We start from the raw sequence: 56551 nt of genomic DNA, 5'->3' as shown, positions 1-56551 counted from the left end.
GGCGCCGGCCATCGTCGCCAGCCGCGCCTGTTTCCAAAGACGGTCGCACCGCATGTTTCGAGTCTCCGCCATCATCATTGCACCGGCTTTCAATAATGTATAGACATTATCGAAGGAGGGCCGGGATGGCGGACAGGCACTTTCATTTCGGCCAGGCGCTGCTGCCCGACGGATGGGCCGACGACGTGCGCGTTGCCGTCAGCGATACGGGCTGGATCGAGCAAGTCCGGGCCGGTCAGCCTGCCGAAGCGGGTGATGAGCGCGCGGCCGTTGCCTTGCCAGGATTGCCCAACCTCCACAGCCACGCCTTCCAGCGCGGCATGGCGGGGCTCGCCGAGGTCGCGGGGCACGGCCCCGACAGCTTCTGGACCTGGCGCGAGCTGATGTACCGCTTCGTCGGCCGGATGACGCCCGATCAGCTGCTCGCGATCGCCGCCATGGCCTATGTCGAGATGCTGGAGACGGGCTTCACCCGCGTCGGCGAGTTTCACTATCTCCACCATGACCGCGATGGCGCGGCCTATGCCGACCCGGCGACGATGAGCCGCGCGATCGTCGAGGCGGCGCGCGAGAGCGGTATCGCGCTGACCCATCTTCCGGTCTTCTACGCCCATGGCGGGTTCGGTGCGCAACCGGCGGGCGAGGCGCAGCGGCGTTTCCTCCACAATGTCGACGGCTTCGCCCGGCTGGTCGAGGCGCTTGGGCCCGTCGTCGCCGACCTGCCCGACGCGGTGCTGGGCGTGGCGCCGCACAGCCTGCGCGCGACGACCGGGGAGCAATTGCGCGCCGTCGCGGCGCTGAGCCCCGGCCCGATCCACATCCACATCGCCGAACAGGAAAAGGAGGTCGCGGACTGCCTCGCCTGGAGCGGAGCGCGACCGGTCGACTGGCTGCTCGACCATGCGCCCGTCGGTCCCGACTGGTGCCTCGTGCATGCGACCCATGTCACGCCCGGCGAGGCGCGGCGGATGCGCGAGGCGGGCGTCGTCGCGGGGCTCTGCCCGATCACCGAAGCCAATCTGGGGGACGGCATCTTTCCGGCCGAGCATTTCGGCGGGGCGATCGGGATCGGATCGGATTCCAACGTGCTGGTTGATGCGACCGAGGAATTGCGGCTGCTCGAATATGGCCAGCGTCTGGTTCGGCGGCGCCGCAACCTGTTCGCCGAAGCCGGCGGATCGACCGGCGGCGCGCTGTACCGCACGGCGCTGGCCGGGGGCGGGCAGGCGCTGGGTGCCGTCAGCGCGATCGCCGAAGGCCCGGCCGATTTCGTCACGCTCGACATGGCGCATGTCTCGCTGGCGGGCCGGCGCGGCGATGCCATCCTCGACGGGCTGATCTTCGCCGCCGGTTCGCGTGCGATCGACGGGGTCTGGCGACGCGGGCGGCAGGTCGTTAGGGGCGGTCGCCATGTCGAGCGGGATCGCATCGCCGCCCGCTATCGCCGCACGCTGGAGGACCTGCTCGCATGAAGCGCATCTCGATCCATGATCGCATCCGGCAGGAGATCGAGGAGCGCATCATGTCGGGCCTGTGGGAGGCGGGACATCGCCTGCCGCCCGAACATGAGCTGATGACGACCTACGGTTGTTCGCGCATGACCGTGCACAAGGCGATCGACGGCCTCGTCGACCGGGGATTGATCGAGCGCCGCAAGCGCGCCGGGAGCTTCGTCGCAGCCCCCACCGCGCACCGCGCCGCGCTGGAAATCCCCGACGTCTCGGTCGAGATCGCCGCGCGGGGGCAGGTCCATCGGCTGGGCCTGATCGAGCGCGTCGAGCGCGAGGCCGACGCGCTCGACCGCGAGCGGCTGGGCGTCGAGGGCGGGGCGGTGCTGTGGCTGCGCTGCCTGCACCGCGCGGATGAGCGGCCCTTCGCGCTGGAGGAGCGGCTGATCAGCCTCGATGCGGTGCCGGCGGCTCGCTCGGTGGACTTTGCGAGTGAAAGCCCCGGCCGCTGGCTGCTGGGCCATGTACCCTGGACCGACGCGCGCCACCGGATCAGCGCCATCGCCGCCAAGCAGCCCGTGGCCGAGCGACTGGGCGTCCCGCTCGGCTCGCCCTGTCTCTCGGTCGAACGCTGGACGTGGCGCAACGACGCGCGGATCACCTGGGTCAGGCTGACCTATCCGGGCGACCGTTACGCGCTGGAGGCCGGCTTCCTCGCCTGAACGCCTGCGCGCAACCATTAGGCGCGCGGCGCATTGTTCTGCGACGGAGGCAGGCATGCGGCTCGACGACGAAAGCGAAAGCAGCAATTTCGAGATACGATCGGGCGGCGGCGGGGGCTTCGGGCTTCCGATCGGCATTCCACTCGGGCGGGGTGGGCTTGGCTGCGGCTCGCTGGTGGTCATCCTGATCATATCGATGGTGCTGGGCGTGAACCCGCTCTCGCTGCTCGGCGGATCGGGTCAGGTCGCGCCGACGAGCGAGCGCAGCGTGCCGGGCGCGGCCCCGGCTGAGAAGACGCCGGTGATGAGCCAGTCGCTCAAGATCCTCGGCTCGACCGAGCGCGTCTGGGGCCGCCTGTTCGAAGCGCAGGGCGCGACCTATCGGCCGACGAAGCTGATCTTCTATTCGGGCGGCACGCAGGCGGGCTGCGGCTTCGCCAACGCGTCGGCCGGCCCCTTCTATTGCCCGGCGGACAGCCGCATCTATCTCGACACCGCCTTCTTCGACGAACTCGCCAACCGCTTCGGTGCCCCCGGAGACTTCGCGCAGGCCTATGTCATCGCCCATGAAGTCGGGCACCATATACAGGCGCTGGAAGGCACGCTCGGTCAGGTCCAGCGCGCGCAACGGCAGCTGAGCGAGCGTGAAGGCAATGCGCTGCAGGTGAAGGTCGAGCTGCAGGCGGATTGCTATGCCGGCGTCTGGGCCGCGCAGGACCGCAACCTGCTCGAACCCGGCGATGCCGAGGCCGGCCTGCGCGCGGCGGCGGCGGTCGGCGACGACACGCTGCAAAAGGCGTCGCAGGGCGAGGTCGTCCCCGAAGCCTTCACCCATGGCAGCGCCGCCGAACGCCAGGCCTGGCTCAAGCGCGGCCTTGCCAGCGGCGATCCCGCGCAGTGCGACACCTTCGGCGGGACCCTGCGCTGATGCAGCGCTGGCCCGACCGTCTGTGGCTCGTCCGGCACGGCCAGAGCGCGGGCAACGTCGCGCGCGACGCCGCGCATGAGGCCGAGATGGACCGAATCGCGATCCATGGCCGCGACGTCGACGTGCCGCTGAGTGCGCTGGGCGAGCGCCAGGCCGATGCGCTCGGTCACTGGTTCCGCATGGCCGCTGCTGACGAACGCCCCGACGTGCTGCTGTCCTCGCCCTATCGTCGCGCGATGCAGACCGCGCGCCGCTTCCGGCAGGCGGGCGGCGCCGAGCCCGACGAAGCGATCTGCATGGACGAGCGGCTGCGCGAGAAGGAGTTCGGCATCCTCGACGGCCTGACGACGCGCGGCATCGGCAGCGTCCATCCCGAACAGGCCGAGTTTCGCAGGCTGATGGGCAAATTCTATCACCGGCCGCCGGGTGGCGAGAGCTGGTGCGATGTCATCCTGCGGCTGCGATCGGTGCTCGACACCATCTCGCTCCATTATGCCGGGCGGCGCGTGATGATCTTCGCGCATCAGGTCGTCGTGCTCTGCCTGCGCTACATCATCGAAAATCTCGACGAGGCGGAGATATTGGCGATCGACCGCGAGGCCGATGTCGCCAATTGCTCGATCACCGAATATCGCTTCGACGCGCACGCGGGGCGAAACGGCAATCTCGTCCTGACGCGCTACAACGTCACCGCGCCGATCGAGCGCGAGGCGGCACCGGTGACGCGCGAGCCCGACCCGATAATGGGCGCCAGAGGATGACGGAGCGGATGACGGAGCGATGACGGGCACCGAGCCCCTCGACGCCGGCTGGCTGGCGGCGCACCCGCTGCCCGATCATCATGCGGGTACCGACAAGAATGCGCGCGGCCGGGTGCTCCTGATCGGCGGCAGCATGTTCGTGCCCGGCGCGCTCGCGCTGACCGGCGAGGCGGTGCTGCGCAGCGGGGCCGGCAAGCTCCAGGTCGCCACGGTCGATGCCGCCGCCATGGCGCTGGGCGTGCGCATCCCCGAAGCCGCGATGATCGCGCTGCCCACCGACGAGGAGGGCGAGATCGACCCGGCGGCGGTCGCTCGGCTGGAGAAACCGGCGCGCCATGCCGACACGCTGCTGATCGGCCCCGGCATGGTGAGCAAGCCCAGCGCCGCCGCCCTGATCGAAGGGCTGCTCGACCTGCTGGAGCCCGAACAGTCGGTCGTCCTCGATGCCGCCGCGATCTCCTGCGCGAACGGCATGCACGCGCTGGTGGGACGAAGGGCGGGCCGGGTGATCATGACGCCGCACCATGGCGAAATGGCGAGCCTCAGCGGTCGCGACGTCGAGGACATCGCCAGCGACCCGCTGGAAAGCGCGCAGGAGATCGCGAAGCGCTACGCCTCTATCGTCGTGCTCAAGGCGGCTGAGACGCTGATCGTGTCCCCCGACCGCACCCCGCTCCTCTATCGCGGCGGAGGCGTGGGCCTCGCGACCGGCGGATCGGGCGACGTCCTGGCCGGCATCATCGCGGGACTGGCGGCCCAGGGCACCGACCCCTTCGATGCCGCCGCCTGGGGCGTGTGGCTCCACGGAGAAGCCGGCCGCCGCGCCGCCGAACGCCATGGCGCGATCGGCTTTCTGGCGCGCGATCTGCCGGTGGAGGTGCCGAGGTTGCGCGAGGAGGCTGGCGCGGCGGATCTTCAGGGGTGAACCGGATAGTCAAAGACCGGGACATCTCTGCCATTCGCTGGCGACGTGGCGAACGGCGGGCCGTAGTAGATGCTGACGTTCAGCGATCGCACCCCGGATCTCATGGGCCGACTGAGATCGGCCGCATGCGCCTCGGCAGCTTTCAGATGCAAGCTGAGCGATAGCTGGCGTTCTCAAGGTGGCAAAAACTGACCCACGTAGGGATTGCAAGGTGGTTGGGCCGCTTGCCATGAGCCGTCATCCGGCGTTCGGGGCGGCGATGTTGGAGGTGACGGATGGAAGAAGACGACCGGTGGGGCATCTGGGTCGATGTCGAGGGCTTCAGCAACCTGTGGAGTGCCGGCGACCTTGCGGCGCGCGGCCTAAACCAACTCATGCGGCTGATCTTCGCAATTGGTCGAGAGTGCTATCCGCGCGAGCCGGAGCGACTGTTCGCGCATCAGACGGGGGACGCCTTCTACATCGCTAGCTCGTTTCACGAGCGGAATCTCGACCGCTGTGCCTCAATCGCGATTGCCCTGATGCGCGGCGCGACGGAGGTCGAATGCGTTTCTCGGGCGGCGATCTCGGAGGGACCGCTTGCCGACTATTCTGGTACTCGCCCGCGCGAAATCCAAGACGCCTGCGTGCAGGGCGGCGATCAGGACGTGGTGTCGCTTGGCGAGGGTGTGATGACCTTGCAGAGCGTGATGGGACAGGGGCTCATCAACGCGGTTACCCTCGACAAGATCGCTTCGAACGCAGCCTGCAAGGGCTCCCTCCTTCTCATCAGCACAGAGATAGCGCGACGACTGTCGCCGGGTTTTGTGGTTCGCACTCTCCGAGCGGTTCCGGAGGTTTCGGCGATCGACTGGGTCCATTCGACCTCGCCGCTGCTAAACGCTATCGAGGCGGCGATCGGCGCCGCACCGTCTTCGCCGGCCGACATCGAGGTCCGTCTTAGAAGCTACATTGCGCGGCATGGGCTGAAATCGTCTTGGAGTGACCCGACGCTCGAATATGCGGGGTTGCCGTACGGGGTGCACGCGATACCGTAACATTCTGCGTGGCCGGACGGAGGGAGGAAGGCAGATTGAGCATCTACAACAGTGATCGGTTCCTAAAGGAGCTCAAGGAGCGCCCGGAGAACTTCTACATCATCCACTACTCTTGCGAGAGTCTTTACGACGAGAACGAAGCTCTTTCGCCCAAGATCACTTCAATCGCGGTAACGCATTATGCGACCGAGCAGACTGTCAGCTTCTCCACGCACGCGATCGCGGAGGAACTGCACATTGCACGCGAGCAGGTGCGGGATAGGTTCGACGAGATTGAGAAGAAACTCCTCTCCGACTTTTACGAGTTCGTCCGGGATCGCCGCGACAGGCATTGGGTTCACTGGAATATGCGAAACCTCACCTTCGGCTTCGAGCATCTGGAACATCGCTACCGGGTGCTTGGGGGACTCAACGCGCCCGTTATACCGGTCGAGCGGCGCTTGAACCTCAACGACCTCCTAGCCGATCGCTATGGCGGAAAATACGCGCCGCATCCTAAGATGAAGTCGCTCTGGGACCTGAATGGCGGTGTCCACCGGCACTTTCTCGATGGGAAAGAGGAGATTCAGGCGTTCCAGAACAACGAGTTCATCAGGATGCATAACTCCACGCTAGCAAAGGTGGGATTTTACTTCAGCGTAATAAAGAAACTGGTTAGCGGGAAGCTGCATACCGCGTCCCGTGGCTGGGGAGTTGCTCTTGACCGCATCTTTGAGAGCCGTACGGCAAAAACGGTTGGACTGTTCGGCACGACCGTGACGATTGGCGTCGGCATCTGGCAGGCGGGTATCTGGTTCGGAATAATCAAAGGCTAAGGAGCAACGATGGGCCGGCCTCAGCATTATAGCCTTGAGATCGCCACGCGTTGCCAGCGCTTGATCGAGCAACTGAACGACAAGGTCGGCGAAGATCGTCGCCTAGTCGACGAATGGGGCGGACCATTGCGCACCACGTTCTTGCTCGCGATGTCGACCCCGATGCTGGTTCTGCCAATGGAGCGACTTTTTCGGCCTCTATTTGGCAAAGGTGGCGTGGCCAGCGATCTCGAACTCGATCCGATTCTCGCTTCACGCGTAAACGATACCTTTGGTCATGACCGTGCTTTCGGAGAAGCGTCGTTTTTTGTCCCCGATAGCTGGGCCTACGTCGCGGCGACCGACATATTTCCGGTAGCTAAGACATGGCCTCAAGAAAAATTCGCCGCGCTCTCTGCGCCTGAGGCGATGATTGCAGCGGCTTCCGCTCCTGCAGCTGACGTCCTAGAATGCTTGCGAAACGCATTATCTCATGGCGGAATTGCTTATCTCGATGTGAATGGCCAGCAGACAGACGACGCGACGGATATGCTGGCTTTTGTCGCCAGAACGCGTGACCGGAAGGCGCTTCAGCTCCTGCGAATCTCGGTCGATGGCTATCAGCAATTCTTGCGCTGCTGGAGTAACTGGCTAAGCGAGCGCCAAGTTGAGCATGGCCTAGCCGAGGAGGGACCTGGCTGGTTCAACCTAGACCGCGCTGAACCGCTAAATGGAAGCTGAAGCTCATTATCTCGTGCGCACGCGGCCGTCTCACTGGCCGATAAACAATAGCAAGTTTCGGGTTTTCAGTTCGGATGCTGGAGGAAGGCACCGGGGCAGGTTGCAGCTTGCCAGGTTGATGTCCGCCTAACGGCGAAACATGGCGCAAGCCGACGTTGTCGCACCTCCCGACGAATTGCATATGTTGGTCGGCAAACGACACAGTGTTCGTCGCACCGCAGGTCTGCTCTCGCGCTCATTCAAAGGACAGCAGAAGTTCCGCATTCAAAGCGGTTGTTTATATGGTCACCGCCTATTCCACCAAAATCGACCCATCTATCTCCCCCACCGACGTCGCCCCCGTCAGCGACATCGCCACGCGCATCTCGGCCTCGATCAGGCGCAGGACATGCGCGACGCCCGCCTGTCCGCCGCCGGCCAGCGCGTAGACCCAGGCGCGGCCCAGCAGCACCGTGCGGGCGCCCAGCGCCAGCAGCCGGACCACGTCGAGACCTGAGCGGACGCCGCCATCGGCCAGGAGGATAAGGTCGTCGCCCACCGCGTCGGCGATCGGGGGCAAAGCGCGGGCGGTGGACAGGACGCCGTCTAGCTGTCGCCCGCCATGGTTCGAGACGATGATAGCGTCGACGCCGTTGCGGGCGGCTTCGCGGGCGTCCTCCGGGTCCAATATCCCCTTGAGGATGATCGGGCCGTCCCAGAGCGAGCGGACGAAATCGAGGTCGGTCCAGCTGATCCCCGGATCGAAATTGGACCCGACCCAGGCGAGGAAATCCTCGATCCCGCTCTTGCCCGCCAGCACCGGCGCGACATTGCCCAGATGATGGGGCCGGCCGTGGATGCCGACGTCCCAGGCCCAGCCGGGTCGCGCCATGCCCTGCATCAGGCGGCGCAGCTTTCCGAGCGGACCGGCGGCACCGGCGAGGCCGCTGCGATAGTCGCGGTAGCGGGTGCCGGGGACGGGCATGTCGACGGTGAACACCAGCGCCGAGCAGCGCGCCTCGCGGGCCTTCGCGATCAGGTCGCGCATGAAGGCGCGGTCGCGGATCATGTAGAGCTGGAACCAGAAGGGCCGGGTGGTGCCGCGCGCGACCTCGTCGATCGCGCAGGCGGAGACGGTCGACAGGGTGAAGGGGATGCCGGCGGCCTCGGCCGCGCGGGCGGCCTGGACCTCGCCGCGCCGCGCGGTCAGGCCGGCGAGGCCGATCGGGGCGAGGGCGACTGGGAAGGCGAGTTTCTGGCCGAACAGCTCGGTGGACAGGTCGAGGCGGGATACGTCGCGCAGCACGCGCTGGCGCAGCGCGATCGCCTCCAGATCGGCGACGTTGCGGCGCAGGGTGACTTCGGCATAGGCGCCGCCGTCGATATATTCGAACAGGAAATGGGGCAGGCGCCGCTGGGCGATCCGCCGATAATCCGATGCTGCCGCCGCCTTCATCCGAGCCTCCGTCTCATGGGGGCGGTGATAGCGGCGGCGAGCATCCCCCGCCATGCCCCATGATGGGGGAGACGGGGGAGGGGGCGATCAGGCGGGGAAGTTGCCGGCGATGGCTATCTGCGAGAGCGGCAGGCGGTCGCTCGGGGCCTCGCGCTCGCGCAACTGTTCCGGAAGCACCTCGGGATCGCCCTGGCGTCCGATCGCGGCGGCCGCTTCGATCCGATAGTCGTCGGGCACGCCGAGTTCGGTCTTGATCGCGTCGAAGTCGATGCCGGTCATGCCATGGGCCCGCAGGCCGAGATGCTCGGCCTGCAGCGCGAGCGACATCCAGGCGGCGCCGGTGTCGAAGCTGTGGCTGTGCGACGGCTTGCCGTGCGAGGTGGTGGCGGACAGGAAGAAGACGAGCAGGCCGGACGTCTCGGCCCAGCTCTGGTTGAACGGAACCAGCAGCTTCAGGAAACGGTCCCAATTGGCGTCGCCGCGCTCGGCATAGAGCAGGCGCCAGGGCTGCGCGTTGAAGGCGGAGGGGGCCCAGCGCGCGGCTTCGAACAGGGCGTCGCGATCTGCGGCATCGATCGACGATCCGTCGAAGGCGCGCGGCGACCAGCGGTTGACGAACTGGTCATGGACTTTGGCTTCGGTGCTACGGCCGGTCATCTGCATTCTCCCGGAAATCTGCGGTCGTTGCGAGGGCTATACGCTTTTGCGGCGCAGCACCATCACAGGGTTGGAAACGATGCGTTGCGGAATCGGGTTGCGCGGCGTTTCGACAGGCGGCAAAGCGCCGCGCAGATCAGAACAGGCGGGGGATGCCGATGGTTATGGGACGCAGGCTGCGCGGCCTTGGTGCTGCGGTTGCGATGGGCTGGGCGGTCAGCGCGCAGGCGGCCGAACTGTTCATCGACCCGGTCATCCGCCCCGACAGCGGCGACACCGCCTTCATCATCGTCGCCTCCGCACTGGTGCTGTTCATGACCTTGCCGGGGCTCGCCCTCTTCTATGGCGGCCTCGTCCGGTCGAAGAATTTCCTGTCGGTGCTGATGCAGTGCTTCGCGATTGCGGCGCTGATCTCGCTGCTGTGGCTGTTCGGCGGCTACAGCCTCGCCTTCGCAGCCGGCACGCCGTGGATCGGCGACCTGTCGGGCGTCGGCCTGTCGGGCATGGACGGGGTGCGCAGCGGGCTGACCATCCCGGAGAACATCTTCGCGCTCTACCAGATGATGTTCGCGATCATCACGCCCGCGCTCGTCATCGGCGCCTTTCCGGAGCGGGTCCGCTTCGGCTGGGTCATGCTCTTCTCGGCGGCGTGGCTGCTGCTCGTCTACATCCCGTCGGCGCACTGGATATGGGGCGGCGGCTGGATGGCGGGGCTCGGCGTGCTCGACTTCGCGGGTGGCATCGTCGTCCACACGACGGCGGGCATTTCCGCGCTCGTCATCGCGCTGATGATCGGTCGCCGTCGCGGCTTTCCGCAGACGATGATCCCGCCGCACAGCCCGGCGATGACGATGATCGGCGCCGGGATGCTGTGGGTCGGATGGTTCGGCTTCAACGGCGGATCGGCGCTCGCGGCCGGAGCGGCTGCGGGCAATGCGCTGCTGTCGACCCATCTGGCGGCCTCGGCGGCGGCGCTCGCCTGGGCGCTGCTCGAGAAGATCAAGATCGGCAAGCCGACCTCGGTGGGCCTCGTCACCGGCGCAGTTGCGGGGCTGGCGACGGTCACGCCGGCCGCGGGCTATATCTCGCCGATCGGCGGGGTGGTGTGCGGGATCGTCGGTGCCCTGATCTGCTTCTACGCGGTGCTCGCGGTCAAGCAACGCTGGAAGGTCGACGACTCGCTCGACGTGTTCGCGGTTCATGGCGTCGGCGGCATGACCGGCTCGCTGCTGCTCGCCCCGCTTGCCACCACGGCGCTGGGCGGCGTCGGCCTTGCCGAGGGCCGGACGATCGTGGACCAACTGGGCGCTCAGGCGCTGGGCGTCGGGGTGACGGCGATCTGGTCGGCGGTCGCCACCGTCATCATTGCGAAGCTGGCGGCGCTGGTCGTGCCGATGCGCGTCGATGCAGAGGCCGAGCATGACGGGCTCGACCTGTCGAGCCATGGCGAGCGCGCCTACGAGTTCGACTGAGCCTTTCGGGCGCCGCCGCGCGGGTCAGGCCCGGCGCGGCGGCAGCACGATCTCTTCGAGCAGGTCCATCGGCATCGCGCCATTGCCCAAAATCTTGGCGTGAAACTGGCGGCGGTCGAAATCCTTGCGCAGCCGCGCCTTGAGCCGGTCGCGCATCGACAGGATGCGGAGCTGGCCGAGCTTGTAGCCGAGCGCCTGCCCCGGCCAAGCCATATAGCGCTCGATCTCGGCGACGATCTCGCTCTCGGGCGACCCGCTATTCTCGGTCATATAGGCGATCGCCTTTTCGCGGCTCCAGCGCAGCTGGTGCATGCCGGTGTCGACGACCAGCCGGACACAGCGGAACAGATCGTCGCCCAGCCGCCCGACATCGCCGGCCGGGTCGTCGGCATAGACGCCCAGCTCGGCCGCCAGCCGCTCGGCATATAGACCCCAGCCTTCGGAATAGGCGTTGAAGCTGGCGATGCGCAGGATCAGCGGGGCCTGCGGCAGGGCGAGCAATGTCGCCCCCTGGGTATGATGGCCCGGCACGCCTTCATGATAGCTGAGCGTCGGTAGCGTGTAGCGCTGCACCCCCGCCATGTCGCGCAGGTTGATCCAGTAGATGCCGGGCCGCGAGCCGTCGAGCGACGGGCCGTCATAGAAGCCGCCGGGGGCCGAGTCCTGCGTCGCCTCGGGTACCGCGCGGATTTCCAGCTTCTGGGTCGGGATCATATGGCGCGGCAGAAAGCTGGCCTGTCGCGCCTCCATCGCGGTGACGAGCGAGCGGACATAGGCGAGCAGTTCGCGCCGCCCTTCCGCGCTGTCGGGAAAGCGCTGCTTCGGATCGGCCGCCAGCGCGTCGAGCTGATCGCGCAGCTTGCCTTTGGTGAAGCCGAGCTGGCGCAGGCGCGCGGTGAGCTTGCCCTTGACCAGCGCGACCTGTTCGAGGCCGATGCGGTGGATTTCCTCACCGCTCAGCGGGCTGTCGCCGATCGAGCGGATGTTCGCGGCGTAGAGCGCCTCGCCGTCGGGCTGGGCCCAGACGCCGCTTTCGGCGCGGCCGCTCGGCATCAGGTCGCGGACCCGCTCGCGCAGTCGGCCGAAGGCGGGGCGCGCACGTTTCTCCAGCGCGATGATCGCCCGTTCCTCGGCGGCGGCGCGGAAGCGCGGGTCGAGCCCGGCCTTGGCCATGCGCTCGCGCAGGGCGACGATCAGCGGGTGCTGGTCGGCCGGACCCCGCAGGAAATTCTCGACCACCGGCAGCGTCTTGTCGAGCAGCGCGCGGGGCGGGATGCAGCCGGCGGCCTCGTCGGCCCGGCTCTTCTCGATCACCCCGTCATAGCCCTTGGCGAAGCCGTCGAGCTTGTCGATCCAGGCATCGACCTCGACCGGTGACGACAGCGCCTGCTGCGACATCATAAAGTTGGGCGTGTTCACGATCGGCCCGGAAATCTGGTTGAGCACATAAGGCTCGTGCGCGGTGAACCAGAAGGGGTTGGGCCGGCCATAAGCGATGCCGGGGGTGCGCAGGCCGTTGGCCATCACCGCTGCCGCGATGCGCAACCGCAGTGCGCCGAGCGCGTCGCTCTGGCAGGTCAGCCCTGCGATGTTGCGCGCGGCATCGCGGATCGCCGATCGCCATGCCGCTTCGCCCGACGGAGAGAAGTCGTCCATCGCGTGCGAGAAGACGCCGCCATCGGCCGCGCCGGGAAGCCCGCCATAGACGGCGGTCTCTGGTGTGTGCCGGAGCAGCTTCAGCGTGATCGCATCCAGCGGGGTCGTAATCGGGCAGGGGCCGGGTCGCTTCGAAGCCGCCGGAGCCGCATCGGCAGCCGCCAGACGGGCGGGCAGGGCGGAGGCGAAAGCCGAGGCTCCGAGCAGGAGGCCGAAGCGGCGGCGGGAAAGGGCGGAAGCCGTTGTTTTCGTCATCATTCGAGACATGTGGTGACATTTTCGGGAGGGCGCGGCAACAGTCCGCCGATGTTCAGGATCGAATCGAGCGGCGCTATCGCCAGGATCAGCCTTGACCGCGCCGACGCGCGCAATGCCATCGGCATCGACCAATGGCCGAGGCTCACCGCGCATCTGCACGACATCGCGGCGTCGGGCGCGCGGGCGTTGATCGTCCGCTCGGATGTCGCCGGCATCTTCTCGTCGGGAGCCGATCTGGGCGATCTCGATGGCCTCGCCGCCGAACCGGCGGAGCGGACGCGCTTCCGGGTCGAGATGGCGCGCGCCTTTGATACGCTCGCGGCTCTGCCGATCGCGACGATCGCGGCGGTCGATGGCGGATGCTATGGCGCGGCGGTCGCGCTCGCGCTCGCCTGCGACATGCGGATAGCGGGCGCCAAGGCAGTGTTCGCGGTGACCCCCGCCAAGGTCGGGATCGTCTATCCCGCCGGCGACGTCGCCCGTCTCAAGGCGCAGGTCGGGCCGGGGCAGGCGTCGCGGATGCTGTTGACCGGCATGGCGATCGACGCGGCGGAGGCCGCACGCATCGGTCTGGTCGAGCAGGTGGCGGACAGCGCCGATGACGCGGCGGCCGAGCTGGCGGCGCTGATCGCGGCGAACTCGCGCAACAGCGTCGCGGGGCTCAAGCGGATCGTGGCCGGCGACGTCGAAGCGGACACGCTGTTCGAGGACGCGTTTGGCGGCGTCGATTTCCGGGAAGGGCTTGTCGCCTTCCGCGAGCGCCGCAAGCCGGTCTTCCGCTGATGCCCAGTCTGCTGCTGATCGCCGACCATGCGTCGAACCATGTGCCGGCCGATGTCGATCTGGGCATCGATCCGGCGCTGCTCGATCAGCATGTCGCGATCGACATCGGGGTCGGGCCGCTCGGTCGTCTGCTGTGCGAACGGCTGCCTATGGACGGCATTTTCGGGCCCGTGTCGCGGCTGGTGATCGATCTCAACCGGGAAGAGGATGCGCCCGGCCTGATCCCGCTGGAAAGCGACGGCCATGCGATCCGCGGCAATGCGCAGTTGGATTCCGATGCGCGGACGGCGAGGTTGGAGCGCTTCTGGCGCCCTTATCATGGCATGATCGCCGATCGCATCGCCGCCGACCGGCCCGACCTTATCGTGTCGCTGCACAGCTTCACCCCGCGCCTGGCGAGCCGGCCCCAGGAAGCGCGGCCCTGGCAGGTGGGCGTGCTGTACAACCGCGACGACCGTGCCGCGCGCCTGGGCATCGATGCGCTGCGCGAAGCGGGCGTGATCACCGGCGACAATGAGCCCTATTCGGGCAAAGTCCTGAACGCGACGATGAACCTGCACGCCGAGGCGAACGGCATTCCTTATCTCGGCCTCGAAGTGCGACAGGACCTGATCGGGGACTCGGCGGGCGTCGCCGACTGGGCCGACCGGCTCGCACCGGTCATCGCCCGCGTCGGCGCCGCCTTCGCCTGATCGCGGCGCCTCATCGGCAGGGTTTCCGGTCAGCCGGCCTTGTCGAGCGCCTGTTCGAGGTCGGCGATGATGTCGTCGATATGCTCCAGGCCGATCGACAGCCGCACATAGCCTTCGGAAACGCCCGTCGCGGCCTGCTCTTCGGCCGACAGCTGCGAGTGGGTGGTCGTGGCAGGATGGATGGCGAGGCTGCGCGCGTCACCGATGTTCGCGACATGGTAGAAGAGCTGGAGCGCGTCGATGAAGCGCCGCCCGGCCTCACGCCCGCCCGTCAGCTCGAAGCCGAGGAGCCCGCCGGTGCCGCCGGTTAGATAGCGCGCCGCCCGTTCGGCCTGCTGGCCGGTCTGCAGCGACGGGTGGATGACCCGCGTCACGTCTGTTCGGCCCTGCAGGAAGGCGGCGACCCTGGTGGCATTCTCGCAATGGCGCGGCATGCGCAGCGGCAGTGTTTCGAGACCCTGGAGGATCTGGAAGGCATTGAACGGCGACAGCGCCGCGCCCAGGTCGCGCAGCAGGACCGTCCGTGCGCGCAAGATATAGGCGATCGGGCCGAGTGGCTTGGCCGCCTCGTTCCACACCGCTCCATGATAGCTGGGATCGGGGGTGTTGAGCGTCGGCTGGCGCTCGGGCACCGCACCCCAGTCGAAATTGCCGCCATCGACGATCACGCCACCGATCGAGGTGCCGTGGCCGCCGATATATTTGGTCGCCGAATAGACGACGATCGCCGCGCCATGGTCGAGCGGGCGCGCGATCAGCGGTGCCGCGGTGTTGTCGACGATCAGGGGAATGCCGAGCGGCCGGCCGATGGCCGCGATCTCGGCGATCGGGCAGACGATCAGCTTGGGGTTGGGTAACGTCTCGGCATAATAAGCACGGGTTCGGTCGTCGGTGGCGCGAGCGAAAGCCTGCGGGTCGGTCGGATCGACGAAACGCACCTCGATCCCCTGATCGCGCAGCGTGTTGGCGAACAGGTTCCAGGTCCCACCATAAAGGTCGGTGCTGCTGACGATATTGTCGCCGGCGCGCGCGAGATTCTGGATCGCATAAGCGGAGGCTGCCTGTCCGGACGCGACCGCAAGAGCGGCGGCACCACCTTCGAGCGCGGCGATGCGCTGCTCCAATATGTCGGTCGTGGGGTTGCCGATGCGGGTATAGATATTGCCCAGTTCCTTGAGCGCGAACAGATTGGCCGCATGCTCCGCATCGCGGAACTGATAGGAAGTCGTCTGGAAGATGGGTGGCGCGACCGAGCCGGTGCCCGGATCCGCACGCCATCCGGCGTGAAGCGCCAGCGTTTCTGGGTGCAGCGTGCGTTCGGTCATCGTCATCCTTCCCGGCTTCGGCGGCCTCGATGCGGGCCGCATATCTGCAGCCTATCGCGGCTGCTATCGAAACGAAGAAAGATTTCCTTTCAGGCGGCTGCCGATCGCGATGGCGATGGCGAGGCCATGAGATCCTCGACCGCAGCCAGCACCTCGGCAGCGCGGAACGGCTTGGAGATGACCGGACGGTCCGCGTGGCGGCTGGGCAGATGCTCGCGGCCATAGCCGCTGACGAAGGCAAAGGGTATGTCCCGGCTCGCCAGTTCGTCCGCGACACGATCGACGGGCTCGCCGTTCAGATTGCCGTCGAGCAGGGCTGCGTCGGGCGCGTCCGCCATGATGATGTCGAGCGCCTGATCGCAGGACGTGGCGGGGCCAAGCGGCCAATGGCCCGAATCCTCCAGCTCCATCATCAGGTCCATCGCGACGAGTGGCTCGTCCTCGACGACCAGGATCTTGAGCTGGCGAGAGCCTGTTTCGACGGGCGCCGGCTGTTGCTGCACGACGGCGGGGGCCGGCGGAGCCGTCGTCGGCAGTGGCGCATCGTCGACCACCTGAAGTCCGTTTACCTCATCGTCGCAGCGCAGGGGCAGCCGCAGGTGCCAGCATATGCCTTCGGGGCGATACTCCATCTCGGCCCGGCCGCCTTCCGAGGTCAGGCTCGACTGGATCAGCGTCGTGCCGAAGCCGCGCTTGTCGAACGGTGCGACCGTCGGCCCGCCGGTCTCGCACCAGTCGAGCAGAACGACATCGGATTCGACCCGCCAGGCGAGCGAGACATGGCCGCTGTCGTTGGAGAAGGCGCCATATTTATGCGCATTGGTCGCCAGTTCGTGAAGGACCAGCGCGAAGCGCAGGGCAAGCTCCGGGGTAAGGTCCAGCGACGGTCCGTCCATGTGGAAACGGTCCGCCGTGACGGCGCCGATCTCGAACTGGTCGGTGATCAGCCGGCGCAGGCTGGCCCTTTCCCAGGTGGCCGTGCTGAGCAGCGAATGGGCCGCAGCGAGCGACTTGATGCGGCCGGTGAAGGCATCGCGGAACTGCGCGACATCCTCGGCGTGGCGAAAGCTCTGCGACGCGATCGCCTGCACCGTCGCCAGCGAATTCTTCACCCGGTGATTGAGCTCGCCCACCAGCAGGCGCTGGGTCTCCATCGCGCGCTGTCGTTCGGTGACATCGAGTATTTGGAGCATGCCGCTCAGCGCGCGGCCACGTGATCCGGCGACGGTCGAGCAATACCATTCGCCCGCGCGCAGGGCGCCGTCCGCGCGCAGGAAGCGGTGCTCCTGCATCTCGCTATTCTCGCCCTCGAGCAGGCGCTGCATCGACGAGACGAAGGTTGCGCGGTCCTCCTCGGGCAGGAAGGGGGCCTGGTGAAGCAAAAGCCCCAGCATGTCATCGGCGGCATAGCCGAACAGGCGCTCGGCCCCTTTGGCCCAGGTCACGATCCGCAGGTCGGGATCGATCTCTACAACCGCCATCGGCGAGTTGTCGCCATGCGCACGCAGCCGCCCCAGCGCGAGTGCGAGTTCGTCGCGCTGACGTGCCAGCTCGCGTCGCTGTCGCGCCAGCTCCACGAACACCGACACCTTCTGGTTGAGCACGTGGATGTCATAAGGCTTGAGCAGATAGTCGACCGCGCCGGCCTCGAAGCCGCGGAAGCGGCGGGTTTCGTCGGTGGCGATCGCGGTCAGGAAAATGATCGGAACGGCGCGGGTCCGCTCGGTCCCGCGCATGAGTTCGGCCAGTTCGAACCCGTCCATGCCCGGCATCTGCACGTCGAGCAGCGCCAGCGCGAAATCGCTGCGGAGCATCAGCTCGAGCGCCTGCTCGCCACTGCTCGCCGTCACCAGCTCGACGCCAGGCTGGTCGAGCGCGGCCTCTAGCGCGACCAGGTTCTGCGGGACGTCGTCGACCGCGAGGATCCGGACCGGGCTATCGGGCATCACGGGCCTCGTCGGCCGGGACGGCGTTTCGGCGGTAGATCTTCTCATGGGCGGCAAAGTCGGTGAAGAGGCCAGCGCATCGCGAAAAATGGAGCGTCTCCTTGGAGCCGAGGCCGAGAAAGCCGCCCGCAGGCAACGATCGGGCGAAGACATCGAGCGCGCGATCCTGAAGCGACCGCTCGAAATAGATCAGGACGTTGCGGCTCGAAACGAACTGCACTTCCGAGAACACCGAATCGCTGGCCAGATTATGGTCGGCGAACACCGCGCGCTTGCGCAGGCTGGGGTCGAACCGGGCCGCGCCGAAAGCCGCCGTGTAATAGTCCGACAGCGAAGCGCGACCGCCGGCGGCCTGGTAGTTGCGGGTGAACCCCGCCAGCCTGTCGAGATCGTAAATCCCTGCTTCCGCCTTTTCGAGCGCGCTCGGATTGATGTCGGTACAATAGAATATGGTGCGATTCTCGAGCCCTTCCTCGCGGAACAGGATCGCGAGCGAATAGAACTCCTCGCCATTGGCGCATCCGGCCACCCAGACCTTGATCGACGGCCAGGTTGCGAGATGCGGGAGCACATCGGTCCGCAGGCGCGCATAATAATAGGGATCGCGAAAGAACTCGCTGACCTGGATCGTCATGAACCCGAGCAGTGCCGGCAGCGTGCCGACGTCGTGAAGCAGCCGGTGCTGCAGTTCCGAGAGGCTGGAGCAGTCGAAATGACTCTGAGCGCGCTCAAGCCGGCGTTGCAGCGACGGGCGGCTATAGTCGCGAAAGTCGTAGCCATAACGCCGCCAGACCGCTTCGACGATCAGGTCGGTCTCAATCTCGGCGACGTCCTCTGCGGTGAAGCTCATCGCGGCATCCACACGCGGATGAGCGACAGCAGCTTGTCGATGTCGAGCGGCTTGGCGAGATAGTCGTTCGCGCCGGCTGCCAGACAGTCCTGCTGGTCGCGTTCCATGGCCTTGGCGGTCAGCGCGATGATCGGCAGCGTCGCGAACTGCGGCCGCTTGCGGATTTCGCGCATCGCCGTGAGGCCGTCCATCTCGGGCATCATGATATCCATCAGCACGAGATCAATGGGCGTGCCGCCAACTTGTTCCGCGGCGTCAACGATTTCGAGCGCTTCGCGGCCGTTGCGGGCGATGCGGACATCGACGCCATGGGGTTCGAGCACGCCGGTCAGCGCGTACACGTTGCGGATATCGTCCTCGACGATCAGGATGCGCCGGTTTTCCAGCGTGCTGTCGCGGCCCAGCGAGCGAGCCAGCATCTTCTGCTGTTCGCTCGGCAGTTCCGAGACGACCTGGTGCAGGAAGAGGGTAACCTCGTCGAGCAGACGCTCCGGGGACTTGGCGCCCTTGACGATGATCGACTTGGAATAGCGACGCAGCCGCATCTCCTCGTCATTTGCGAGATCCCGGCCGGTGTAGACGATGACCGGGGGGAAGCCGACGCTCTCGTCGTTGCTCAGCCGCTCGAGCAGGTCCAGACCCGGCATGTCGGGCAGGTTGAGGTCGAGCACCATGCAGTCGAACGTTTCCTGCCCGAGTTTCTCCAGGCATTCGGCCGCGCTGTGCGCATTGACGGTTTCGACGTCGCGCGAGGCGAGCAGATGGCGGATGCTCTCGGCCTGCTGCGTATCGTCCTCAACGACCAGCACGCGGCGCAGGCGCTGCTCCATCCGCGCCTCCAGCCCTTCGAGCATGTCGACCAGCGTATCGCGGCTGACGGGCTTGAGCAGATAGCCGACCGCCCCGCTGGCGAGCGCGGCCTGGGTGTCCTCGTCGGCCGAGACGATGTGCACCGGTATATGTCGCGTCCGCGCATCGCGCTTGATCCTGTCGAGGACCGACAGCCCTGTATGGTCCGGAAGGTGGAGATCGAGGATCACCGCATGCGGCAGATATTGCCGGGCGAGCAGGGCGCCTTCGTCGGCGGTAGCGGCGATCAGGCACTGAAAACCGACCTCATGCGCCAGGTCGCACAGGATGCGCGCAAAGGCCGGATCGTCCTCCACCACCAGGATGACGCGGCTATCCCCGGCGAGCGTCGCCCGGTCGTCCTCTGTACGCTGCACCACCCGGTCCGGGCGCGTCGACAAGGGCGCGACCGGCTCGGAACGGGCCTGGAAGGGGCGGGGTGCTGGGGCATTCCTTGACGAACCCTGGAACTTCTCGGGCAGGGTGATCGTGAAGGCGCTACCTTCGCCGACGGCGCTGTGGAGCGAGATATCTCCACCGAGAAGCCTGGCCAGTTCGCGCGAGATCGATAGTCCGAGACCGGTCCCGCCATATTTCCGGCTGATGCTCCCGTCGGCCTGGCGGAAGGCTTCGAATATCATCTCCTGCTTGTCCGCCGGAATGCCCGGACCGGTGTCGCGCACCGTCAGGCGGATATGCCCGTGTTCGTCGCGGCCGGCCTCCACCGCCACTTCGCCGCGCTCGGTGAACTTGATCGCGTTCGACAGGAAATTGCGCATGATCTGTTCCAGACGCTGGACGTCGGTCTCGATCATCGCGGGGACGCCGTCCTCCTGACTGATCCGGAAGCCCAGGCCCTTGCTCTCCGCTGCGGGCTGGAAACTGTTGCGCAGCTTCTCGAACATGTCGCCCAGCCGGGTCGGTCGCGGCTGGAGCTCGAGCTTCCCGGCCTCGATCTTCGAGATGTCGAGAATATCGTTGATGAGGATCAGCAGGTCGTTGCCCGAGGTCTCGATCGTCTCGGCGAAGCGCACCTGCTCGTCGCTCAGATTGCCGTGGCGATTCTCGGCCAGAAGGCGGGCCATGATGAGCAGCGAATTGAGCGGCGTACGCAGCTCATGGCTCATATTCGCAAGGAACTCGGATTTGTAGCGGCTCGCCTGTTCGAGTTCGGCGGTCTGGGCCTTGAGCGAGGCCTGTGCGCGGGCAAGCTCGTCGCGCTGCGCCTCGAGGGAACTGGTCTGCTCCTCAAGGAGCGTGTTGTTGCGCTCCAGTTCCTGCTGCTGGTCTTCCAGCTGCGCCTGCGAACGGAGAAGCTGCTTGCTCTGCTCTTCCAGTTCGTCGTTGGTGGCGCGGAGCTCCTCGCTCTGCGCCTGCAATTCTTCAGCCTGCTGCTGGGTCTCGGCGAGGAGGTTCTGAAGGCGCGCGCGATATTTGCCAGATCGGATTGCGGTGCCGAGATGTCCCGACACCAGTTCGAGAAAGGCCGGAAGATCCCGGGGCTTGGCGTCCGGTTGATCGAGGAAAGCAACCTCGACGATGCTGTTCACCATCTCATCGACCCGGCCGGTGCCGATCACGAGGCGGCGCGGCTTGGCGCTGCCCAGCGCGCTGCCGAAGGCCAGATAGCCATCGGGCACGTCCTCGACGACCAGCGTTCCGCCGCGGCGGATCACGTCGCCGAGCAGCCCGTCGTCGCGGCCGATGCGCTCGGGGATGGCAATGCTGGCGGGCACCCCCGTCGATGCGACGCGCCGATACGCTTCGCCATCGCGAACATAGACCACGCCTGCAGAGGCGCCGAACCGCTCGACGAGAAAGCCGAGCGTATTGAGGCCGATATCCTCAGGAGTCTGCTCGCCGCCGGTCCGCCGGGCGAGTTCCGCTTCGGCTTCACGCATCCACTGCTGCCGCCGCGCGTCGAGGCGATAGCTTATGAACATCGTCCCGATGCCCGCGAGCAGCAGATTGACGATGGTGGCAAGAGACCGGTTGACCAGCGCCAGCGCGGGATCGACGCCCGCGGGTGCATTGTAGAAGCCGAACGCCATGCAGATCACCGACAGCGCGGCGGTCGCCACCGGCAGCAGCCGGTAGGGGCTGGCGAAGGCGATGACCGTCGGCAGCAGATAGATGACCCAGATCGCCGTGCCGAGCGGGAAGCTTATGTCGGCCGCGCAAGTAAGTGCGAGAATAAGCGGCAGGCCGACGAAATAGGAGTAGGTGCTGTTGCTCCCGCGCGCGAACGACGACATTCAACTCTTTCCAGCGGCGGGGTAATTTTGTCCGACGATCAGGCAAACCACCCCCCGGCAGAGTCCACCCGTCGGGTGCACAACGTCGATATGCGAGACTGGTTCCCCCGAAATTCAGACGAGGTATCGCTACTCGGAACTGTGCTCGGCATCGCATGGACGGGCGCGATCAACGCGACCATAAGGGGCGCATGGACAGGGCCCTCAATAACATCGCGACGGTAATGGTTTTCGCGGCAGCCCTGACGGGTTGTGGCCGGGGCGGCGGAGAACCTCCGGCGGGTCTGGAAGCGATCGAGTGCCGGCCGACCGATGGCGGGCCCATGGAGAAGGTCTGCACCATCGAGAGGATGACCAGCGGCGAGGGTACGGTGCTGGTCGTGCGCGCACCGGATGGGAGCTTTCATCGCCTCCTGATCGTGCGCGACGGACGCGGCGTGATCGCGGCGGACGGCGCCGAGCCGCTCGCCGTGCGCTCAGTAGGTCGCGGCACGATCGAGGTCGTGGCTGGCGGGATGCAGTATCGGTTGCCCGCACGCGTGACCCCATGACCGGCCGCCCGATCCTCACCGCAGCCGAGACCCGCGCGGCCGAGGAAGCGGCGTTTGCGAAGGGCTTGTCGGTCGATGAGGCGATGGAACGCGCGGGTACGGCTGTTGCCGATGCGGCATGGCGCTTCGCGGGGCCGCGCGAGACGCTCGTCCTGTGCGGGCCCGGGAATAATGGCGGCGACGGCTATGTCATTGCCCGGCTGCTCAGGAAGCGCGGCGTCAATGTGCGTGTCGCCGCGAGCGGAGAGCCTAAGACCGAGGCAGCCCTGGCCAATCGCGCGCGCTGGTCCGGTCCGGTCGAGCAACTCGCGACGGCGCAGCCGGCGGCGTTGCTGATCGACGCCCTATTCGGCACCGGGATCGTAAGGCCCCTCGATCCCGCCATTGTCGGACCGCTGGAGCGGCTGGCCGCGGCTGCGACGCTGAAAGTGGCGGTCGACCTTCCCAGCGGCGTAGGTACCGACGACGGGGCGTTGCTCGGCCCGTCGATCGCCTATGACATGACCGTTGCCCTTGCGGTGCTGAAACCGGCCCACAGGCTGCAACCCGCCGCCGGGCTGATGGGACGGCTCGTTCTGGCCGATATCGGCATCCCCGGCGCGTCGGAGCTGGCGGAAATCGAGCGCCCTCATCTTCCGGCGCCCGGACCGGCCGATCATAAATATACGCGCGGCCATGTGGTGGCCGTGGCGGGGGCAATGCCGGGCGCCGCCCTGCTGGCCGCGAAGGCGGCACAGCGCGGCGGTGCCGGTTATGTCACCCTTGCGACCGCAGACCGATCGGGCCCGGGCCCGGCGGCGCTCGTGCGGCGGCATGACCCGCTGGAGCGAATCTTGGCGGACGATCGGGTCGGGTGCGTCGTCATCGGCCCAGGGTTGGGCCTGAATGAAGACGCGCGGGCGCGTCTCGACGAGGTTTTCGCCTCGGGCCGCTCCTGCGTGATCGATGCCGACGCCCTGACGCTTCTGGCCGGGCAGCGTGCCGCCTTTACCGACATGGCGATCCTCACCCCGCATGAAGGCGAATTCCGCCGCCTGTTCGGTGATCTCGAGGGCAGCCGGGTCGATCGCGCGCGGGCGGCCGCCCGGCGGTCGGCGGCCGTCGTCGTGCTGAAGGGCGCCGATACGGTGGTTGCGTCGCCCGACGGCCGGGCGGCGATCGCGCCGTCCGCCACGGGATGGCTCGCCAGCGCGGGCACCGGCGATGTACTGGCGGGCGTCATCGCGGCGAATCGGGCGCGTGGGCTCGATCCCTTTGCCGCGGCCTGCGCTGGGGTGTGGCTGCATGGTCGGGCCGGACAGCTGGCCGGACCGGGGCTGATCGCCGACGACTTGATGGCGAGCCTTCCCGTCGCACTTGGAGAATGTTGTTGAACGAACAGGTACCCATCGTCCGCATCGCAGCGCGCGGCGACGGCATCACGGAAGACGGGCGGCACTCGCCGCAATCGGCACCGGGCGATCTGCTCGGGCTCGATGGCACGCTGGTCTGGGGCCCGCACCATGTGGCACCGCCATGCCGCCATTTCCCCAAATGCGGCGGATGCCAGCTCCAGCACGTCGATGACGAAAGCTATGCGGACTATATCATCCAGCGCATATCCGGGGCGCTGGCGCAGCAGAAGGTCGAGCCTGGATCGATCGCGCCTGCGATGCTGTCAGCGCCCGAGACGCGTCGCCGGGTTTCGCTGCGCGCCGAACGGCAGGGCAAGCGCATGCTGCTCGGCTTCAACGAGGAGGCAAGCCACCACATCGTCGACCTGAAGATGTGCGCGGTCATGCACCCGGCGCTGTTCGCGCTGGTGGGGCCCTTGCGCCGCCTGCTCCATCCGCTGCTGCGCGACCGCCGCGCCGCAGGCGTACAGATGACCCTCGTCGATCAGGGCGTCGACGTGCTGCTCGAAAAGGTCGAGGTCGAGGGATTGGCAGCGATCGAGGCGGTCAACGACTTCGCCCGCACCCACAAGCTTGCCAGGCTCGCGATCGACGATGGCTATGGCGCCCGTGCGCAATGGGAGCCGGATGCCGCCACTGTCACCCTGGGCGGCATCGCCGTGCCCTTTCCGTCCGGCGGCTTCCTGCAGGCGACGCCGGACGGGGAGGCGGCCCTGGTGGAAGCGGTGGAGGAAATCGTCGGAGACGCGGCGATCGTCGCCGACCTGTTCGCGGGACTCGGCACCTTCTCGCTACCCTTGTCTCGCAACCGTCGGGTCTATGCTGCGGAGGGCGCGCGAGACGCGGTGCTCGGCCTCAAGGCTGCCAGCGATCGCGCACAGCGCAAGATGGCTGTGGACCATCGCGACCTGTTCCGGCGACCGCTGGATGTCGGCGAACTGGACCGCTTCGACGCGGTGGTCCTCGATCCGCCGCGTGCCGGCGCCAAGGAGATGATGCCCGCGCTCGCCAGGACCAGCCGGCTGCGGCGGATAGCCTATGTGTCGTGCAACCCCTCGACCTTCGCGCGCGATGCACGGATGCTGGTCGATGGCGGATGGAGGCTGGAGCGGGTGGTGCCGGTCGGCCAGTTCCGCTGGTCGACCCATGTCGAACTGGTCGGAGAATTCGGACGACAATGACGTGGCAACCGTGCCGCGTCTTTGAACGAACGGAGGGGATCGACGGATGAGCGAAGCGAAGGTCCCCCAACCCGTCATTCCCGCGAAGGCGGGAATCCATGGATGGCGGCACGTTCGACACCACAGCGCCTCGTGACCGTGGATTCCCGCCTTCGCGGGAATGACGCCGTTGAGTTGTCTCTTACGCCGTTTCCGCCATTCCTGACAGCAAGTGACCACCCGCTTTTCTATTAGCCCTATGGTCGGCACATCGGCGCGCAGGCATTGCGGCTAATCTGAACGCAGCCTGTCGAAGGTCCTTTCCTGCGGCCAAAATCCCCGCGCGTCGGCCTGTTTGTGCTGGAGAGCACGCATCGGAATGCCACCGGCTTCCCCATTCCTCCGGGAAGCCGCGCCGCAACCCCGTTCAGCGCGGTTGACTCGGGCAACCCCCGTTCCTAAAGGGGCCTCGCCTTGGCGGGATCGATCGTCGCCATGACGCCACCTTCCCGGGAACAGGAGAGTGTGTGCCATGACGGAGAACGACCCCGGACAGGACCCGGGAAGCGTGGGGGATCAGCGTCTTACATCGCTCGATGAGCGGTTGCAGGCCATCCAGCATGCTGAAAAGGCCAGAACGGCGAGCGCGCATAAAAAGCCTGAAAAGGGATATTCCCAGGGCAATCGCGTGCTGACCGAACTGATCGCGGGGATCGTCGGCGGAAGTTTGCTGGGCTGGTGCTTCGATCACTGGCTCGGCACCAAGCCCTGGCTCCTATTGGCCATGTTGTTCCTCGGGATCGGCGTGGCCTTCAGGAATATCATTCGGATTTCTCAGGAGCGCCCGGAGTGATTCCCGGACGCTTTTGGCATAAGCAGGGGTAAGGCAAGCGTGGCAGCCGAATCGGGCAAGATCGATCCGATGCACCAGTTCCTGATCGAGCCGTTGTTCGGTCAGGATTGGGTCATTGCGGGCCATAACGTCGCTTTCACCAACTCGGCGATGTGGATGGTCGTTACGCTTCTTGCGATGCTGGTCTTCATGATCGGCGGCATGAAGCGGGAACTGGTTCCGGGTCGCTGGCAGGCTGCCGTCGAGAGCTTCACCGGCTTCATCTCGGGCATGATGGCGACGAATGTCGGCCCCGAGGGCAAGAAGTTCGTGCCCTATGTCTTCTCGCTGTTCATGTTCATCCTGATCGCGAACATCATGGGCATGATGCCCACGGGCGTGGTCGGCGTGCATCCCTTCACCGTGACGAGCCACCTGACGGTGACCGGTGTCCTCGCGATCATCAGCTTCGCGATCGTGCTGGTCGTCGGCTTCTGGCGCCACGGCTTCCATTTCTTCTCGCTCTTCGTGCCGCACGGCACGCCGGGCTACATGGTTCCGCTGATCTTCGTGATCGAGCTGTTCTCCTTCCTCATTCGCCCGTTTTCGCTCGGCCTGCGACTGTTCGTCGCGATGACCGCGGGGCACATCCTGATGAAGGTGCTGGCCGGCTTCGTGATCAACGGCATCAATGCGGGTGCAGTGACGGTGGCGATCGTCTCCATCCCCAGCTTCATCCTGATGATCGGCATCACCCTGCTCGAGCTGCTGGTGTGCGCCATCCAGGCCTATGTGTTCGCGCTGTTGACGTCGCTCTATCTCAACGACGCGATCAACCTGCACTGAGTTTCACTGCACGACTATCAACCTGTTCTAAGCAAGGAGTTTATCATGGACGCAGAAGCCGCAAAGCTGATCGGTGCCGGCCTGGCCGCGATCGGCGTTGGTCTCGCCGCCCTCGGCGTGGGCAACGTGTTCGGTTCGTTCCTCGAGTCGGCGCTCCGCAATCCGGCGGCTGCCGATGGCCAGCAGGGCCGTCTCTTCATCGGCTTCGCCGCCGCCGAGCTTCTCGGCCTGCTGGCGTTCGTCGTCGCGATGATCCTGCTGTTCGTCGCCTAACATTCAGGTTGCGGGGCCGGTTCACGCCGGCCCCTAACGGGAATTACCGATGCCTCAGATCGCCCAGATCGCCGCGACCTATGCTTCGCAGATCTTCTGGCTGCTGATCGTCTTCGGCCTGATCTATTTCGTGATCGGGAAGGGGATGCTGCCGAAGATCGAAGCCACCGTCGAGGCACGCGACCAGAAGATCGCTTCCGATCTCGCCGCTGCCGAGGCCGCCCGTGCCAAGGCCGATGAGACCGAGGCGGCTTATCGCGCCCGGATCGACGAGGCCCGTGCGGCTGCCCAGAAAGCAGTCCAGGATGCCAAGGCCGGTGCCACCGCCGAAGCGGAGCAGCGGGTCAAGGCTGCCGACGCCGCGCTGTCTGCCAAGGCTGCCGAGGCCGATGCCGCGCTGAAGGCCGCCCAGGCCAAGGCGCTGGCGGAGATCGAAAATGTGGCCGCCGAGGCCGCGCAGGAGATCGTCGCCAAGGTGTCGGGCATATCGGTCGACAAGGCCGAAGCCGAGAGCGCGGTGAAATCCGCGCTCGCTGCCTGAACGGAGACGTCGAATGTCTGTAAACGGCTCCGCGCTGGTAGCGGAAAATCTCTCCGAAGCGGCGTCGCTGGAAGGCCTGCCCGAGAATGTCAGCACGGCCCACGCCGCTGCCGGCACGGTCGAGCATCACGTCGATCCCGCCGCGCTCGGCATGACCGCGACCGCGTGGGTTTCGCTGGCGATGGTGATCGTCATTCTTCTTCTGCTGTGGAAGAAGGTGCCGGCGATCATCGGCTCCTCGCTCGACAAGAAGATCGCTTCAATCCGCGCCAATCTCGACGAGGCCGCAGCGCTGCGCGCCGATGCCGAGAAGCTCAAGGCGGAATATGAGGCGAAGGCCAAGGCTGCCGCGAAGGAAGCCGAGGATATGCTCGCCCATGCGCGTACCGAAGCGCAGGCTATCGTCGAGCAGGCCCGGGTCGATGCCGGTGCGCTCATCGAGCGCCGCGGCAAGATGGCCGAGGACAAGATTGCCGCTGCCGAGCGTGGCGCGATCGCCGAGGTCCGCGCGAAGGCGGCCAGCGCAGCTGCTGGAGCGGCCGCTGTCCTTATCGCTCAGCGCAATGACGCCAAGACCGACAAGCCGCTGATCGACGGTGCTATCGACGCGCTCGGTACTGCCCGCTTCTGATCGGCCGCAAGGTCCGGAAACAAGCCCGCCGGTATTCCGGCGGGCTTTTTCGTGGGCGCCGCCCAGCATGGCCGTGCCGCTGCTTTCATCGGATTTACCAAATCCTCACGTCCGCACGCTACTGCGCCGATCATGGGTGCGATCGGCTGGATATGGGCGTGGCTGATGTTGATGGGCGGGCTTCGGGCCTGGCACAGTGCCTCGCTGCCTTCGGACCTGATCTGCGCCATGCTGCTGTCGGGACTTGTCGCCCTGCCGCTCCTGTGGAGCCGAAAGAACGGCATATTGGCCGCGGTCGCGCCGTCACCGGTCGTGCGGGCGGGACTCGCGATCATGCTGCTCGTGTCCGCCGGAGTATCTCATCCCGACATGCTGATGAGCCTGGCCGTGGCGTGATCCACGGTCGGTCCGTGTTGCCATGGATCGTTCGCGACGGACCGAGATTGCGGCGCGCGCATCGGCGTCTTAAATCATGTCGGTGACCGACATCATATCCAACGACCGTTTCAACGAGGAAAAGAACGTCTACACGGTGCGGGGTTCGGATACGCCCGACCTCGAGGCCGGCGTGGCAGCCATCCGCAATGTGCTTGCGACGCTTCCTGCGCGGCCCGGTGTCTATCGGATGCAGGATGCGCGCGGAGACGTCCTTTATGTGGGCAAGGCGCGCGCGCTCAAGAACCGCGTCGCAAATTACACGCAGGTGTCGCGGCTGCCCAAGCGGCTGAGCCGGATGGTCGCGCAGACCCGGTCGATGACGATCGTCACGACCAACAGCGAGGCGGAAGCGCTGTTGCTCGAGGCGCAACTGATCAAGCGCTATCGCCCGCCCTATAATGTACTGCTGCGCGACGACAAAAGCTTCCCGTTCATCCTGCTGCGCGAGGATCATGAATTTCCGCGCATTCAGAAACACCGCGGCGCACGGCGCGCCAAGGGGCAGTATTTCGGTCCCTTCGCCAGCGCCGGGTCGGTCACGCGCACGCTCAATGCACTGCAGAAGCTGTTCCTGCTGCGGTCGTGCACCGACAGCTTTTTCGCCAATCGCGATCGGCCCTGCCTGCTCTACCAGATCAAGCGCTGCTCGGCGCCGTGCGTGGGACGCATCGACGATGATGCTTATGGGGAACTGGTGGGCGACGCCAAGGCCTTCCTGACCGGCAAGTCGACCCAGGTGCAGAAGAAGCTGGGCGAAGCGATGAGCCGGGCGGCGGAGGCGATGGATTTTGAGCTCGCCGCCATCTACCGCGACCGCCTTCGGGCACTGACCTTCATCCAGGGCAGCCAGGCGATCAACGCCGAGGGAGTCGCCGATGCCGACGTGTTCGCGCTCGACAACAAGGCGGGTACGGTCTGCATCCAGGCCTTCTTCATTCGCGGCGGGCAGAATTGGGGGCACCGCGCCTTCTTCCCCGCACATGTTCAGGACGTGCCAGAGCCCGAGGTGCTGGCGAGTTTCCTGATGCAGTTTTACGAGGAGGTTCCGCCGCCGAAGCTCATTCTGGTGGGCGACGCTCCAGCGGAGTGCGAGCTGCTGTGCGAGGCGCTCTCCGAGCGGGCCGAGCGGAAGGTCCAGATCAAGGTCCCGCAGCGCGGTGAGCAGCGCAAGCTCATGGAGCAGGCGCGCCGCAATGCGCGCGAGGCGCTCGATCGCCGGCTCGCGGAGTCGACGACGCAGGGGCGCATCTTCCAGGAAATGGCCGATCTGTTCGAGCTGGAAGCGCCGCCCGATCGGATCGAGGTCTATGACAACAGTCATATCATGGGGACCAATGCGATCGGCGCGATGATCGTCGCCGGGCCGGAGGGCTTCCGCAAGGGCAGCTATCGCAAGTTCAACATCAAGCGTGCGGAGACCACCCCGGGCGACGACTTTGCCATGATGCGCGAGGTGCTGGAACGGCGGTTCGCGCGCCTAGAGCGCGAAGACCCGGAACGCCGCAGCGGCGAGTGGCCCGACCTGCTGCTGATCGACGGCGGCAAGGGGCAGGTGAGTGCCGTCTGTTCGGTACTGGAGGAGATGGGTGTGCAGGACGTGCCGGTCGTCGGCATCTCCAAGGGGCCCGACCGCAATGCCGGGCGCGAGCATTTCCATCTGCCAGATGGGCGCGAGTCGATGCTGCCGATGAATTCGCCGCTGCTGTTCCACCTTCAGCGGTTGCGCGACGAGGCCCATCGCTTCGCCATCGGCGCCCATCGTGCAAAGCGCGCGGCGAACTTCACCAAGAGCCCGCTGGATGACATCCCGGGGATCGGTCCGGCCCGCAAGAAGGCGCTTCTGATGCATTTCGGCACCGCGCGCGCCGTCCGTGCCGCATCGCTTGCGGATCTCGAGCGTGCCCCCGGCGTTTCGCGAACCATGGCCCAGGCCATCCACGATCATTTTCATCCAGCCGGCTGATGGACGCGGCGCCACCCCCTTCCGAGACCGGGTCTGACGTTTCGTCACGCGTCCTCCTGACGATCGACACGGAACTGACCTGGCGTCCGGGCGGGGACTGGTCCAACTGGCAGGATGCCTTTGCCCGGTCCTACGAGGCGGCCGGGGTCGGCGTGCATTATCAGCTTCGTGTGCTGGCCCGGCACGCGCTGAAGGCATGTTTCTTCGTCGATCCGATGCCGGCCTGCGTCTACGGTCTCGATCCGGTTCGACGGATGATCGAGCCGATTTTGGAAGCGGGGCAGGAGGTGCAACTGCATCTTCACCCCTTATGGGTGGGTGCGCGGGATGGCAGGACGCGCAGCGAGCGGCAGCTTGCCCGCTACGATATCGGCTCGCAGATCGACCTGATCAGCCGTGCACGCGACATGCTGGTCGAGGCGGGCGCGCCCGAGCCCATCGCGTTTCGCGCCGGCAATTATTCGGCGAATGACGATACTCTGCGGGCCTTGTCGATGCTCGGCTTTCGGTTCGACAGCAGCCACAACGGGCACCAGCATCCCTGGCCGAGCGCGATCACGCTGCCGCGCGATCAGATCGCCCCGGTCGAGCATCTGGGCATGATCGAGATACCCGTCACATTGATCTCCGACGGGCCGCGTTCGCGACACCTGCAGATCTGTGCCGTCTCGCTGGGCGAACTCAAGGCGGCTATCGAGCATGCCGAGGTCGAGCAATCTCCGCTGGTGACGATCGTTACCCACAGCTTCGAGCTGGCGAACCGGGCCGGGACCGCGCCGAACCGCATTCATGTGAAACGCTTCGAAGCGCTGTGCGAGTGGCTGGCGCGCGAGCGGCGGCGCTTTCCTACCGCCTATTTCTCTGACCTGGACGCTATTCCGCTCGACAAGCCCTCGGTGCTGCTGCCGAGTGCGGGGCTGCGCCGCATGGGGCGGTTGTTCGAACAGATGTGGTCGAACAAGGTCGAAGAGCGCGGTTGACCGTCGGGGCCTTGCCCCGGCGCTGGTTGAAGGCTTCAACAGGTTCATGCAGTTGCGCACCTCCGCCATCATCTGCTCGATGCGCGCCCATGGCGAGCATGGAGCGGTCGTGCGCGCGCTCACTCCCGCCAACGGCCTGCTCGCGGGCTATGTGCGTGGGGGGCGATCGCGGCGGCTGCGACCAGTGCTCGTCCCCGGCAATCTCGTGGCGGCTGACTTTCGCGCGCGAACCCCGGAGCAACTGCCGGGGCTGACGGTGGAATTGAATCACAGCCGGGCAGGGCTGCTGGCCGAGCCGCTGGCCGCCTCCGCGATCGACTGGCTGACCACCCTGACGGCGGTCGGCCTCGCCGAGGGGCAACCGCATGCCCGCCTCTACGATGCGCTGGACGGAACGCTGGCGGCGGTCGAATATGCGCCCTCGGCGCGCGGTTGGGCGACGTCTGCCGTGCGCTACGAGCTGCTGGTCATGACCGAACTGGGCTATGCGCTCGATCTGTCGGGATGTGCGGCGGGCGGCCCGTCTGACGACCTCGCTTATGTCAGTCCGAAGAGCGGCGCCGCGGTATCGCGCGCGGCCGGCGAGCCCTATGCCGACCGCCTCCTGCGCCTGCCACCGTTCCTCGTTGCGGGCGGCGAGGCGGCCGACTGGGGCGATATCCTCGACGGGCTCAAGCTCACCGGCTATTTTCTGGGCCGGGACATTTTCGTGGATCGCCGCCGCGACGCGCTCGACGCCCGGGAGCGGCTGATCGACCGCATCCGGCGCCTGGTCTGATCGGCTTCGCGACAAAGCGATTGCGCGCGGGGCGAGGGCAGGGCATCGGGCGGCGGCGAAATCGATAAGGGGAAAGTCATGCTGATTGCCTTGTTGCCCGGAGACGGCATCGGACCGGAAGTCGTCGCCGAAGCGGTGCGTGTGCTCGACGTCGTCGCCGGCGATCGCCTCACGTTCGAGACGGGTCTCGTCGGCGGTGCGGCCTACAAGGCCGAGGGCCATCCCCTGCCGCCGGCGACGCTCGACCTCGCGAAGCGCGCCGACGCCATCCTGTTCGGTGCGGTCGGCGACCCCGACTGCGACGCGCTCGAGCGCCACCTGCGCCCCGAGCAGGCCATATTGGGTCTCCGCAAGGCGCTCGGCATGTTCGCCAATCTGCGCCCTGCCAAGCTGTTCAAGGAACTGGCCGATGCCTCGGCTCTGCGCCCTGAGGTGGCCGGCGCGATCGACATGGTCATCGTGCGCGAACTGAATGGGGACGTCTATTTCGGCGAGAAAGGCATGCGGAAGACCGCCGATGGCCGCCGTCAGGGCTATGACGTCATGTCCTATGACGAGGATGAGGTGGCGCGGATCGCGCGGGTCGGCTTCGAGACGGCGCGCGCGCGCAACGGCCGCTTGTGTTCGGTCGACAAGGCCAATGTGCTCGAGACCTCGCAGCTGTGGCGCGACGTGGTGATCGAGATTTCGGCCGAGTATCCCGACGTCGTGCTCAGCCACATGTATGTCGACAATGCCGCGATGCAGCTGGTGCGCAATCCGGGCCAGTTCGACGTCATCGTCACCGGCAATCTGTTCGGCGATATCCTGTCCGACCAGGCCTCGATGTGCGCAGGCTCGATCGGCATGCTCGCTTCGGCCGCGCTCGATGCGAACCAAAAGGGCCTGTACGAACCGATCCACGGCTCGGCGCCAGATATCGCGGGTCAGGGCAAGGCCAACCCGCTGGCGACGATCCTGTCGGCTGCGATGATGCTGCGTTATTCGCTGGGCATGGCGGCGGAAGCTGACCGGATCGAGGCGGCCGTGGCCAAGGCGCTCGAAAATGGCGCGCGGACGGCCGATCTCGGTGGTTCGATGACGACCAGCGAAATGGGCGACGCCGTCCTCGCAGTCCTCTGAGGCGCGCGCCTAGCGCCCCATGAGCGCTCTGGCAGCGGGGAGATAGGTCCGGCCGATCCGGATCTTCTCCTCGTCGCGCAGCACCGCATGCCATACGCCCATGCCGTCGTGGCTCAGCCGCGCGATATGATCGCGCCGAACGATCGTGCTGCGGTGGAGACGCACGAACTCGGCCGGATCGAGCCGCCGTTCGAGCTCGGTGATCGTCTGGTGAAGGAGGAAGCTGCGCTGGCCGATATGCAGCCGCATATAGTCGCGCTCGGCCTCGATCCGGTCGATATCCTGCGCCGCAACCCTGATCATCTCCGATCTGTGGGGGACCCAGAATTCCTGCGCATATTGGGAGGCTGGACTATCGTCGGTCGGTGCTTTGCGGCGCTCCAGGACCCGCGCCACGGCGCGCCCGAGGCGATCCTGGGCGACCGGCTTGAGGAGATAGTCGGTGGCGGACAGGTCGAAGGCCGTCACCGCATATTGATCGAAGGCGGTGCAGAACACGACCGCCGGCTTGCATCGCCCTTGCTCGATCGCGCGGGCCACCCCGATACCGTCGAGGCCCGGCATAGCGATGTCGAGCAACAGCATTTCGGGTTCGAGCGCGTCGATCAGCCGCAGCGCGGCTTCCCCGTCGGACGCCGTGCCGACAAGGTCGATCATCGGTTCGCGCGCGCACAGGATCTGGAGACGCTCGATTGCAAGCGGCTCGTCGTCGACAACCAGCGTTCTTATCGGCGAATCAGCGGCCATTCCGAATCAATGGCATGAAAAGCGTGACGCCAAAACCGCCATTGGGAAGGGGACCATAGCGACAGCTCGCATCGTCGCCGAACCGCGCGCGCAGCCGGTCCGATACGTTGCGCAGACCAACGCCGGTACCGGTCGGCTTCTCGCTCCCCTCGAGCGGATCTCCGTCGTCCTCGACCGCGAGGACGAGGCCATGCGAGTCTTCCCGCGCAGTGATGCGCAGGGTGACCGGTCGCTTGGCCCGCGAGACGCCATATTTGATAGCGTTCTCGACCAGCGGCTGGAGGATGAGACAGGGCACGCACGCATCCTCGAGTTCTGTCGGGACGTGAATCTGGACGATCAGACGCTCAGGGAAACGAATGGCCTCGATGTCCAGATAGAGCCGTTGCAGCCGGATCTCCTCGGCCAGGACAACGTCCTCGGTAGGGTCGCAGGTCAGGCTCGTCCGGAAGAAGGTAGACAGATTCAGGATCATCGCTTCCGCTTCGTCGCGGCTGTCCTTGAGGATCAGCGTCGATAGCGAGTTGAGCGTGTTGAACAGGAAGTGCGGGTTCACCTGGTAACGCAACGCCCGAAGCTCGGCGTCGCGCGCTGCCGCACGGTAGGAAGCCGCCTGCCGCTCGGCCTCGCGCACCGCCGATGCGTAGGAGAGGGCAAGGAAGAGCGCGCCCCAGGCGATGAAGAAGAAGTAGCCGTTCAGCGCCTGGTCGGCGATCTGGGCCAGGACCGACTTGTCATGCTCCTTATAGGTGTCGGTCGGCCTGCCGACCTGGATCATCACCGTGCCCGGCGACGGCTCGCTGATCACGGGCATCGGAATCTTGATCTCGGGTATCTCGATCGTGGACGGGGTCTGTGGCGCGGTCGGCGCTTCGGGTGTCGTAGCGGGCGCAGGCACCGCCGGTGCGGCAGGCGGTGGCGGCATGGCCGACATCACCATATCGAGGTCGTCGATCTTCACGCCTTGCTGCCGGGCTTCCTCGACAGCGAGCCGCACCTCCTTCATCTGATCACGATAATCGCGAACGGCTTCCCGATAGGCCTCCTGCTGCGCCTCCGCCGCTTCGCGCACAGCCTCCTCGGCTTCACGTTTGCTTTCGGCGATTTGCTGCCGACGTTCGATACCCGCTCGGGCCAGTTCGCTTCGGGCGGTCGCCAGCTTGCGCTGGATTTCAGCCTGACGCTCCGCCACCTCCCGCTTGGCTTCCTCGATCTGTCGCCGGCGTTCGGCGCTTGCCCGGGCAAGTTCGCTCTGAGCCTCGGCCAGCCGGCTTTGGATCTCGGCCCGGCGTTCGGCGGCTTCGCGCTGCGTTTCCGCTTTCTGTTCCGCGGCTTCGCGGGCGCGCTCTGCGGCTTCGCGCACGGCGGCGCGCGCGGCTTCGATGGCTGCCTTGACCTGCGCACGAGATTGCTCCGCGGCGGTCGATTCCGACGTCGGCCTCATCTCCTTCTCGGCCTTGTCGGCATCGATCCGGCGGTCGATTTCCCGGAAAGCCATCCAGTTCATCGAACTGTAGGCGATCGCTGCGGGAATCGACAGCAGCGCGACCGCAGTGATCTTCACCGCCAGCGACTTCCGCGCGAGAGGACGCATGGCGAGATAGACTATGAATGTCGCCACCATCGAACCGATCGACACGAAGGCGCGGGCGGCCAGCATATCGGTCTGGTGCCCGAGGTCGATCATGAAGGACCGGATCGTCGCGATGACGCAATAGACCATCCAGAAGCAGATGATCGAGATCAGGGCCACGCGCGGGCTTACCGAGGCACCGCGCGGCGTGTCAGCGTTGAACGTCATCAAACCCCTATATCTTCATCGTTGTAAATATGCCCGTCCATGTCAGTGATGTTCGTCGATGCCCCCATGCCGTTCATCGAAAGTTCAGCTTTTCGACACTTCGCCGCGGCCCGGAACAGCGCTGCGGTGCGGACGTTTGACTCTTCGAGCTGGAAGAGGAGCCGTAGCATGAATGGTGAGGACGAGGACGAGAAAAAGGCGTGCACGACCTATGTGCGCACCGCCCACGACGCAGGGGACGACGCCAGACTCGAGGCCGATCCGGCGGACGAGGATGCCAAACTCGATGTCGCCTTGGACGAGAGCTTCCCGACATCAGACCCGCCGTCGAACACACAACCCGGAAAGGGCAAGGATCCGGCACCGTCGTCGGGCTATGACGAAGACGAGGAAAAGCGGCGGGAAGACCGTCACTGAGGGAAGTTGCGCGCCAGGCAAAAAGGGCCGGCGCGCAGCCCTCTTTGTCCATTTATCCACAGATATATGAGCGGCACGAGGGGCGAACGCGTTTGCTTGTTGCGTTGCAGCAAGAAACATGGTCCGTTGATGAACAGAGGCCTTACGAGGGCTTAAGCGTCCATAAACCAAGGTGGGCGTATAAACCCGGACAGGGCTTCCAGCTTAGGGGCTATTGTATGGGCACGCACATGAAACCTGCAGACGGCGCGCTGACCTTGGCGGAAATGAAAGAGTTCGCCAGTTTCCCGGCTTCCACCCAACGCTATATTCGCCGCTCCCTCGACATCGGCCTCGGCCGTGAAGACGCACTCGCGCGCTGGTCGCGCGACGTGATCGAGTCTGCGAGCATCATGGCGCAGTCGCGCATCTATTCGCGGCTGGAGTATATCCGCGAGGTCGTTCCCGACGATAGCGGTCTCGATGCGGTGGAACCCTTCATGGCGCCGCTCATCACGATCTCGGCCTTCGATCTCGGACAGGACAGGCTCGCCAGCTTCGGTGCCTATCGCTTTCTATATGAGCGGCTGATCGGCGCGGACGTTCGGCCCTGGCTGCCGGCGGCATTCTGTTCGGCGGCGGCGCTGCCGCATCTTCATCCGGAGAAGCGGCGCCTGCTGCTCCAGTCGATCAGCGAAGCGGCCGCGACAGCTGCAGGCTGGTCGAACCGTGAGCCCGTTTTCTACCCGGAATGGGTCGACAAGGTGGAAGCGCGTCTCCCTAACTGAGCGCTGTCTTCGCACCGACCACGTATCGCGCGCTTGCCGATCCGCCGAAGTTGCGGGTAGATCGGCAGGCAGCGGAACCTTTGGGATCGTCCGCAGCTTTGTAGGATGATTTCTGTAGGGGTATTCCTTCCCGCTCCGGCCTCGCCGGCGGGCGGGAAGCGTGGCGATAGGTGTATCATGGCGGCGACTTTCCTGACCCATCATGCGGTCGAAAAACCCTGGGGACGCCGCGACCTGGCCCCGCTGTTTCCCGACGCCGCGCCTGACGAACCGGCGATCGGGGAGATCTGGTACGACGATCCGCGCGGCGGCGCCCACGACCTGTTGATCAAATATCTCTTCACCAGCGAACGTCTGTCGGTGCAAGTGCACCCCGACGACGACGCCGCCCGCGACCGCGGCTTCGCCCGAGGCAAGGACGAGGCGTGGATCATCCTCTCGGCCGAACCGGACTCGACCATCGCGCTCGGCTTCCGAGAGCCGCATGATGCCGCAGCGGTCCGAGCAGCGGCTCTCGACGGGTCGATCGAGCATATGCTGCATTGGCAGCCCGTGCAGGCGGGCGACGTCATCTATTCTCCGGCCGGAACGGTTCATGCGATCGGCAAGGGCCTGCGGGTGGTCGAGGTGCAGCAGAATCTCGACCTCACCTATCGCTTCTACGACTATGGATCGGCGCGCGAACTGCATCTCGACGATGCGATGGCGGTCTCGGATTTTACGCCATTTGCGGGAAAGACAATCGCTCGCCCCATCGGTGACGGCCGCGAGATCATGGCCGAGGGCGGCAAATTCGTCCTCGAACGATGGAGCAGCGCGGGCCTGCAGGATGTCGATCCGGGGACATTGCCGCTGTGGCTGCTTCCGGTCGCCGGCACGCTCGAGGTCGATGGCCGTGCTGCGGGACTCGGCGACGCTATCCTCGTCGAAGGGCCGAGCAGGGTCACCCTGTCGCCGGACAGCACGGTCTATGCCGCCTATCCGGGCGCTGACGTGCTGGGCAATCTCCTTGGATCCATCGCCCGGTCCACCTCCGACAGCAGTTGCGCGGTGACCGGATAGCCGAGATGCTCTGGGATGTGCAGCCATGGCACGCCATCCCGTTCTTCGACCCAGGGCGTGACGACCTCCATCGGGTAACGCGCCGAAATCTCCACCGCCTCCGCCCAGCTCGCCGCCTGGGCGATCCTTTCCAGATTGCGCTGCGTGGGAAAGATCAGCCCGCTCTGCGACAGATGCTCGCGCGCGGTGCCCCAGCGGCAATGGACGCTCTCGCCCCCGTCGGCGACCGCTTCGCCCATCTCGGGCACGCGGGCGATATAGAAGCGCGTGTCGAACCGGTGGGTCAGCGCATGATCGGGCCGCCAGCGCGAAAAAGGATGAAGCTCACGCAGGTGCAGCGTCAGGCCATGGGTTTCGAGAAGGCGCGTAAGAGGCTCGCCTGCGTGGAGCCGCTCGCGAAGCTCTCCGATCTGCGCGGCCGTATCGAGCCCGGCGACGCAGGGGGCCAGCCCGATCTCCTCGATCGTCTCGCGCACGGCCGCCACTCGATGGGCGATCTCGGCTTCATCCAGTCCCTCGGCGTCGGCAACCAGATCCCCGCGCGCGGCGATGGCGAAGTCGTCGGCATCGAGCCGGCCGCCGGGAAAGACCATGCGGCTGGCGGCGAAGCGCATGCGCGCGCTGCGGCCGATCATCGGAATCTCCGGAGGGCCGTCCCGCCGCTCGCGCAGCAGGATCAGCGTTGCCGCCAATGCCGCAGGAGGGAGGTCGTCGCTCACCCTTTCCGGCCCACGACGACGGTCAGCGGCCATTGCAGGAGCTTGCTGTCCTCGGAAGGCCCCCAGGCGTCTCGCAACAGCTCGACGGTCCGATCGAAATCTGCTCTCCCAATGGAGCGCTCCATCGCCCGAACCGCCGACCATGTGTCGAGATAGCCGATCAGCGCGTCGAGCGACCAGCGTGCCTCGAGGATCATGCGCGGAGCGTCGACCGCCTCGAACGGCAGCCGGATATCCCGATAGTCATTGTCGACCATGGCCCTCTCGGGCGGCCAAAAAGGTGCGAGCACGTCGGTGCGGAAGGTCTCGACGATGTCGGCGACGGGCGTGCCCGGAAGCATCCCGGCATAGGTTACCAGCGCGATGAGCCCGCCGGGCTTCAGGATGCGCTGCGCTTCGGCAAAGAAGGCGGGAAGGTCGAACCAGTGGGCGGCCTGTGCAGCGGTCAGCAGATCGGCGCTGTCTGCCGCGATGCCGGTCTGCTCGGCCGGCGCGACCCGATAGGCGACCCGGGCATGAGGAGAGGCATTGGCGATCTGCTCGGCGCTTGGATCGAGCGCGGCTACCTGTGCGAAGCAGTCGGCGAGAAGGATCGACAGTTGCCCGGACCCGCAGCCGACGTCGACGGCAAGCGACCTCGAGGGCGCTTCGGAGGCGAGCCAGTCGGCCAGCGCGGCTGGATAACGGGGCCTGTAGGTCGAATAGGCCGAGGCGTGAGACGAGAAATGGTCCTTGAAGCTGCTCACCGGACCGCCGTCAGGAAATAGTCGAGCGTCAGGTCGTCGCTCAGCTGGAAGCCCGACGCGATCGAGAAGGAGAGGCCCTTGCGATCGATCACGCGCAGGCCGGCCGCCTCGACATGGGCCGCAAGTTCGTCGGGTGTCAGGAAGCGGTTCCAGTCATGCGTGCCCCTGGGGATCAGGCCGAAGCCCTCGGCAACGCCGATCAGCGCGAGCCGCGACAGGGGGCTGCGGTTCGGCGTCGAGAGGATCAGGATGCCGTCCGGGGCGAGGAGATCGGCCAGGCCCGCCACGAAGCTTGCCGGGTCTGAGACATGCTCGATCACCTCCATCGAGGTCACCAGATCGAAGCGCTCGCCGGCGAGCGCTTCGAACCCACCATGACGATAGTCGATCGTCAGGCCTTGCTTTTCGGCGTGGATACGGGCGACGGCGATATTCTCGGCTGCGGCATCGACCGCGACCATCTCCGCGCCGAGCCGCGCCAGCGGTTCGGCGAGCAGCCCTGCGCCACAGCCTATGTCCGCCACACGACGACCCACCAACGGCCGCAGGCTCTGCGGATCGAGAGACCAGTGCCGATCGACCGTGTCGCGCACGTGGCGCAGGCGAGGGGGGTTGAGCTTGTGGAGCATGGCCGATGACCCTTTCGGATCCCACCATTCCGCCGCCATGCTGCCGAAATGGGCCGCTTCCTCTGCGAGGATCGACCCATGCTGTTGTGCGCTTGCGTTCATCACGCCCCCTCTCTATCAGGGCCGCGCCCTTGGTCCAGAGGGCATTTCCGGCGCTTTCGCCTCTGGGGAATATGTGGGTCTATGGCGCGCATCGTAATGAAATTCGGCGGCACCTCGATGGCGGGGATCGAACGAATTCGCAACGTAGCGAACCGCGTGAAGCATGAGGTCGAGCTCGGCAACGAAGTCGCGGTGGTCGTGTCGGCCATGTCCGGCGAAACCGACCGTCTCGTCAACTTCTGCCGCGAGGCTTCGCCGCTCTACGATCCGCGCGAATATGACGTCGTGGTGTCCTCGGGCGAGCAGGTGACGAGTGGCCTGCTCGCGATCGTGCTCCAGTCGATGGGAGTGAAGGCGCGCAGCTGGCTCGGCTGGCAGCTGCCCATCACCACCTCCGACGCCCACGCCTCGGCGCGGATCGAGCAGATCAATTCCGACGCGATCGGCAAGGCGATGGCCTCGGGCGAGGTCGCCGTCATCCCGGGTTTCCAGGGCCTGACCGAGGACCAGCGGATCACGACGCTGGGCCGTGGGGGCTCCGACACCTCGGCGGTCGCGGTCGCGGCGGCGATGAAGGCCGATCGCTGTGACATCTATACCGACGTCGACGGCGTCTATACGACCGATCCGCGGATCGTCCCCAAGGCGCGTAAGCTCGCCAAGGTGACCTATGAGGAGATGCTGGAACTGGCGTCGGTCGGTGCCAAGGTCCTGCAGACCCGCTCGGTCGGGCTTGCGATGAAGGAGAAGGTGCGGGTGCAGGTGCTCTCGTCCTTCGACCAGCCGACCGATAACCCAACGCCTGGCACGATGATCGTCAGCGAGGAAGAACTCGAAGGAAGCGCCATGGAACGCCAGCTCATCACCGGCATCGCCTATGACAAGAACGAGACCAAGATCACGCTGACCCAGGTTCCGGACCGTCCGGGCGCGGTCGCAGCGATCTTCGCGCCGCTCGCCGAAGCCAATATCAACGTCGACATGATCGTGCAGAATGTCGCGCACGACACCGGATCGACCGACGTGACCTTCACCGTGCCCTCGGCCGAGCTGGCCCGCTCGCTCGACGTGCTCGAGCGGGAGCGCGGCAAGATCGGCTATGAAAAGCTGGTCCACGACACCAATGTCGCCAAGATCTCGGTGGTGGGCGTAGGCATGCGCAGCCATGCGGGTGTTGCCTCGAAGATGTTCGACGCGCTGGCCCAGCGCGGGATCAACGTCCTCGCGATCACCACCTCCGAGATCAAGGTCTCGGTCCTGATCCACGAGGATTATACCGAACTGGCGGTCCGCGTGCTGCACACTGCCTACGGACTCGACGCGGAGGACGCCGCCTGATGAGCGGCGCGGCCCGCCTCACGGCGCTGATGGCGCGTGGCGTCGATCTGCTCGGCAGCGACTATGCGATCCTCGGCGGCGCGATGAGCTGGGTCTCGGAGCGCAATCTCGTCGCGGCGATGTCCAACGCCGGCTGCTTCGGCGTGATCGCCTGCGGCGCAATGACGCCCGAACTGCTCGACGCGGAGATCGCTGGCACGAAGGCGCTGACGTCGAAGCCGTTCGGCGTGAACCTCATCACCATGCACCCGCAGCTCGATGCGCTGATCGACGTGTGCGCCAAGCACGGCGTCGGTCATGTGGTGCTGGCAGGCGGTCTGCCACCGGGCGGGGCGATCGAGAAGATCAAGGCGTCGGGCGCCAGGGTGATATGCTTCGCTCCCGCGCTGGCGCTGGCCAAGAAGCTGATCCGCTCGGGGGTCGATGCGCTGGTGATCGAGGGCATGGAAGCCGGCGGCCATATCGGTCCTGTCTCCACCTCGGTCCTGGCCCAGGAGATATTGCCCGTGGTGGGCAAGGATCTCCCCGTGTTCGTCGCGGGTGGAATCGGCCGGGGCGAAGCGATCGCCTCCTATCTCGAAATGGGCGCCGCCGGGGTCCAGCTCGGCACGCGCTTCGTCTGCGCGACCGAATCGATCGCACATCCCAACTTCAAGAAGGCGTTCATCCGCGCTTCGGCGCGCGACGCGGTCGCAAGCGTGCAGATCGATCCCCGCCTGCCGGTGATCCCGGTGCGCGCGCTCCGTAACGCCTCGTCCGAGCTGTTCACCGCCAAGCAGCGCGAGGTCGCGCAACTGCTCGACGACGGCAAGGTCGAGATGGCCGAGGCCCAACTGCAGATCGAGCATTACTGGGCCGGCGCCCTGCGTCGTGCGGTGGTCGACGGTGATATCGAACATGGTTCGGTCATGGCCGGCCAGTCCGTCGGCATGGTGACTCGCGAAGAACCGCTTGCCGATATCGTCGCAAAGCTGATCGAGGAAGCCGCAGCGGCACTCGAATTGCGTAACGCCTGACTGCGGTCGGCCGGGCACGGGCGCTGGTCGGCGCTGCCCGGATGTACGGGAGATTGCGGGAACGGTACGTCGAGGTTGGAATCCGGTGCCGCTTTCTGATAGCGCGCTCCTGATGTCACCGCTGATCGCCACTTCCGCCGCGCGCACCATATTGACGCGCCTGCACGACGTGATGGCATCGCGGTCGGCGGCGCAGACAAAACTCAATCAGGTCGTGCAGATCATCGGCGAGGAGCTGGGGACCGAGGTTTGCTCGATCTACCTGCTTCGCGACGGTGTCCTCGAGCTGTTTGCGACCCGCGGCCTTAAGCAGGAAGCCGTCCACGTTACCAAGCTCGCGCTGGGCGAGGGTCTGGTCGGCACGATCGCCAAGAACGTCGAGACGCTCAACCTCGACGAGGCGACGAGCCACCCCGACTTCGCGTACAAGCCCGAAACGGGCGAGGAGCTGTTCCACAGCTTTGCCGGCGTCCCGATCGTCCGGCGCGAACAGGCGGTCGGCGTCCTGTCGGTCCAGCATCGCGACCAGCGTCGCTTCGACGAGGTCGAGATCGAGGCGTTGCAGACGGTGGCGATGGTGCTCGCCGAACTGATCGCCGGAGCCGGGCTGGTCGACGAAAAGGGGCCGGGCGCCAAGGGCGTGCGCGACTCGAGCCCGGTACGCCTGCTCGGCCTGAAGCTCGTCGAGGGTATGGCCGGGGGGCGGGCCGTCTATCACCAGCCCAGGATCGAGATCGAGCATACGGTCGCCGAAGATGTCGAGGTGGAACGGCATCGGGTGATTTCCGCCTTTGCGCGGATGCGCGACCAGATCGAACGGATGACGCGCGAAGCCGATTTCGGCGCGGCAGGGGAGCATCAGGACATTCTCGCGATGTACAAGATGTTCGCCTATGACGAAGGCTGGATCCGGCGGATCAACGAGGCGATCGACAGCGGCCTGACCGCGGAGGCGGCGATCGAACGCGTCCAGCAGCGTACGCGGATGCGGATGCGCGAGATTGGCGATCCGCTGCTTGCCGACCGGATGCACGATCTGGAGGATCTGTCCAACCGGCTGCTGAGGATCGTTTCGGGCCAACTTGGGACCGCCGCGCAATTGGGTCTGCGGCAGGATTCGATCCTGATCGCGCGCAACCTGGGACCGGCCGAACTGCTCGAATATGACCGGCGGCGGCTCAAGGGCGTCGTGCTCGAGGAGGGCTCGCTGACCGCGCATGTCACGATCGTGGCGCGGGCGATGGGCATTCCGGTTCTCGGCCGCGTGAAGGACGTTCGCCGGACGGTCGCCGACGGAGATTATCTCCTGCTCGACAGCTCGACCGGCTCGGTCGTGGTCCGGCCCAATGTGTCGATGGAAGAGGCGTTCGAGGCCAAGCTCGTCGTCAGCCAGAAGCGTCGCGCCGAGTTCGCCGCCATGCGCGACCTGCCGGCCGAGACTGCGGACGGCGTGCGGATCGAACTGATGGTCAATGCTGGCCTGCGCGACGATATCGCCGCGCTCGACGTCACCGGCGCCGACGGCATCGGGTTGTTCCGCACCGAGTTCCAGTTCCTCGTCTCGGCGACGCTGCCGCAGCGCGAGCGACAGCAGCGTCTCTACCGCGAAGTGATGGAGGCGGCGGGCGATCGGCCCGTCATCTTCCGCACGGTCGATATCGGCGGCGACAAGGCGCTGCCCTATCTCAAGACGGCGGACGATGTCACCGAGGAGAATCCGGCGCTGGGCTGGCGGGCGATCCGTCTTGGCCTGGAACGCGACGCGTTGATGAAGGTCCAGGCGCGCGCGCTGATCGAGGCAGCGGCTGGCCGGACGCTCAATGTCATGTTCCCGATGGTGTCGGAGCCTTGGGAATATGAAGAGGCGGTGGCGCTGTTCGAGGCACAGCGCAAATGGATCCACGACCATGGACGCGGCGTTCCCAATGCCATTCGCTATGGCACGATGCTCGAGGTTCCCGCGCTCGCGGAAAGTCTCGACATGCTGCTGCCGAAGCTCGACTTCCTGTCGATCGGCACCAACGATCTGACCCAGTTCCTGTTCGCGGCCGATCGCGCCAACCCCAAGCTGGCTGAGCGCTATGACTGGCTGAGCCCGTCGATCCTGCGCTTCCTCAACCGGGTCACGCGGCAGACGCTCGACGCCGGCGTTCCGATCGGCGTGTGCGGCGAGATGGGCGGCCGTCCGCTCGAGGCGATGGCGCTGGTGGGACTGGGCATCGGGCGCCTCTCGATCACGCCGGCCTCGGTCGGACCGGTCAAGGCGATGCTCCGCACGCTGGACCTGGGCAAGCTGCGCGCGGAAATGGGGGACTTTCTGGCGCGTCCGGTCCGTAGTCTGCGTGGCGATCTCGGTGCCTGGGCCGAACGCAATGGGGTTGCGGTATCCTGATTTGCGGGGCAGACCTAAGCAGCCAGGGGGAACGACGCTTCGTGCGGCGCTGGCAGACCGTTTTTTGAGACCGTCCTGCCTGCGTGATCGCCACGGAGCGCGAAGGAGTACGCGATGAGCGAAAGCGCTGGTGAAGAGCAGAACAAGGCTCCGCGGAGCGTCGGCCAGCAATTGGCGGCGGAACGCGTGCGTCAGAATATCGAGCTCAGCGACGTCGCCGCGCGCACGCGAATTCCGCTGCGGCATCTCGAGGCGATCGAGAGCGGCAACCATGAAGGCCTGCCTGCCGCGCCCTATTCGGTCGGATTCGTGCGAACCTACGCAACGACTCTGGGGTTAGACGGTACGCTGCTGTCCCGCGCTTTTCGCGATGAGATCGGCGACGAGCGCCGCGGCCATTTCGAGCCCACCGCCTATGAGCCGGTCGATCCGTCGCGCGTGCCGTCACGCCTGCTGGCGATGGTCGCGCTGGGCGTCGCCCTGCTGCTCGGCATGGGCTATTTGCTGCTGCGCTTCCAGGAAGACAATGTGGATCTGGCCAGGCTTGCAGCGGACACGGTGGAAGACAACCGCCCCCTGCCGCCCAAGCCGGTCGTCCCGCCGCCGCCCGCCGAACCTGCCGTGCCGACCGGCCCGATCACCGTCACGGCGATCGAGGATGTCTGGCTCAAGGTTTCCGAGCGTGATGGACGGACCTATTTCATGAGCGTGCTGCCCGCAGGGCAGAGCTACACGCTGGCCGAGGACGTTATCGATCCGGTCCTGCGCACCGGCCGTCCGCAGTCGGTTCGTGTCGCGATCGGCGCCACCGCGCTGCCGCCGATCGGGGAGCCGGACCGGCTGGTGCGCGCCTATAGCCTCAAGCGCGACGCGTTGGTGGCGATCGCGACGGCCAAGCCCGAAACCACGGAAAGCGATGCCGACGGCAATGCCGCGACGCCGGAAGCGGCGCCCGCCTCTTCGGCCGAAGCGACAAGGCCTGCCCGGCGCCGAGAGAGGGCATCACTGCCACCCGCCTTTCGTGACGTGACGCCCCCGGCCGAGCCGACCACGACCGCTCCGGCGGCCGAGCCCGCCTCTGGGACGGATCGGCGCGGCCAGCCTTGATCCGGGGCCCCGACAGGCTGCATTATCCACGCGAAACGATCATGGGATTAGGTTCAGAATGAAAAAGGCGATGATCGCCCTCCTGCTCGTCACGGTTGCGACGCCAGCGCTGGCGCAGCAGTCGATGCCCGTCGAGAAGCGCGTCGACAAGCTCGAGAAGGAGATCAAGGCCGTCCAGCGGAAGGTGTTCCCCGGCGGCGCACAGACCTATTTCGAACCCGAGATCAAGCCGCAGGCGGCGGCTCCCGCCCCGGCGGGTTCGCCGGCCGATGCGCCGCTGGTCGACCTCAGCCGCCGCGTCGACGCGCTGGAGAAGGCACTGGCCGCGATGACCGGTCAGGTCGAGCAGAACAGCTATAATCTGCGCAAGCTGGAAGATCAGTTCGCCAAGATGAAGGGCGATACCGAGTTCCGCCTCAACACGCTGGAAGGCAAGGCGCCGGCTGCGTCCGGTCCGGCGACGGGCGGGGCGAGCCTGCCCTATGTGGTGCCGCCAGCGCCGAAGCCGGGTGCCCCCGCCGCCACGCCGCCAGCTGCCACAACGCCCGCCGCCGCGCCGGTCGCGACGCCGCCCAGCGGCAATCCCGGCAAGGACGCCTATATGGCGGGTTACGACCTGTGGATGGCGAAGAAATATCCGGAGGCGATCGCTGCACTCAAGGCGATGTACGCCAAATATCCCAAAGACAAATATGCCAGCTATGCCCGCAATCTTGCGGGCCGGGCCTATCTGGACAGCGGGCAGTATAACGAGGCTATCCGCGAGTTCTTCGAGAATACGAAGATCGAGGATGGCGAGCGGGCACCGCACAGCTATGTCTTCATGGCCGAAGCGCTGATGAAGCGTAAGCCGCCTTTGTTCGACAAGGCTTGTCAGGCTTATGACGTATTGTCGGCCAAATATCCCGATCAGGTAACGACCGGTCCGCTGGCGCAGATGGTCGCCAAGGGCCGGACCGATGCAAAATGCAAATAGGCGGCTGACCTCCGCCTCGTCGATCCGGCCTTTGCGGCCATGACGATAGAGGCGGCCCAGGTCGAGCGATTCCGGGCGGACCTGGAACGGCTCCTGTCGACGCCGTCGGATCGCGTAGGGCTCGCCGTTTCCGGCGGGCCCGACAGCATGGCTATGCTGCTTCTCGCGGCGCGTTCCTGTCCCGGCCGGGTCGAGGCGGCCACGGTGGACCATGGGTTGCGTCCTGAGGCGGCGGCAGAGGCCGCGCTGGTCGCGTCCGCCTGTGCGCGGCTGGATGTTCCGCATGCCACGCTGGCGGTGACGGTTGCCCCCGGCGCGAGCGTCCAGGCGGCGGCGCGGGAAGCGCGTTACGCGGCCCTGGCCGATTGGGCATCGGACCGGCAGTTGGACGCCATTGCCACCGCGCACCATGCCGATGACCAGGCCGAAACGCTGCTGATGCGGCTCGATCGGGGCGCAGGGCTGGCCGGCCTCGTCGCTATCAGAGCTTCCCGTACACTGGGCGGCGTGCGGCTGGTCCGTCCGCTGCTCGGCTGGCGGCGAACGGAATTGAAGGCGATCGCGGCCGCAGTCGCGACCGTCGATGACCCCAGCAACCATGATCCGCGCCACGACCGCAGCAGGTTTCGCGCCCTGCTTGCCGGCGTCGGCAGTGGACTGGACGTAGAACGACTGGCCGCTTCGGCAGCGCATCTCGCCGAGGCGGAAGAGGCTTTGTGCTGGGTCACTGCCGAGGCGATGCGCTCGCGGGTTTCCCATTTCCCCAATGGACGCATGCTTGCCGACCTCGAGGGCTTGCCGCGCGAGATCACAAGGCGGATACTCGCACGGCTGGTCGGCGAGGCCGATTCGCATGTGGATGGCCCGACGCTGGAAACCGCCATGAAGCGGCTGGAGCAAGGGTCGACCGCGACGGTGGGGCGACTGAAACTTTCGCCCGGCCGCCGCATCCTGGTCGAAAGAGCACCGCCCCGTCGATGAAAGGGCCCGCTCGTCCGATCTGTTCCATTGTTATTAAGCCGATCATGCCTATCTTGCCCCCCGAAAGGCAGACCTGAACGATGAACGAAGACAAAGAGCCGAAGCAGCCCAATCCGTGGATGAAGAGCCTGGCCATATGGATGGGCATCCTCCTCGCGCTCGTCGTTTTCGTGTCGCTGTTCGAGAGTTCGTCACGCACCGGACCCGGCGAACAGATCGCCTATTCCGAGTTCCTTGCCCGCGTCGATGACGGCGCCGTGCGCGAGGCCGATATCGGCGACGGCGTGGTCAGCGGCAAATTCTCGAACGGCACCGCTTTCACGACCAACGCGCCCAGTGATCCGATGTTGATCCAGCGCCTGTCGGAAAAGGGTGTGACCTTCCGTGCCAAGCCGGCGGAGCAGACCAGCTTCTGGATGATCATGCTCTACCAGTCGCTGCCCTTCCTGCTGATTCTCGGCATCGCCTTCTTCGTGATGCGTCAGATGCAGAAGAACGCGGGTTCGGGCGCGATGGGCTTCGGCAAGTCGCGTGCGCGCATGCTGACCGAGAAGCACGGTCGTGTGACCTTCGACGATGTTGCCGGCATCGACGAGGCCCGCGAGGAGCTCCAGGAGATCGTCGACTTCCTGAAGGACCCGACCAAGTTCGCGCGGCTAGGCGGCAAGATCCCGAAGGGGGCGCTGCTGGTCGGCTCGCCGGGTACCGGTAAGACGCTGCTGGCCCGCGCCATTGCCGGTGAGGCCAATGTGCCCTTCTTCACGATCTCCGGCTCGGACTTCGTCGAGATGTTCGTCGGCGTCGGCGCGAGCCGCGTCCGCGACATGTTCGAACAGGCCAAGAAGAACGCGCCCTGCATCGTGTTCATTGATGAAATCGACGCCGTCGGCCGCCATCGCGGCGCTGGCCTCGGCAATGGCAATGACGAGCGCGAGCAGACGTTGAACCAGTTGCTGGTCGAGATGGACGGTTTCGAGGCCAATGAAGGCATCATCATCGTCGCCGCGACCAACCGCCCCGACGTGCTCGACCCGGCTTTGCTGCGTCCGGGCCGCTTCGACCGGCAGGTCGTGGTACCGCGTCCCGATATCGAGGGCCGCGAGAAGATTCTGGCCGTCCACATGAAGAAGGTGCCGCTGGCACCCGACGTCAACGCGCGCACCATCGCACGCGGCACGCCCGGCTTCTCCGGCGCCGACCTGGCCAACCTCGTCAACGAGGCGGCACTCCTCGGTGCGCGCAAGGGCAAGCGCCTTGTCGCGATGAAGGAGTTCGAGGAAGCCAAGGACAAGGTCATGATGGGCGCCGAGCGCAAGTCCATGGTCATGACCGAGGACGAGAAGAAGGCGACCGCCTATCATGAGGCGGGCCATGCCTTGGTATCGCTCTACGTGCCCGGCTGCGATCCGCTGCACAAGGTGACGATCATCCCGCGCGGCCGCGCACTGGGCGTGACCTGGAACCTTCCCGAGCGCGATCGTTATTCGATGTCGATGAAACAGATGAAGGCGCGGCTGGCGCTGTGCTTCGGCGGTCGCATCGCCGAGCAGATCATCTATGGCGCGGACGAACTGAACACCGGCGCTTCGAACGACATCCAGCAGGCGACCGACATGGCCCGTTCGATGGTCATGGAATATGGCATGTCCGAGAAGCTCGGCTGGCTGCGCTATCGCGACAATCAGGACGAGGTCTTCCTCGGCCATTCGGTGGCGCGCAACCAGAGCGTCAGCGAGGCGACCGCCCAGATGATCGACCAGGAGGTGCGTCGACTGATCGAGGAGGCCGAGCAGACCGCGCGCAAGGTGCTGACCGACAATATCGACGAACTGCATCGCCTCGCCGAGGCCCTGCTCGAATATGAGACGCTGTCGGGCGAGGAAGCCAAGCGGGTCATCAAGGGCGACGATATCGGCCGCGATCAGGGCAATGTCCGGACCCCGACTGCGCTCAGCACCGGCGGCTCGTCCATTCCGAAGAGCCACCGTCCAGGCGGATCGGGTGGGGGCTGGGGCGAACCCAAGCCTGCCTGAGGCTAATCCCCGATGCATGAAAGGGCCGGCCCGCTAAGGCGAGCCGGCCCTTTTCATATACGCCGTCCGATGGCGCTCAGCATCCTGCCCGCGCATCTTCCAGCACCATCGCCGCGCCCTTTTCGGCGATCATCAGCGTGGGGGAGCTTGTGTTGCCCGATACGATGCGCGGCATCGCCGAGGCGTCGATCACGCGCAGTCCGCCCATCCCGCGCACGCGAAGCCGTTCGTCGAGGACCGCCATCGGGTCGCCTTCGATCCCCATGGCCGCCGTACCCACGGGGTGAAAAATCGTTGTCGCGAGATCGGCTGCAGCCTGTAGCAGTTCCTCGTCGCTGTTGGCGGCAGGGCCGGGCCGGAACTCTTCCGGCCGATATTTCGAGAGCGGCTGCTGCGACACGATCCGCCGGGTCAGTCGCAGCGATTCGACTGCGACGCGCTGGTCCTCGTCCGTCGAGAGATAGTTAGGACGGATGCGTGGGGGCAGGGCGGCGTCGGGGCCCGCCAGATCTACCCGCCCCCGGCTCGTCGGTCGCAAGTTGCACACGCTGGCGGTGAAGGCGCCGAAGCGGTGCAGCCCGTCGCCCCATTTGTCGAGCGACAGCGGCTGGAAGTGGTATTGCAGATTGGCGCGGTCCTGATCGGGGGAGGAGCGGGCGAAGGCCCCCATCTGCGACGGCGCCATGGTCAGCGGGCCATTGCGGAACAGCAGATAATCCCAGCCCATCTTCGCGCGCTTGAAGAGATTAGCATAATCCGTGTTGAGCGTGCGGACGCCGGACACCTTGTAGATCGGCCGGATCTGCAGATGGTCTTGCAGATTGGCGCCGACGCCGGGGAGCGCATGACGCACGCCTATCCCCGCCTCGGTCAGCCGCTCGGGATCGCCGATGCCCGACAGTTGCAGCAGCTTGGGGCTGCCGATCGCGCCGGCCGCGAGGATGGTCTCCCGGTTCGAACTGGCGTGGTGCAGTTGCCCCTGCTTGCGGAAGAGGATGCCCATAGCCCGGCCATCTTCGATCGTGACGCGCTCGATCTCGACACCGGTTTCGAGGCGCAAATTGGGACGGGACAGGGCGGGTTTCAGGAAGGCGCCGGCTGCGCTGACCCGCCGGCCGTTGCGCTGGTTGACTTGGAAGTAGGAGGAGCCCTCATTGTCGCCCCGGTTGAAGTCGGCGATCGGCGCGATCCCGGCGGCCTGCGCGGCCGCGCGAATGGCGTCCAATATCTCCCAGCTTATGCGAGGGTTTTCGACGCGCCATTCGCCCCCGGCGCGGTGAAAGCGTCCGTCCGCTGCGCAATGATCCTCATGGGCCAGAAAATGGGGCAAGACGTCGTCCCAGCCCCAGCCGGTCAGGCCCAGTTGCCGCCATCCGTCATAGTCTGCGGCTTGCCCGCGCATATAGACCATCGCGTTGATCGACGAGCATCCGCCGATCACCTTGCCACGCGGATAAGCGAGTTTTCGTCCACCCAATCCGGCCTCGACTTCTGTCTCGAACAGCCAGTCGGCGCGGCGGTGGCCGATCGCGAACAGATAGCCGACCGGAATATGGAACCAGATCCAGTCGTCCTGACCGCCGGCCTCGAGCACCAGCACGCGGTTGCGCGGGTCGGAAGACAGGCGGTTGGCGAGCAGGCTGCCGGCGGTGCCGGCTCCCGCGATCACATAATCATAGCTGCCGAAGTCTATCGCTGCCTCGACCCCGCCGGATCCCGCCATTTTCGCCCTCTCGCCTCGGTCTTTCCTTTCGCCATAGCCTCAGCGGGAGCGGCCGCCCATGGGCGGAATGATCAGGTCGGCCGGTGCAGCGCGCGGCGCGCGCTCAAGGCCGGCCGATCGAGCTATAGTCGAAGCCCGCCGCGCGCATCTGCTCGGGCGGATAGATGTTGCGCAGGTCGACGATCGTCGGGGTGCGCAACAGGCGACGGACGCGGTCGAGATCGAGCGCGCGGAACTCGTTCCACTCGGTAACGAGGACCAGCACCTCGGCGCCGTCCATCGCCTGATAGGCATCGTCGGCGAACGCCACCCCGTCGAGCATGGCTTCGGCCTGATGGCGCCCCTCGGGGTCATAGGCGCTGACCTGTGCGCCATGGTCCTGCAGCACGCGCACGATGTCGATCGCCGGGCTGTCGCGCATGTCGTCGGTGTTCGGCTTGAAGGTCAGGCCGAGCAGCGCGATCTTCTTGTCCTTCACCGATCCGCCCGCCGCCGCGATGACGCGCCGTCCCATCGAGCGCTTGCGCTGGCTGTTCACGTCGACCGTCGCCTTGACGATCTGGAGCGGCGTCTCATGGTCTTCGGCGGTCTTCAGCAGCGCCGTGGTATCCTTGGGGAAGCAGGAACCGCCATAGCCGGGCCCGGCATGGAGGAATTTGCTGCCGATCCGCTTGTCCATGCCGATGCCATGGGCGACCGCCTGGACGTTCGCACCCGCCTTTTCGCACAGATCGGCGATCTCGTTGATGAAGGTGATCTTCACCGCGAGAAAGGCGTTGGCGGCATATTTGATCAGCTCGGACGTCGCGCAGTCGACAAACAGGATCGGAACCTCGCGCAGCGACAGGGGGCGGTAGATGTCGCGCAGCACGGCCTTGGCATTTTCGTCCGAGGTGCCGCAGACCACGCGGTCGGGGCGCATGAAATCCTCGATCGCCGATCCCTCGCGGAGGAATTCGGGATTGGAGGCGACCTCGATCCGCAGGTCGGGGCGTGCCTTCTCGACGATCTCGGCGACCTGTTTCGCGGTACCGACCGGGACCGTCGACTTGGTCACCATGACGCATGGCTTCGTCAGTGCCTTCGCTGCCTGTTCTGCCGCCGCAAAGACATAGGACAGGTCCGCATGGCCGTCGCCGCGCCTGGAGGGGGTTCCCACGGCGATGAAGACTGCGTCGGCGTCGCGCACGCCCTCGGCGATGTCGCTCGTGAAGCTGAGACGCCCCGACCGGCTGTTGCGACGGACGAGATCGTCCAGTCCCGGCTCGTAGATCGGAATCTCGCCGGCCTTGAGCTTGGCGATGGTCGCCTCGTTGATGTCGACGCAGGTCACGTCATGGCCGAACTCGGAGAAGCAGGCTCCGGAAACGAGACCGACATAGCCGGTGCCGATGATCGCCAATCGCATCGTTATATCCTTGCCGTTGCGCGCCAATAAGCGCGTCTCGCCCGGCTGCATAAGGGCGCAGCCATGACAGTTTCAATCCAGGGCCTCGCCGAGGCCGTTACTCGACGGTCACCGACTTTGCGAGGTTGCGCGGCTGATCGACGTCGGTGCCCTTGGCGACCGCGACATGATAGGCCAGCAACTGCACCGGAATGGCATAGACGATCGGGGCGATCAGCGGATGGACCTTGGGCATGGTGATCGTCGCCATGCATCCCTCGCCGGCTGCCGCGACCCCGTCATAGTCGGAGATGAGGACGACCTTGCCGCCGCGCGCCTGGACCTCCTGCATGTTCGACACGGTCTTGTCGAACAGCGGCCCCGACGGTGCGATGACGATCACCGGCACCTTGTCGTCGATCAGGGCGATCGGCCCATGCTTCATTTCGCCTGCGGCATAGCCTTCGGCGTGGATGTAGCTGATCTCCTTAAGCTTCAGCGCGCCTTCGAGTGCCAGCGGATAATCGGTGCCGCGGCCGAGATAGAGGACGTCGCGTGCGGTCGCGATCGTGCCGGCCATCGCCTCGATCGTCGCGTCATAGGCGAGCGCGCCGTTGATCGCGGCGGGGGCCTCCGACAGATGTCGGACGATGTCCTTCTCCTCGCGCTCGGACAGGCGTCCTTTGGCCCGGGCGAGATTGGCGGCGAGCGCGGCCAGCACCGCCAGCTGGCAGGTGAACGCCTTGGTCGAGGCGACGCCGATCTCCGGGCCCGCATGGGTGGGCAGCAGCAGGTCGGCTTCGCGGGCCATGGTGGAGGTGGGCACGTTGACCACCACCGCTATCTTCTGCCCCTCGGCGCGCGCGTGGCGCAGGGCGGCGAGCGTGTCGGCGGTCTCGCCCGACTGGCTGATGAAGAGAGCCAGGCCGCCCTCTTCCATCACCGGCGCGCGGTAGCGGAACTCGGACGCCACATCGAGGTCGACGGGCACGCGCGCGAACTGCTCGAACCAATATTTGGCGACCATGCCCGCATAGAAGCTCGTCCCGCAGGCGACGATCGTCACGCGGCGGATCGAGCCCAGGTCGAAATCGGGGACGGGCAGCGACACCCGATCCTCTAGCCTGCGGACATAGGATTTCAGCGTCTGGGCGACGACGATCGGCTGCTCGTAGATTTCCTTGAGCATGAAGTGCCGGTGATTGCCCTTGTCGATCGTCAGGTTCGACGCACCCGACAGGACGATCGGGCGGTCGACCGGCTGGTCGTCACGGTCGTAGATCTGGGTCTTCTCGCGCGTGATGACGACCCAGTCGCCCTCGTCGAGATAGCTGATCCGCTGGGTCAGGGGGGCGAGCGCGAGGGCGTCCGACCCGAGATAGGTCTCGCCATTGTCGCCATAGCCGACGACCAGCGGCGAACCGAGACGCGCGCCGATCAGCATGTCCGGGTTCTGCCGGAACAGTATCGCGAGCGCGAAGGCGCCGTGCAGCCGCTTGAGATTGGTGCGGACCGCCTCGACCGGGTCCATGCCGGCTTCGACATCGGCGGAAATCAGGTGCGCGACCACTTCGGTGTCGGTCTGGCTCTCGAACACGCGGCCCTTGGCGATCAGCTCGTCGCGCAGCGGCTTGAAATTCTCGATGATGCCATTGTGGACGAGCGCGACCTCACCCGTCGCGTGCGGATGGGCATTGTCCTGCGTCGGCGCACCATGCGTCGCCCAGCGGGTGTGGGCGATGCCGATCAGGCCCGGCAGCGGTTCGGCATCCAGCTTGCGCGCGAGATTGTCGAGCTTGCCCTCGGCGCGGCGCCGCTCGAGCTGGCCGTCATGGATCGTGCAGATGCCGGCCGAGTCATAGCCGCGATATTCGAGCCGCCGGAGACCGGCCACCAGCCGCTCCGAAACGTCTTCCTTGCCCACTATGCCGATAATGCCGCACATCGACCTTAAGCCCCACCAGAGTTCAACCGCGCGTGGCTATGTTAGAGCCACGATGAATGCCGACTTACGAAGTCCGGCGAACGAATGTCAGCCCTTTGCCGCCTTCTTGGCCGCCATCGCCTCGCGGAATCGCGAAGCCCAGCCCGAGCGCGCCTCCTGCTGTCCGCGGGCGACTGCCAGCGCGCCGGCCTCGATATCGCGGGTGATGACCGAACCGGCAGCCACCATCGCGCCGTCGCCGATCGTCACTGGCGCGACCAGCGCGCTGTTCGACCCGATGAACGTGCCTTCGCCGACCACCGTGCGATATTTGAGGAAGCCGTCATAATTGCAGGTGATCGTGCCCGCCCCGATATTGGCCTTCGCACCGATCTCCGCATCGCCGATATAGGACAGGTGATTGGCCTTGGCGCCCTTGCCGAAGGTCGCTTTCTTCACCTCGACGAAATTGCCGATCTTCGCCTGTTCGCCGATGTCCGCGCCGGGCCGGAGCCGGGCATAAGGGCCGATCTCAGCCTCCGCGCGGACATGCGCACCCTCAATGTGGCTGAAGGCGTGGATCGTCACCCGGTCGCCGATCGTGACGCCGGGCCCGAACACCACATTGGGTTCGATCACCACGTCGCGTCCGACCTTCGTGTCATGCGCGAACCAGACCGTTTTCGGCGCGATCAGCGTCGCGCCGTCCGCCATGGCCTGCAGTCGCCGCCGTCGCTGCCATTCCTGCTCGACCGCAGCCAGTTCGGCCCGGCTGTTAACGCCCGCGACCTCCCAGGCCTCGGCCTCGATCACCACCGAGCACTCACCCTGCGCACGGGCGATGCGGACGATGTCTGGCAGATAATATTCGCCAGCCGCATTGTCGTTGCCGACCTGCGCCAGCAGCGGCCAGAGCCGCTCCCCGCGCACCGCCATCAGCCCCGAATTGCACAGGTCGACCGCGCGTTGTTCGGGCGTGGCGTCCTTAAACTCGACCATGTCCTCGATCGTCCCGTCGGACGCTGCGAGAATGCGGCCATAAGCGAGCGGATCGGCCGGACGGAAACCGAGCACGACCGCGACCGGCGCATCGGCCTCGTTGAGGCGGTCGAGCATGCGGCGCATCGTCGCGGCGGGCACGAGCGGCACGTCGCCGTAGAGGATCAGGATATCGCCCGCGAAGCCGGCGAGGCTCGCTTCTCCCTGCTGCACAGCATGAGCCGTGCCGAGCTGGGGCTCCTGCGTCGCCACTTCGACGCCCAGCGGCGCCACGAAGGTCTCGACCTGCTCACGCCCCGCGCCGGTGACGACCAGCTTGCGCGCAGCCCCCAGTTCGTCGACCGCCGCGATCAGATGGCCGAGCATCGGCCGTCCCGCGACCGGGTGCAGGACCTTGTGCAGATCGGACTTCATGCGGGTGCCCTTGCCGGCGGCAAGGATCAGGGCGGCGAACGGACGGTGCGTCATCCGCGACGCTCTGCCACGAAGCGCTTGCCTTTTCCATATGGGGCGGGCGATGGAGCGCCCCATGGCTGCTGATTTTCCCTTCGACGTCGTCGCATTCGATCTGGACGGCACTCTTGCCGACACCGCCCCGGACCTCACCGCCGCGCTGAATCACGCGTTGGGCGCGCTGGGGCG

General features: G+C 66.1%; 52 protein-coding genes (2 of these 52 running past the window's edge). 35 read left to right on the top strand and 17 right to left on the bottom strand.

Going from position 1 to position 56551, the window contains the following annotated elements; translation table 11 throughout:
- Positions 1-54, bottom strand: the 5' end (the start) of a protein-coding gene (hutI, locus tag G6P88_RS04695) for an imidazolonepropionase (protein WP_165322065.1). Its footprint begins 1146 nt before the window's first position; only the first 54 of its 1200 coding nucleotides appear in the window; its start codon is at positions 52-54; its stop codon lies off the left edge, out of view.
- Positions 55-125: 71 nt separating this feature from the next.
- On the opposite strand from hutI, the gene G6P88_RS04690 reads away from it, so the two are divergent.
- The 8 genes from G6P88_RS04690 to G6P88_RS04655 all read left to right on the top strand — a co-directional run bounded on the left by G6P88_RS04690 (position 126) and on the right by G6P88_RS04655 (position 7356).
- Positions 126-1472: a formimidoylglutamate deiminase gene (locus G6P88_RS04690; protein WP_165322064.1), complete on the top strand. Its 1347-nt coding sequence runs from the start codon at positions 126-128 to the stop codon at positions 1470-1472.
- Positions 1469-2170 (top strand): histidine utilization transcriptional repressor HutC, encoded by a 702-nt coding sequence (gene hutC / locus G6P88_RS04685; protein WP_165322063.1) that lies wholly within the window; start codon positions 1469-1471, stop codon positions 2168-2170. Before G6P88_RS04690 ends, hutC begins: the two co-directional genes overlap by 4 nt.
- 55 nt (positions 2171-2225) lie before the next feature.
- A complete protein-coding gene (ypfJ, locus tag G6P88_RS04680) occupies positions 2226-3098 on the top strand; it encodes a KPN_02809 family neutral zinc metallopeptidase (RefSeq protein ID WP_165322062.1) in 873 nt (290 codons plus the stop codon).
- Entirely contained in the window at positions 3098-3859 is a 762-nt protein-coding gene (locus G6P88_RS04675) for a histidine phosphatase family protein (RefSeq protein ID WP_165322061.1), read from the top strand. Before ypfJ ends, G6P88_RS04675 begins: the two co-directional genes overlap by 1 nt.
- Before the next feature lie 19 nt (positions 3860-3878).
- On the top strand, positions 3879-4784 hold the full coding sequence (locus G6P88_RS04670) for an NAD(P)H-hydrate dehydratase (protein ID WP_165322060.1): 906 nt from the start codon (positions 3879-3881) through the stop codon (positions 4782-4784).
- Positions 4785-5059: 275 nt separating this feature from the next.
- A complete protein-coding gene (locus G6P88_RS04665) occupies positions 5060-5821 on the top strand; it encodes a hypothetical protein (RefSeq protein ID WP_165322059.1) in 762 nt (253 codons plus the stop codon).
- Between the two features lie 35 nt (positions 5822-5856).
- Positions 5857-6636 (top strand): hypothetical protein, encoded by a 780-nt coding sequence (locus G6P88_RS04660; protein WP_165322058.1) that lies wholly within the window; start codon positions 5857-5859, stop codon positions 6634-6636.
- Between the two features lie 9 nt (positions 6637-6645).
- Positions 6646-7356 (top strand): hypothetical protein, encoded by a 711-nt coding sequence (locus G6P88_RS04655; RefSeq protein ID WP_206335858.1) that lies wholly within the window; start codon positions 6646-6648, stop codon positions 7354-7356.
- A gap of 292 nt (positions 7357-7648) precedes the next feature.
- On the opposite strand, the gene lldD is transcribed toward G6P88_RS04655, so the two are convergent.
- Together lldD and G6P88_RS04645 are read right to left on the bottom strand one after the other, a co-directional pair.
- Complete coding sequence (gene lldD / locus G6P88_RS04650; RefSeq protein ID WP_165322056.1) at positions 7649-8791, bottom strand: FMN-dependent L-lactate dehydrogenase LldD; 1143 nt, start codon at positions 8789-8791, stop codon at positions 7649-7651.
- An 87-nt stretch (positions 8792-8878) separates the two neighbouring features.
- On the bottom strand, positions 8879-9454 hold the full coding sequence (locus tag G6P88_RS04645; RefSeq protein WP_425594474.1) for a nitroreductase family protein: 576 nt from the start codon (positions 9452-9454) through the stop codon (positions 8879-8881).
- Positions 9455-9606: 152 nt separating this feature from the next.
- Here G6P88_RS04645 and G6P88_RS04640 point away from each other — a divergent pair, with 152 nt between their 5' ends.
- Entirely contained in the window at positions 9607-10920 is a 1314-nt protein-coding gene (locus tag G6P88_RS04640) for an ammonium transporter (RefSeq protein ID WP_345719195.1), read from the top strand.
- A 24-nt stretch (positions 10921-10944) separates the two neighbouring features.
- Here G6P88_RS04640 and G6P88_RS04635 read toward each other — a convergent pair whose 3' ends face one another.
- Complete coding sequence (locus G6P88_RS04635) at positions 10945-12834, bottom strand: DUF885 domain-containing protein (protein WP_226946726.1); 1890 nt, start codon at positions 12832-12834, stop codon at positions 10945-10947.
- A 48-nt stretch (positions 12835-12882) separates the two neighbouring features.
- Here G6P88_RS04635 and G6P88_RS04630 point away from each other — a divergent pair, with 48 nt between their 5' ends.
- Positions 12883-13617, top strand: a complete 735-nt coding sequence (locus G6P88_RS04630; RefSeq protein WP_165322054.1) for an enoyl-CoA hydratase/isomerase family protein — start codon at positions 12883-12885, stop codon at positions 13615-13617.
- Positions 13617-14309 carry an N-formylglutamate amidohydrolase gene (locus G6P88_RS04625; RefSeq protein ID WP_165322053.1) on the top strand — a complete coding sequence of 231 codons (693 nt, stop codon included), beginning with the start codon at positions 13617-13619 and terminating at the stop codon, positions 14307-14309. The genes G6P88_RS04630 and G6P88_RS04625 overlap by 1 nt, the downstream gene beginning before the upstream one ends.
- A gap of 29 nt (positions 14310-14338) precedes the next feature.
- On the opposite strand, the gene G6P88_RS04620 is transcribed toward G6P88_RS04625, so the two are convergent.
- The 4 genes from G6P88_RS04620 to G6P88_RS04605 all read right to left on the bottom strand — a co-directional run bounded on the left by G6P88_RS04620 (position 14339) and on the right by G6P88_RS04605 (position 21534).
- Complete coding sequence (locus tag G6P88_RS04620; protein WP_165322052.1) at positions 14339-15634, bottom strand: O-acetylhomoserine aminocarboxypropyltransferase/cysteine synthase family protein; 1296 nt, start codon at positions 15632-15634, stop codon at positions 14339-14341.
- Positions 15635-15723: 89 nt separating this feature from the next.
- A complete protein-coding gene (locus tag G6P88_RS04615) occupies positions 15724-17580 on the bottom strand; it encodes a response regulator (protein ID WP_165322051.1) in 1857 nt (618 codons plus the stop codon).
- On the bottom strand, positions 17570-18430 hold the full coding sequence (locus G6P88_RS04610) for a CheR family methyltransferase (RefSeq protein ID WP_165322050.1): 861 nt from the start codon (positions 18428-18430) through the stop codon (positions 17570-17572). The genes G6P88_RS04615 and G6P88_RS04610 overlap by 11 nt, the downstream gene beginning before the upstream one ends.
- Positions 18427-21534 carry a response regulator gene (locus G6P88_RS04605; protein ID WP_165322049.1) on the bottom strand — a complete coding sequence of 1036 codons (3108 nt, stop codon included), beginning with the start codon at positions 21532-21534 and terminating at the stop codon, positions 18427-18429. The genes G6P88_RS04610 and G6P88_RS04605 overlap by 4 nt, the downstream gene beginning before the upstream one ends.
- Positions 21535-21725: 191 nt before the next feature.
- Between G6P88_RS04605 and G6P88_RS04600 the strand changes: the two genes are divergently transcribed.
- The 13 genes from G6P88_RS04600 (at position 21726) to leuB (ending at position 33043) form a co-directional block, all read left to right on the top strand.
- A complete protein-coding gene (locus G6P88_RS04600; RefSeq protein ID WP_165322048.1) occupies positions 21726-22085 on the top strand; it encodes a hypothetical protein in 360 nt (119 codons plus the stop codon).
- A complete protein-coding gene (locus G6P88_RS04595) occupies positions 22082-23458 on the top strand; it encodes an NAD(P)H-hydrate dehydratase (protein ID WP_165322047.1) in 1377 nt (458 codons plus the stop codon). Before G6P88_RS04600 ends, G6P88_RS04595 begins: the two co-directional genes overlap by 4 nt.
- Positions 23455-24660, top strand: coding sequence for a class I SAM-dependent RNA methyltransferase (locus G6P88_RS04590; protein WP_425594473.1), 1206 nt, complete (start codon positions 23455-23457; stop codon positions 24658-24660). The genes G6P88_RS04595 and G6P88_RS04590 overlap by 4 nt, the downstream gene beginning before the upstream one ends.
- A 511-nt stretch (positions 24661-25171) precedes the next feature.
- Positions 25172-25492 carry an AtpZ/AtpI family protein gene (locus G6P88_RS04585; RefSeq protein ID WP_165322045.1) on the top strand — a complete coding sequence of 107 codons (321 nt, stop codon included), beginning with the start codon at positions 25172-25174 and terminating at the stop codon, positions 25490-25492.
- 39 nt (positions 25493-25531) lie between these two features.
- Positions 25532-26317, top strand: coding sequence for a F0F1 ATP synthase subunit A (locus tag G6P88_RS04580; RefSeq protein ID WP_165322044.1), 786 nt, complete (start codon positions 25532-25534; stop codon positions 26315-26317).
- Between the two features lie 45 nt (positions 26318-26362).
- On the top strand, positions 26363-26590 hold the full coding sequence (locus G6P88_RS04575; RefSeq protein WP_010127014.1) for a F0F1 ATP synthase subunit C: 228 nt from the start codon (positions 26363-26365) through the stop codon (positions 26588-26590).
- 49 nt (positions 26591-26639) lie between these two features.
- The gene (locus G6P88_RS04570) at positions 26640-27131 is read left to right on the top strand and encodes a F0F1 ATP synthase subunit B family protein (protein WP_165322043.1); all 492 of its coding nucleotides are present in this window, start codon (positions 26640-26642) and stop codon (positions 27129-27131) included.
- A gap of 13 nt (positions 27132-27144) precedes the next feature.
- On the top strand, positions 27145-27762 hold the full coding sequence (locus tag G6P88_RS04565; protein WP_165322042.1) for a F0F1 ATP synthase subunit B family protein: 618 nt from the start codon (positions 27145-27147) through the stop codon (positions 27760-27762).
- A 132-nt stretch (positions 27763-27894) separates the two neighbouring features.
- Positions 27895-28158: a hypothetical protein gene (locus G6P88_RS04560; protein ID WP_165322041.1), complete on the top strand. Its 264-nt coding sequence runs from the start codon at positions 27895-27897 to the stop codon at positions 28156-28158.
- Positions 28159-28234: 76 nt separating this feature from the next.
- Positions 28235-30163 carry an excinuclease ABC subunit UvrC gene (gene uvrC / locus G6P88_RS04555; protein ID WP_425594472.1) on the top strand — a complete coding sequence of 643 codons (1929 nt, stop codon included), beginning with the start codon at positions 28235-28237 and terminating at the stop codon, positions 30161-30163.
- Positions 30163-31143: a polysaccharide deacetylase family protein gene (locus tag G6P88_RS04550; protein WP_165322039.1), complete on the top strand. Its 981-nt coding sequence runs from the start codon at positions 30163-30165 to the stop codon at positions 31141-31143. Before uvrC ends, G6P88_RS04550 begins: the two co-directional genes overlap by 1 nt.
- 46 nt (positions 31144-31189) lie before the next feature.
- Positions 31190-31921, top strand: a complete 732-nt coding sequence (recO, locus tag G6P88_RS04545) for a DNA repair protein RecO (RefSeq protein WP_165322038.1) — start codon at positions 31190-31192, stop codon at positions 31919-31921.
- Positions 31922-31999: 78 nt separating this feature from the next.
- Positions 32000-33043 (top strand): 3-isopropylmalate dehydrogenase, encoded by a 1044-nt coding sequence (gene leuB, locus G6P88_RS04540; protein ID WP_165322037.1) that lies wholly within the window; start codon positions 32000-32002, stop codon positions 33041-33043.
- A gap of 9 nt (positions 33044-33052) precedes the next feature.
- Here leuB and G6P88_RS04535 read toward each other — a convergent pair whose 3' ends face one another.
- Positions 33053-33790, bottom strand: a complete 738-nt coding sequence (locus tag G6P88_RS04535; protein WP_165322036.1) for a LytR/AlgR family response regulator transcription factor — start codon at positions 33788-33790, stop codon at positions 33053-33055.
- Entirely contained in the window at positions 33780-35591 is a 1812-nt protein-coding gene (locus tag G6P88_RS20500) for a histidine kinase (RefSeq protein WP_425594471.1), read from the bottom strand. The genes G6P88_RS04535 and G6P88_RS20500 overlap by 11 nt, the downstream gene beginning before the upstream one ends.
- Positions 35592-35630: 39 nt before the next feature.
- Here G6P88_RS20500 and G6P88_RS04525 point away from each other — a divergent pair, with 39 nt between their 5' ends.
- From G6P88_RS04525 to G6P88_RS04515, 3 genes are all read left to right on the top strand, one after another.
- Positions 35631-36008 carry a hypothetical protein gene (locus G6P88_RS04525; RefSeq protein WP_226946725.1) on the top strand — a complete coding sequence of 126 codons (378 nt, stop codon included), beginning with the start codon at positions 35631-35633 and terminating at the stop codon, positions 36006-36008.
- A 218-nt stretch (positions 36009-36226) separates the two neighbouring features.
- A complete protein-coding gene (locus G6P88_RS04520) occupies positions 36227-36775 on the top strand; it encodes a hypothetical protein (RefSeq protein ID WP_165322035.1) in 549 nt (182 codons plus the stop codon).
- 177 nt (positions 36776-36952) lie between these two features.
- Positions 36953-37837 carry a class I mannose-6-phosphate isomerase gene (locus tag G6P88_RS04515; RefSeq protein ID WP_165322034.1) on the top strand — a complete coding sequence of 295 codons (885 nt, stop codon included), beginning with the start codon at positions 36953-36955 and terminating at the stop codon, positions 37835-37837.
- Here the strand turns inward: G6P88_RS04515 and G6P88_RS04510 are convergent.
- The 3 genes from G6P88_RS04510 to ubiG are packed head-to-tail and all read right to left on the bottom strand — an operon-like array spanning position 37753 to position 40033.
- Positions 37753-38556 carry an NUDIX hydrolase gene (locus tag G6P88_RS04510; protein ID WP_165322033.1) on the bottom strand — a complete coding sequence of 268 codons (804 nt, stop codon included), beginning with the start codon at positions 38554-38556 and terminating at the stop codon, positions 37753-37755. The genes G6P88_RS04515 and G6P88_RS04510 overlap by 85 nt on opposite strands.
- The gene (locus G6P88_RS04505) at positions 38553-39302 is read right to left on the bottom strand and encodes a class I SAM-dependent methyltransferase (RefSeq protein ID WP_165322032.1); all 750 of its coding nucleotides are present in this window, start codon (positions 39300-39302) and stop codon (positions 38553-38555) included. The genes G6P88_RS04510 and G6P88_RS04505 overlap by 4 nt, the downstream gene beginning before the upstream one ends.
- On the bottom strand, positions 39299-40033 hold the full coding sequence (ubiG, locus tag G6P88_RS04500; RefSeq protein ID WP_165324896.1) for a bifunctional 2-polyprenyl-6-hydroxyphenol methylase/3-demethylubiquinol 3-O-methyltransferase UbiG: 735 nt from the start codon (positions 40031-40033) through the stop codon (positions 39299-39301). The genes G6P88_RS04505 and ubiG overlap by 4 nt, the downstream gene beginning before the upstream one ends.
- An 81-nt stretch (positions 40034-40114) precedes the next feature.
- On the opposite strand from ubiG, the gene G6P88_RS04495 reads away from it, so the two are divergent.
- The 7 genes from G6P88_RS04495 to ftsH all read left to right on the top strand — a co-directional run bounded on the left by G6P88_RS04495 (position 40115) and on the right by ftsH (position 49876).
- Complete coding sequence (locus G6P88_RS04495; protein ID WP_165322031.1) at positions 40115-41371, top strand: aspartate kinase; 1257 nt, start codon at positions 40115-40117, stop codon at positions 41369-41371.
- Complete coding sequence (locus tag G6P88_RS04490; RefSeq protein ID WP_165322030.1) at positions 41371-42387, top strand: NAD(P)H-dependent flavin oxidoreductase; 1017 nt, start codon at positions 41371-41373, stop codon at positions 42385-42387. Before G6P88_RS04495 ends, G6P88_RS04490 begins: the two co-directional genes overlap by 1 nt.
- 112 nt (positions 42388-42499) lie before the next feature.
- Positions 42500-44779: a phosphoenolpyruvate--protein phosphotransferase gene (gene ptsP, locus G6P88_RS04485; RefSeq protein WP_165322029.1), complete on the top strand. Its 2280-nt coding sequence runs from the start codon at positions 42500-42502 to the stop codon at positions 44777-44779.
- A gap of 114 nt (positions 44780-44893) precedes the next feature.
- A complete protein-coding gene (locus G6P88_RS04480) occupies positions 44894-45886 on the top strand; it encodes a helix-turn-helix domain-containing protein (protein ID WP_165322028.1) in 993 nt (330 codons plus the stop codon).
- Positions 45887-45944: 58 nt separating this feature from the next.
- Entirely contained in the window at positions 45945-46862 is a 918-nt protein-coding gene (locus G6P88_RS04475; protein WP_165322027.1) for a tetratricopeptide repeat protein, read from the top strand.
- A 39-nt stretch (positions 46863-46901) separates the two neighbouring features.
- Entirely contained in the window at positions 46902-47843 is a 942-nt protein-coding gene (gene tilS, locus G6P88_RS04470; protein ID WP_165322026.1) for a tRNA lysidine(34) synthetase TilS, read from the top strand.
- A gap of 80 nt (positions 47844-47923) precedes the next feature.
- On the top strand, positions 47924-49876 hold the full coding sequence (gene ftsH, locus G6P88_RS04465) for an ATP-dependent zinc metalloprotease FtsH (RefSeq protein WP_165322025.1): 1953 nt from the start codon (positions 47924-47926) through the stop codon (positions 49874-49876).
- A 76-nt stretch (positions 49877-49952) separates the two neighbouring features.
- Here the strand turns inward: ftsH and G6P88_RS04460 are convergent, their stop codons facing one another.
- The 4 genes from G6P88_RS04460 to glmU form a co-directional block, all read right to left on the bottom strand.
- Positions 49953-51599, bottom strand: coding sequence for a GMC family oxidoreductase (locus tag G6P88_RS04460; RefSeq protein ID WP_165322024.1), 1647 nt, complete (start codon positions 51597-51599; stop codon positions 49953-49955).
- A gap of 103 nt (positions 51600-51702) precedes the next feature.
- A complete protein-coding gene (locus G6P88_RS04455; protein WP_165322023.1) occupies positions 51703-53007 on the bottom strand; it encodes a UDP-glucose dehydrogenase family protein in 1305 nt (434 codons plus the stop codon).
- A 97-nt stretch (positions 53008-53104) separates the two neighbouring features.
- Positions 53105-54931 (bottom strand): glutamine--fructose-6-phosphate transaminase (isomerizing), encoded by a 1827-nt coding sequence (glmS, locus tag G6P88_RS04450; RefSeq protein WP_165322022.1) that lies wholly within the window; start codon positions 54929-54931, stop codon positions 53105-53107.
- A gap of 87 nt (positions 54932-55018) precedes the next feature.
- Positions 55019-56377, bottom strand: coding sequence for a bifunctional UDP-N-acetylglucosamine diphosphorylase/glucosamine-1-phosphate N-acetyltransferase GlmU (glmU, locus tag G6P88_RS04445; protein WP_165322021.1), 1359 nt, complete (start codon positions 56375-56377; stop codon positions 55019-55021).
- 61 nt (positions 56378-56438) lie between these two features.
- Here glmU and G6P88_RS20475 point away from each other — a divergent pair, with 61 nt between their 5' ends.
- Positions 56439-56551: the 5' portion of an HAD-IA family hydrolase gene (locus G6P88_RS20475; RefSeq protein WP_345719194.1), read on the top strand. 1276 nt of this gene lie beyond the right edge of the window; only the first 113 of its 1389 coding nucleotides appear in the window; it begins with the start codon at positions 56439-56441; its stop codon lies off the right edge, out of view.

It is taken from the genome of Rhizorhabdus phycosphaerae (assembly GCF_011044255.1).
Lineage (GTDB): Bacteria > Pseudomonadota > Alphaproteobacteria > Sphingomonadales > Sphingomonadaceae > Rhizorhabdus > Rhizorhabdus phycosphaerae.
The sequence above is the reverse complement of the archived record's forward strand: the minus strand, read 5'-3'. Positions and strand labels throughout refer to the sequence as shown.

Excerpts from the sequence above, each read along its gene's own strand:
- G6P88_RS04515 (WP_165322034.1), top strand. The coding sequence starts at position 36,953 with ATGGCGGCGACTTTCCTGACCCATCATGCGGTCGAAAAACCCTGGGGA.
- G6P88_RS20500 (WP_425594471.1), bottom strand. The coding sequence starts at position 35,591 with ATGACGTTCAACGCTGACACGCCGCGCGGTGCCTCGGTAAGCCCGCGC.
- G6P88_RS04490 (WP_165322030.1), top strand. The coding sequence starts at position 41,371 with ATGAGCGGCGCGGCCCGCCTCACGGCGCTGATGGCGCGTGGCGTCGAT.
- G6P88_RS04575 (WP_010127014.1), top strand. The coding sequence starts at position 26,363 with ATGGACGCAGAAGCCGCAAAGCTGATCGGTGCCGGCCTGGCCGCGATC.
- G6P88_RS04595 (WP_165322047.1), top strand. The coding sequence starts at position 22,082 with ATGACCGGCCGCCCGATCCTCACCGCAGCCGAGACCCGCGCGGCCGAG.
- G6P88_RS04480 (WP_165322028.1), top strand. The coding sequence starts at position 44,894 with ATGAGCGAAAGCGCTGGTGAAGAGCAGAACAAGGCTCCGCGGAGCGTC.
- G6P88_RS04690 (WP_165322064.1), top strand. The coding sequence starts at position 126 with ATGGCGGACAGGCACTTTCATTTCGGCCAGGCGCTGCTGCCCGACGGA.
- G6P88_RS04630 (WP_165322054.1), top strand. The coding sequence starts at position 12,883 with ATGTTCAGGATCGAATCGAGCGGCGCTATCGCCAGGATCAGCCTTGAC.
- G6P88_RS04670 (WP_165322060.1), top strand. The coding sequence starts at position 3,879 with ATGACGGGCACCGAGCCCCTCGACGCCGGCTGGCTGGCGGCGCACCCG.
- ubiG (WP_165324896.1), bottom strand. The coding sequence starts at position 40,033 with ATGAACGCAAGCGCACAACAGCATGGGTCGATCCTCGCAGAGGAAGCG.
- G6P88_RS04665 (WP_165322059.1), top strand. The coding sequence starts at position 5,060 with ATGGAAGAAGACGACCGGTGGGGCATCTGGGTCGATGTCGAGGGCTTC.
- G6P88_RS04645 (WP_425594474.1), bottom strand. The coding sequence starts at position 9,454 with ATGCAGATGACCGGCCGTAGCACCGAAGCCAAAGTCCATGACCAGTTC.
- ftsH (WP_165322025.1), top strand. The coding sequence starts at position 47,924 with ATGAACGAAGACAAAGAGCCGAAGCAGCCCAATCCGTGGATGAAGAGC.
- G6P88_RS04655 (WP_206335858.1), top strand. The coding sequence starts at position 6,646 with ATGGGCCGGCCTCAGCATTATAGCCTTGAGATCGCCACGCGTTGCCAG.
- G6P88_RS04620 (WP_165322052.1), bottom strand. The coding sequence starts at position 15,634 with ATGACCGAACGCACGCTGCACCCAGAAACGCTGGCGCTTCACGCCGGA.
- G6P88_RS04520 (WP_165322035.1), top strand. The coding sequence starts at position 36,227 with ATGGGCACGCACATGAAACCTGCAGACGGCGCGCTGACCTTGGCGGAA.
- glmS (WP_165322022.1), bottom strand. The coding sequence starts at position 54,931 with ATGTGCGGCATTATCGGCATAGTGGGCAAGGAAGACGTTTCGGAGCGG.
- recO (WP_165322038.1), top strand. The coding sequence starts at position 31,190 with ATGCAGTTGCGCACCTCCGCCATCATCTGCTCGATGCGCGCCCATGGC.
- G6P88_RS04605 (WP_165322049.1), bottom strand. The coding sequence starts at position 21,534 with ATGTCGTCGTTCGCGCGCGGGAGCAACAGCACCTACTCCTATTTCGTC.
- G6P88_RS04640 (WP_345719195.1), top strand. The coding sequence starts at position 9,607 with ATGGTTATGGGACGCAGGCTGCGCGGCCTTGGTGCTGCGGTTGCGATG.
- uvrC (WP_425594472.1), top strand. The coding sequence starts at position 28,235 with ATGTCGGTGACCGACATCATATCCAACGACCGTTTCAACGAGGAAAAG.
- G6P88_RS04460 (WP_165322024.1), bottom strand. The coding sequence starts at position 51,599 with ATGGCGGGATCCGGCGGGGTCGAGGCAGCGATAGACTTCGGCAGCTAT.
- G6P88_RS04600 (WP_165322048.1), top strand. The coding sequence starts at position 21,726 with ATGGACAGGGCCCTCAATAACATCGCGACGGTAATGGTTTTCGCGGCA.
- G6P88_RS04565 (WP_165322042.1), top strand. The coding sequence starts at position 27,145 with ATGTCTGTAAACGGCTCCGCGCTGGTAGCGGAAAATCTCTCCGAAGCG.
- ptsP (WP_165322029.1), top strand. The coding sequence starts at position 42,500 with ATGTCACCGCTGATCGCCACTTCCGCCGCGCGCACCATATTGACGCGC.
- G6P88_RS04495 (WP_165322031.1), top strand. The coding sequence starts at position 40,115 with ATGGCGCGCATCGTAATGAAATTCGGCGGCACCTCGATGGCGGGGATC.
- tilS (WP_165322026.1), top strand. The coding sequence starts at position 46,902 with ATGACGATAGAGGCGGCCCAGGTCGAGCGATTCCGGGCGGACCTGGAA.
- hutC (WP_165322063.1), top strand. The coding sequence starts at position 1,469 with ATGAAGCGCATCTCGATCCATGATCGCATCCGGCAGGAGATCGAGGAG.
- G6P88_RS04610 (WP_165322050.1), bottom strand. The coding sequence starts at position 18,430 with ATGAGCTTCACCGCAGAGGACGTCGCCGAGATTGAGACCGACCTGATC.
- G6P88_RS04635 (WP_226946726.1), bottom strand. The coding sequence starts at position 12,834 with ATGATGACGAAAACAACGGCTTCCGCCCTTTCCCGCCGCCGCTTCGGC.
- G6P88_RS04625 (WP_165322053.1), top strand. The coding sequence starts at position 13,617 with ATGCCCAGTCTGCTGCTGATCGCCGACCATGCGTCGAACCATGTGCCG.
- lldD (WP_165322056.1), bottom strand. The coding sequence starts at position 8,791 with ATGAAGGCGGCGGCAGCATCGGATTATCGGCGGATCGCCCAGCGGCGC.
- G6P88_RS04675 (WP_165322061.1), top strand. The coding sequence starts at position 3,098 with ATGCAGCGCTGGCCCGACCGTCTGTGGCTCGTCCGGCACGGCCAGAGC.
- glmU (WP_165322021.1), bottom strand. The coding sequence starts at position 56,377 with ATGACGCACCGTCCGTTCGCCGCCCTGATCCTTGCCGCCGGCAAGGGC.
- ypfJ (WP_165322062.1), top strand. The coding sequence starts at position 2,226 with ATGCGGCTCGACGACGAAAGCGAAAGCAGCAATTTCGAGATACGATCG.
- G6P88_RS04455 (WP_165322023.1), bottom strand. The coding sequence starts at position 53,007 with ATGCGATTGGCGATCATCGGCACCGGCTATGTCGGTCTCGTTTCCGGA.
- G6P88_RS04570 (WP_165322043.1), top strand. The coding sequence starts at position 26,640 with ATGCCTCAGATCGCCCAGATCGCCGCGACCTATGCTTCGCAGATCTTC.
- G6P88_RS04615 (WP_165322051.1), bottom strand. The coding sequence starts at position 17,580 with ATGCCCGATAGCCCGGTCCGGATCCTCGCGGTCGACGACGTCCCGCAG.
- G6P88_RS04535 (WP_165322036.1), bottom strand. The coding sequence starts at position 33,790 with ATGGCCGCTGATTCGCCGATAAGAACGCTGGTTGTCGACGACGAGCCG.
- leuB (WP_165322037.1), top strand. The coding sequence starts at position 32,000 with ATGCTGATTGCCTTGTTGCCCGGAGACGGCATCGGACCGGAAGTCGTC.
- G6P88_RS04550 (WP_165322039.1), top strand. The coding sequence starts at position 30,163 with ATGGACGCGGCGCCACCCCCTTCCGAGACCGGGTCTGACGTTTCGTCA.
- G6P88_RS04475 (WP_165322027.1), top strand. The coding sequence starts at position 45,945 with ATGAAAAAGGCGATGATCGCCCTCCTGCTCGTCACGGTTGCGACGCCA.
- G6P88_RS04525 (WP_226946725.1), top strand. The coding sequence starts at position 35,631 with ATGTCAGTGATGTTCGTCGATGCCCCCATGCCGTTCATCGAAAGTTCA.
- G6P88_RS04585 (WP_165322045.1), top strand. The coding sequence starts at position 25,172 with ATGACGGAGAACGACCCCGGACAGGACCCGGGAAGCGTGGGGGATCAG.
- G6P88_RS04560 (WP_165322041.1), top strand. The coding sequence starts at position 27,895 with ATGGGTGCGATCGGCTGGATATGGGCGTGGCTGATGTTGATGGGCGGG.